This is a genomic window from Sedimentitalea todarodis (genome assembly GCF_032595355.1).
In the GTDB taxonomy this organism is placed as follows: Bacteria; Pseudomonadota; Alphaproteobacteria; order Rhodobacterales; family Rhodobacteraceae; genus Sedimentitalea; species Sedimentitalea todarodis.
In genome coordinates, this window is record NZ_JASMWN010000001.1 from 511,008 (window position 1) to 560,593 (window position 49,586).

The 49,586-nt window shown below is 60.3% G+C and carries 42 protein-coding genes (1 of these 42 only partly in view); 18 read left to right on the top strand and 24 right to left on the bottom strand.

Going from position 1 to position 49,586, the window contains the following annotated elements; genetic code table 11:
• Nucleotides 1–851, top strand: partial view of an MFS transporter gene (locus QO231_RS02475; protein ID WP_316772922.1) — the 3' portion only. It extends 781 nt beyond the left edge of the window; 851 of the gene's 1,632 nt are visible here — the last part of the coding sequence; the start codon falls outside the window, past its left edge; its stop codon occupies nucleotides 849–851.
• 103 nt (nucleotides 852–954) lie between these two features.
• On the opposite strand, the gene cobS is transcribed toward QO231_RS02475, so the two are convergent.
• Nucleotides 955–1,722 carry an adenosylcobinamide-GDP ribazoletransferase gene (cobS, locus tag QO231_RS02480; RefSeq protein ID WP_316772925.1) on the bottom strand — a complete coding sequence of 256 codons (768 nt, stop codon included), beginning with the start codon at nucleotides 1,720–1,722 and terminating at the stop codon, nucleotides 955–957.
• A gap of 79 nt (nucleotides 1,723–1,801) precedes the next feature.
• Here cobS and cobT point away from each other — a divergent pair, with 79 nt between their 5' ends.
• Nucleotides 1,802–2,812 (top strand): nicotinate-nucleotide--dimethylbenzimidazole phosphoribosyltransferase, encoded by a 1,011-nt coding sequence (cobT, locus tag QO231_RS02485; protein WP_316772930.1) that lies wholly within the window; start codon nucleotides 1,802–1,804, stop codon nucleotides 2,810–2,812.
• A 12-nt stretch (nucleotides 2,813–2,824) separates the two neighbouring features.
• On the opposite strand, the gene QO231_RS02490 is transcribed toward cobT, so the two are convergent.
• Both QO231_RS02490 and QO231_RS02495 read right to left on the bottom strand, forming a co-directional pair.
• Nucleotides 2,825–4,702 (bottom strand): monovalent cation:proton antiporter-2 (CPA2) family protein, encoded by a 1,878-nt coding sequence (locus QO231_RS02490; RefSeq protein ID WP_316772933.1) that lies wholly within the window; start codon nucleotides 4,700–4,702, stop codon nucleotides 2,825–2,827.
• A gap of 23 nt (nucleotides 4,703–4,725) precedes the next feature.
• Entirely contained in the window at nucleotides 4,726–5,181 is a 456-nt protein-coding gene (locus tag QO231_RS02495; RefSeq protein WP_316772936.1) for an Lrp/AsnC family transcriptional regulator, read from the bottom strand.
• Between the two features lie 146 nt (nucleotides 5,182–5,327).
• Here QO231_RS02495 and hppD point away from each other — a divergent pair, with 146 nt between their 5' ends.
• Nucleotides 5,328–6,422 (top strand): 4-hydroxyphenylpyruvate dioxygenase, encoded by a 1,095-nt coding sequence (gene hppD, locus QO231_RS02500; RefSeq protein WP_316773077.1) that lies wholly within the window; start codon nucleotides 5,328–5,330, stop codon nucleotides 6,420–6,422.
• Nucleotides 6,423–6,538: 116 nt separating this feature from the next.
• Here hppD and QO231_RS02505 read toward each other — a convergent pair whose 3' ends face one another.
• Nucleotides 6,539–8,950, bottom strand: coding sequence for a hypothetical protein (locus tag QO231_RS02505; RefSeq protein WP_316772939.1), 2,412 nt, complete (start codon nucleotides 8,948–8,950; stop codon nucleotides 6,539–6,541).
• A gap of 158 nt (nucleotides 8,951–9,108) precedes the next feature.
• On the opposite strand from QO231_RS02505, the gene QO231_RS02510 reads away from it, so the two are divergent.
• Nucleotides 9,109–9,819 carry an SIMPL domain-containing protein gene (locus QO231_RS02510; RefSeq protein WP_316772942.1) on the top strand — a complete coding sequence of 237 codons (711 nt, stop codon included), beginning with the start codon at nucleotides 9,109–9,111 and terminating at the stop codon, nucleotides 9,817–9,819.
• 34 nt (nucleotides 9,820–9,853) lie between these two features.
• Here QO231_RS02510 and QO231_RS02515 read toward each other — a convergent pair whose 3' ends face one another.
• The 10 genes from QO231_RS02515 to QO231_RS02560 all read right to left on the bottom strand — a co-directional run bounded on the left by QO231_RS02515 (nucleotide 9,854) and on the right by QO231_RS02560 (nucleotide 22,600).
• Nucleotides 9,854–11,146 (bottom strand): O-acetylhomoserine aminocarboxypropyltransferase/cysteine synthase family protein, encoded by a 1,293-nt coding sequence (locus QO231_RS02515; protein ID WP_316772945.1) that lies wholly within the window; start codon nucleotides 11,144–11,146, stop codon nucleotides 9,854–9,856.
• A gap of 149 nt (nucleotides 11,147–11,295) precedes the next feature.
• Nucleotides 11,296–11,745, bottom strand: coding sequence for a GNAT family N-acetyltransferase (locus QO231_RS02520; protein WP_316772948.1), 450 nt, complete (start codon nucleotides 11,743–11,745; stop codon nucleotides 11,296–11,298).
• Nucleotides 11,739–12,707, bottom strand: a complete 969-nt coding sequence (locus QO231_RS02525; protein ID WP_316772951.1) for a glycoside hydrolase family protein — start codon at nucleotides 12,705–12,707, stop codon at nucleotides 11,739–11,741. Before QO231_RS02525 ends, QO231_RS02520 begins: the two co-directional genes overlap by 7 nt.
• Nucleotides 12,704–13,702 carry a glycoside hydrolase family protein gene (locus tag QO231_RS02530; RefSeq protein ID WP_316772953.1) on the bottom strand — a complete coding sequence of 333 codons (999 nt, stop codon included), beginning with the start codon at nucleotides 13,700–13,702 and terminating at the stop codon, nucleotides 12,704–12,706. The genes QO231_RS02525 and QO231_RS02530 overlap by 4 nt, the downstream gene beginning before the upstream one ends.
• Nucleotides 13,692–14,396 (bottom strand): WbqC family protein, encoded by a 705-nt coding sequence (locus QO231_RS02535; protein WP_316772956.1) that lies wholly within the window; start codon nucleotides 14,394–14,396, stop codon nucleotides 13,692–13,694. The genes QO231_RS02530 and QO231_RS02535 overlap by 11 nt, the downstream gene beginning before the upstream one ends.
• 23 nt (nucleotides 14,397–14,419) lie before the next feature.
• The gene (locus QO231_RS02540) at nucleotides 14,420–15,529 is read right to left on the bottom strand and encodes a DegT/DnrJ/EryC1/StrS family aminotransferase (protein WP_316772958.1); all 1,110 of its coding nucleotides are present in this window, start codon (nucleotides 15,527–15,529) and stop codon (nucleotides 14,420–14,422) included.
• Between the two features lie 7 nt (nucleotides 15,530–15,536).
• Nucleotides 15,537–16,439, bottom strand: coding sequence for a glycosyltransferase (locus QO231_RS02545; RefSeq protein WP_316772960.1), 903 nt, complete (start codon nucleotides 16,437–16,439; stop codon nucleotides 15,537–15,539).
• 21 nt (nucleotides 16,440–16,460) lie between these two features.
• Nucleotides 16,461–17,171 carry an FkbM family methyltransferase gene (locus tag QO231_RS02550; protein WP_316772964.1) on the bottom strand — a complete coding sequence of 237 codons (711 nt, stop codon included), beginning with the start codon at nucleotides 17,169–17,171 and terminating at the stop codon, nucleotides 16,461–16,463.
• Nucleotides 17,172–17,603: 432 nt separating this feature from the next.
• Nucleotides 17,604–21,203 carry a hypothetical protein gene (locus tag QO231_RS02555; protein WP_316772967.1) on the bottom strand — a complete coding sequence of 1,200 codons (3,600 nt, stop codon included), beginning with the start codon at nucleotides 21,201–21,203 and terminating at the stop codon, nucleotides 17,604–17,606.
• Nucleotides 21,204–22,030: 827 nt separating this feature from the next.
• A complete protein-coding gene (locus tag QO231_RS02560) occupies nucleotides 22,031–22,600 on the bottom strand; it encodes a cupin domain-containing protein (RefSeq protein WP_316772969.1) in 570 nt (189 codons plus the stop codon).
• A gap of 202 nt (nucleotides 22,601–22,802) precedes the next feature.
• On the opposite strand from QO231_RS02560, the gene gabT reads away from it, so the two are divergent.
• The 3 genes from gabT to QO231_RS02575 all read left to right on the top strand — a co-directional run bounded on the left by gabT (nucleotide 22,803) and on the right by QO231_RS02575 (nucleotide 27,292).
• Nucleotides 22,803–24,230, top strand: a complete 1,428-nt coding sequence (gene gabT / locus QO231_RS02565; RefSeq protein ID WP_316772972.1) for a 4-aminobutyrate--2-oxoglutarate transaminase — start codon at nucleotides 22,803–22,805, stop codon at nucleotides 24,228–24,230.
• Between the two features lie 120 nt (nucleotides 24,231–24,350).
• Complete coding sequence (locus tag QO231_RS02570) at nucleotides 24,351–25,670, top strand: aspartate aminotransferase family protein (protein WP_316772975.1); 1,320 nt, start codon at nucleotides 24,351–24,353, stop codon at nucleotides 25,668–25,670.
• 20 nt (nucleotides 25,671–25,690) lie between these two features.
• On the top strand, nucleotides 25,691–27,292 hold the full coding sequence (locus QO231_RS02575) for an FMN-binding glutamate synthase family protein (protein WP_316772977.1): 1,602 nt from the start codon (nucleotides 25,691–25,693) through the stop codon (nucleotides 27,290–27,292).
• On the opposite strand, the gene QO231_RS02580 is transcribed toward QO231_RS02575, so the two are convergent.
• The 6 genes from QO231_RS02580 to QO231_RS02605 all read right to left on the bottom strand — a co-directional run bounded on the left by QO231_RS02580 (nucleotide 27,283) and on the right by QO231_RS02605 (nucleotide 33,914).
• Nucleotides 27,283–28,260: a dipeptide ABC transporter ATP-binding protein gene (locus QO231_RS02580; protein WP_316772981.1), complete on the bottom strand. Its 978-nt coding sequence runs from the start codon at nucleotides 28,258–28,260 to the stop codon at nucleotides 27,283–27,285. The two genes, QO231_RS02575 and QO231_RS02580, sit on opposite strands and share 10 nt — an antisense overlap.
• Nucleotides 28,257–29,234: an ABC transporter ATP-binding protein gene (locus tag QO231_RS02585; RefSeq protein WP_316772984.1), complete on the bottom strand. Its 978-nt coding sequence runs from the start codon at nucleotides 29,232–29,234 to the stop codon at nucleotides 28,257–28,259. The genes QO231_RS02580 and QO231_RS02585 overlap by 4 nt, the downstream gene beginning before the upstream one ends.
• Before the next feature lie 3 nt (nucleotides 29,235–29,237).
• Nucleotides 29,238–30,143: an ABC transporter permease subunit gene (locus tag QO231_RS02590; protein ID WP_316772986.1), complete on the bottom strand. Its 906-nt coding sequence runs from the start codon at nucleotides 30,141–30,143 to the stop codon at nucleotides 29,238–29,240.
• Nucleotide 30,144: 1 nt separating this feature from the next.
• Nucleotides 30,145–31,152, bottom strand: a complete 1,008-nt coding sequence (locus QO231_RS02595) for an ABC transporter permease subunit (protein ID WP_316772988.1) — start codon at nucleotides 31,150–31,152, stop codon at nucleotides 30,145–30,147.
• Nucleotides 31,146–32,255: a M24 family metallopeptidase gene (locus QO231_RS02600; RefSeq protein WP_316772990.1), complete on the bottom strand. Its 1,110-nt coding sequence runs from the start codon at nucleotides 32,253–32,255 to the stop codon at nucleotides 31,146–31,148. The genes QO231_RS02595 and QO231_RS02600 overlap by 7 nt, the downstream gene beginning before the upstream one ends.
• Before the next feature lie 66 nt (nucleotides 32,256–32,321).
• Nucleotides 32,322–33,914 carry an ABC transporter substrate-binding protein gene (locus QO231_RS02605; RefSeq protein WP_316772991.1) on the bottom strand — a complete coding sequence of 531 codons (1,593 nt, stop codon included), beginning with the start codon at nucleotides 33,912–33,914 and terminating at the stop codon, nucleotides 32,322–32,324.
• A gap of 263 nt (nucleotides 33,915–34,177) precedes the next feature.
• Here QO231_RS02605 and QO231_RS02610 point away from each other — a divergent pair, with 263 nt between their 5' ends.
• The 5 genes from QO231_RS02610 to QO231_RS02630 all read left to right on the top strand — a co-directional run bounded on the left by QO231_RS02610 (nucleotide 34,178) and on the right by QO231_RS02630 (nucleotide 39,440).
• Nucleotides 34,178–35,134, top strand: coding sequence for a TAXI family TRAP transporter solute-binding subunit (locus tag QO231_RS02610; RefSeq protein WP_316772993.1), 957 nt, complete (start codon nucleotides 34,178–34,180; stop codon nucleotides 35,132–35,134).
• 57 nt (nucleotides 35,135–35,191) lie between these two features.
• Complete coding sequence (locus QO231_RS02615) at nucleotides 35,192–36,976, top strand: TRAP transporter permease (protein WP_316772996.1); 1,785 nt, start codon at nucleotides 35,192–35,194, stop codon at nucleotides 36,974–36,976.
• A 148-nt stretch (nucleotides 36,977–37,124) separates the two neighbouring features.
• Nucleotides 37,125–38,102, top strand: coding sequence for an ABC transporter substrate-binding protein (locus tag QO231_RS02620; RefSeq protein ID WP_394356560.1), 978 nt, complete (start codon nucleotides 37,125–37,127; stop codon nucleotides 38,100–38,102).
• 4 nt (nucleotides 38,103–38,106) lie between these two features.
• Nucleotides 38,107–38,844 carry an ABC transporter permease gene (locus QO231_RS02625; RefSeq protein ID WP_316773002.1) on the top strand — a complete coding sequence of 246 codons (738 nt, stop codon included), beginning with the start codon at nucleotides 38,107–38,109 and terminating at the stop codon, nucleotides 38,842–38,844.
• A complete protein-coding gene (locus QO231_RS02630; RefSeq protein ID WP_316773005.1) occupies nucleotides 38,841–39,440 on the top strand; it encodes an ATP-binding cassette domain-containing protein in 600 nt (199 codons plus the stop codon). The genes QO231_RS02625 and QO231_RS02630 overlap by 4 nt, the downstream gene beginning before the upstream one ends.
• Here the strand turns inward: QO231_RS02630 and metG are convergent.
• From metG to QO231_RS02645, 3 genes are all read right to left on the bottom strand, one after another.
• Nucleotides 39,423–41,141, bottom strand: a complete 1,719-nt coding sequence (gene metG, locus QO231_RS02635; RefSeq protein WP_316773008.1) for a methionine--tRNA ligase — start codon at nucleotides 41,139–41,141, stop codon at nucleotides 39,423–39,425. The genes QO231_RS02630 and metG overlap by 18 nt on opposite strands.
• An 81-nt stretch (nucleotides 41,142–41,222) precedes the next feature.
• Nucleotides 41,223–42,446: an MFS transporter gene (locus tag QO231_RS02640; protein WP_316773011.1), complete on the bottom strand. Its 1,224-nt coding sequence runs from the start codon at nucleotides 42,444–42,446 to the stop codon at nucleotides 41,223–41,225.
• Nucleotides 42,447–42,532: 86 nt separating this feature from the next.
• Nucleotides 42,533–43,132, bottom strand: a complete 600-nt coding sequence (locus QO231_RS02645; RefSeq protein WP_316773014.1) for a YceI family protein — start codon at nucleotides 43,130–43,132, stop codon at nucleotides 42,533–42,535.
• Nucleotides 43,133–43,280: 148 nt separating this feature from the next.
• Between QO231_RS02645 and QO231_RS02650 the strand changes: the two genes are divergently transcribed.
• Nucleotides 43,281–44,327 carry an aldo/keto reductase gene (locus tag QO231_RS02650; RefSeq protein ID WP_316773016.1) on the top strand — a complete coding sequence of 349 codons (1,047 nt, stop codon included), beginning with the start codon at nucleotides 43,281–43,283 and terminating at the stop codon, nucleotides 44,325–44,327.
• 38 nt (nucleotides 44,328–44,365) lie between these two features.
• Here the strand turns inward: QO231_RS02650 and QO231_RS02655 are convergent, their stop codons facing one another.
• Nucleotides 44,366–45,343 (bottom strand): GlxA family transcriptional regulator, encoded by a 978-nt coding sequence (locus tag QO231_RS02655; RefSeq protein ID WP_316773020.1) that lies wholly within the window; start codon nucleotides 45,341–45,343, stop codon nucleotides 44,366–44,368.
• A gap of 78 nt (nucleotides 45,344–45,421) precedes the next feature.
• Here QO231_RS02655 and QO231_RS02660 point away from each other — a divergent pair, with 78 nt between their 5' ends.
• From QO231_RS02660 to tnpB, 5 genes are all read left to right on the top strand, one after another.
• Nucleotides 45,422–46,333, top strand: a complete 912-nt coding sequence (locus tag QO231_RS02660) for a BKACE family enzyme (RefSeq protein ID WP_316773023.1) — start codon at nucleotides 45,422–45,424, stop codon at nucleotides 46,331–46,333.
• The gene (locus QO231_RS02665) at nucleotides 46,333–46,908 is read left to right on the top strand and encodes a hypothetical protein (RefSeq protein ID WP_316773025.1); all 576 of its coding nucleotides are present in this window, start codon (nucleotides 46,333–46,335) and stop codon (nucleotides 46,906–46,908) included. The genes QO231_RS02660 and QO231_RS02665 overlap by 1 nt, the downstream gene beginning before the upstream one ends.
• A gap of 171 nt (nucleotides 46,909–47,079) precedes the next feature.
• A complete protein-coding gene (locus QO231_RS02670; RefSeq protein WP_316773028.1) occupies nucleotides 47,080–48,552 on the top strand; it encodes a carnitine 3-dehydrogenase in 1,473 nt (490 codons plus the stop codon).
• A 302-nt stretch (nucleotides 48,553–48,854) separates the two neighbouring features.
• Complete coding sequence (locus QO231_RS02675; RefSeq protein WP_316773030.1) at nucleotides 48,855–49,181, top strand: transposase; 327 nt, start codon at nucleotides 48,855–48,857, stop codon at nucleotides 49,179–49,181.
• Nucleotides 49,178–49,525: an IS66 family insertion sequence element accessory protein TnpB gene (tnpB, locus tag QO231_RS02680; protein WP_316773033.1), complete on the top strand. Its 348-nt coding sequence runs from the start codon at nucleotides 49,178–49,180 to the stop codon at nucleotides 49,523–49,525. Before QO231_RS02675 ends, tnpB begins: the two co-directional genes overlap by 4 nt.
• The last annotated feature ends 61 nt before the right edge of the window (nucleotides 49,526–49,586 follow it).

Below are 49,586 nucleotides of genomic sequence, written 5' to 3' on the forward strand. Positions count from 1 at the left end.
AGGAAGACGAGGTGGCGCCGAACCACTGGTACTTTACCGGCGGATTGATCTTTGTGGTGCTGACGCTGGCGATTGGCTTGTCTGACATTCCTTATGCGCAAGAGATGGTGTTCGTCGGCTCGATGACCATCGTGATGTTCCTGATGCGCCAGTTGATCAAGGCACTGGATCCCGCCAAGGCCAGAATGCTGGTTGGCACCGCGATCATCATTTTCGTGTTCCGTGCCGTTCCGCTTCCGGGCCCGGGACAGACCTGGTTTGAAATAGATGTGTTGGGCTTTGACGAGCAATTCCTTTCGGTGCTCTATCTGATCACGTCGGTGCTGACACTGGTCGGCATCATCCTGTTGCGCCCGATGATGGCGAACCGCCCGATTACCAGCATCGTCATCCTGCTGACCCTTGTGGCGGCGGTGCTGTCGCTGCCCAATATCGGTTTGTATTACGGCCTGCAAAACTGGACGGCGGCGCATACCGGCGGGATCGTGGATGCAAGGTTCATCGCGATCCTCGATACAGCGGTGGAATCGCCGCTGGGGCAGGTGGCGATGATCCCGATGCTGGCCTGGATTGCGCGCAATGCGCCATCGAACCTCAAGGCAACGTTCTTTGCGGTCATGGCCTCCTTCACCAATCTGGCGCTGTCGGCGAGCGCGCTGGCGACCAAGTATCTGAACCAGATTTTCCTGATCACCCGCGAGGTGCGCGACCGCGGAACTGACTTGGTCGAGGTCCCGGCGGATTACGGAGAGCTGGGATGGCTGCTGATCGCGGTGGCGGTTCTGGGACTGGTCTTGCCGTTGGTCACGGTCCTGCTGATACAGATGTCGCGGTTGCGCACGTCCGACTGATTAGAGCGTTTCGCGTTTGATTTGGATCACCTGATGTCACCTAACGCGTTGAAATCTATGATTTCAGGCAGCGTTAGGTGATTCAGGTTTAAGGCGGAACGCTTTAGGATGCCGCAAAGGCGAGCAACGTCAGAAGGACCGCGATTTCCCCGAGCTGTTCAGCCGCGCCAAGGATGTCGCCGGTTTGACCGCCGATCCGCGACCGGGCCAGCAGCGCAAGGGCAAGGACAAGTGCAACGGCCAGGAGCCATGCACCGACGATGGCAGGGCCGACCGCGAACCAGCCGATGGCGAGGCCGAACATCAGCGCCATTGCCACCGGGCCGCGCGCGGGCGCTCCAACCCTGCGCGAGAGCCCGTCGTCACGGGCATGGGGCAGCCCGGCCATGAGCGGCGGCAGCAGGCTGCGCGGCAACGCGGCGGCGGCGATCACCGGCCAGATACCCAAGGGGAGCAAGGCGGCGAGTGCCATCCAGCGCAGGCCAACCGACAGGATCAGGGCCAGAACACCGTAGGTGCCGATGGCACTGTCCTTCATGATTTCGAGCCGCCGTTCTCGGGTCCAGCCCCCCCACAAACCATCAACTGTATCGGCGAGCCCGTCCTCGTGCATCGCCCCGGTTACGCCGATCTGAATGGCGAGGATCAGGCCCGCGGATACCGAAGCGGGCAGGCCAAGCGCGAGAGCCGCAACTCCGATCATGCCTGCCATGCCGCCGATCGCGAGGCCGACAACGGGAAACGCCCAAACGGCATCGGCCTGCCGGTCAAAGGCGTCATCCGGCAGGCGTGGCAGGGGCAGACGGGTGAGAAGGGCAAATGCCATTCCCACGTTCAGGGCCCACGCGCGGGGAATGTCGGATTTGCGCATGAGTTGGCCTTTTCGAGTGTTGTCGCTTGTCGCTCAATTGTTAAACACGGGGTCGAAACCCAATGCAACGAGGCTTTGAATGCGACCTGACCTGACCGACCTGAAAACTCTGCGAGAAATGCTCTCTGATGCACCGAAGGAGAACGACACAGCACGTCAGAAGGCGGCAGAGCGCAATGGGCAGTTGACCAAGCCGCCGGGCGCTCTGGGACGGCTCGAGGACCTGGCGCTTTGGTATGCGGCGTGGCGCGGCGACGCGCGCCCGGAGATTTCCGCGCCCCAGGTCATCGTGTTCGCGGGCAATCACGGGGTCACGGCACAGGGGGTTTCCGCCTTTCCCGCCGAAGTCACCGTGCAGATGGTGGCGAACTTTGAACATGGCGGCGCGGCGATCAATCAGCTGGCAAAGGCAGCCGGTGCATCGATGGATGTGCATGCCCTGGATCTGGATCGTCCGACCGCAGATTTCACCCAGGGCCCGGCGATGACCGAAGCCGAATGCCTGGCCGCGCTCCAAACCGGATGGAACGCCGTTGATCCATCGGCCGATCTCTTGGTCGTGGGGGAAATGGGGATTGGCAACACCACTTCGGCAGCAGCGATCTGCCATGCGTTGTTTGGAGGCTCCGCATCCGATTGGACCGGTCGCGGTACCGGTGTGGACGAGGCTGGGCTGGCCAACAAGATACGGGTTGTGGCCGAAGCGGTGGCGCTGCACGAAACTGCGGACGGGCTGGACGTGCTGCGCTGTCTTGGCGGGCGCGAGGTCGCGGCGATGGCGGGTGCGCTCGCTGCGGCAAGAGCGCTGCGAATTCCGGTGATTCTCGACGGGTTCATCTGTTGCGCGGCGGCGGCCTGCCTGCACGCGATTGATGCCAGCGCACTGGATCACACGGTTGCTGGGCATATGAGTGCCGAAGGCGCGCATGGCGCGCTGTTGGACAGGTTGGGCAAAGAGCCGCTTCTGTCGCTGAACCTGCGTCTGGGCGAAGGATCGGGCGGTGCCCTGGCGATCAATATCATCAGGAGCGCGCTCGCCTGTCATAGCGGAATGGCAACATTTGCCGAGGCCGGAGTCGCCGCAGGATAGCGCGCTTTCGGTTCAGGCCGACTTCTTGTCAATCTCGCTGGCGCGGTTGGTCAGGGCAAGTTCCAGTTCCTTCTCGAGTTCCCGCGCGCGCTTGATGTACGCGGCGTTCTCGGTTGGTGGGATGTTCGGATCCCAGACCTCGGCCAGTTGCTGTACGGCATAGCGGTCATGGTCATAGAATGTACGCTCGGCGGCGTCGGCCTCGAAATCACTCAGGCCGACGTTTTCAAGAACGTAGCGCCCCGCGCGCAGGCTGGCGTCAAAGGTCTCGCGCACGATGTCATTGGCCCCTGCGCGGTAGAGTTCGTAGACGTGATTGCGATCCTGGGCGCGGGCAACGATGTGCAGGTCGGCCCGTTCGCGCCGCGCATAGGCGACAAGCTGCGTCACCGCCGATTTGTCGTTCATCGCCGCCACCAGCACCCGCGCCTTTGCAAGTCCCGCTGCCTTGAGCAGTTCCGGGCGCGTGGGGTCGCCAAGAAACCCCTTGAAGCCGAACCGGCGCATCAACTGGATGGTTTCCATGTTGTTGTCCAGAACGATGGTCTTGAACCCGCTGGCCTGCACCAGACGGTTGACGATCTGCCCAAAGCGACCAATCCCGGCTATGATCACCGGTCCTTGTTCGTCAATCTCGTCCGCTTCATGGATGATACCGGCATCGCTCATCCGCTTCGAGATGAAGTCGTATGTGATGAACAACAGTGGAGTGATCAGCATCGACAGCGCGATGATCAGCAACAGCTTTTCCGATACCGATGTGGGAATGACATGTTGCTGGACCGAAAACGCAACCAGCACAAACCCAAATTCACCCGCCTGAGCCAGGCTGAGCGTAAAGAGCCAGCGATCGCGGCCTTTGAGACCAAAGGTTCGCCCAAGAACATAGAGCACGATGCCTTTGGCAAAAATAACCAGCAGGGCAAGCCCGATCAGGTCAGCGGGTTCGGAGAAGAACAGCCCGAAATTGATCCCGGCACCGACCGTGATGAAGAAAAGACCAAGCAGCAAACCCTTGAACGGCTCGAGGTCGCTCTCAAGTTCATGGCGGAATTCACTGTTGGCCAGAACCACACCCGCCAGGAACGCACCAAGAGCGGGTGACAGGCCCACCAGTGTCATCAGAAACGAAATGCCCACGACGATGGCCAGTGCAAGTGCTGTGTACATCTCGCGCAGGCGGGACAGGTGAATATAACGGAATACGGGACCGGCCAGATAGATTCCGGCCAGAACCACGGCGGCGACTGCGCCGATGGTCACAAGCGTCACGCCCCAGCCCGGCAGTCCTTCGACCAGCGACAGTTCCGCACCGTGACCATGCCCCCCCTTGCCGGCGCGTTCTATCGAGCCGTCGGTGCTGATCGTCATGACCGGGCCGCTGGCGAGCAGTGGCAACAGGGCCAGAATCGGGATGACCGCGATGTCCTGCGTCAGCAGCACGGAAAAGGCGGAGCGGCCTCCGCCGGTTTGCATCAGGCCCTTTTCCGATAGGGTTTGCAGCACGATTGCCGTCGATGAAAGGGATAGGGCGAGACCGATGGCGAGCGCGACAGACCATGTCTGACCCGCAGCCATGGCTGCGGCCATCAGCGCCAGTGTGCTGACCGTGATCTGGAGCCCGCCCAGCCCGATAAGGCGATGGCGCATGTCCCAGAGCGCTTTCGGTTCGAGTTCGAGCCCGATGAGGAACAGCATCATCACAACGCCGAACTCGGCGAAATGCTGCAATTCCTGGGTTTCGCTGCCGACAAGTCCCAGAACGGGGCCGATGATGATACCCGCGGCCAGATAGCCGAGCACCGATCCTAGCCCCAACCGGGCCGCGAATGGGACCGCGATCACGGCGGCACCCAGATAGATTGTGGCCTGGTACAGGAAATTTTCCATGGGTCGGCGGTCCTTCTTGCCCGTCAGGTGGGCAGTGGTGCGTCGCGTTTCAGTTGATCCATCACGATTTGGCTCTGGACCCGCGCAACAGTAGGGTGCGGCAAAAGTACTTCGTGGATCAAGGCATTGAGTGCAGGCAGATCATCACAATACACCCGCAGCAGATAATCCGCGTCACCGGTCATTGTCCATGCGCTGGTGATCTCGGGTCGGGTCTGGACCAGACGCGCGAATCCTTTGGATTGCTCCGGGCCGTGTGTTCCAAGCTGGACCTGAATGAAACCCTGCACAGTCAGACCCAGTCGCAACGGATCGAGCCGCGCGGCGTAGCCCTGGATGTATCCGATGCTTTCGAGCCGCTGCCGCCGGCGGCCCGCCTGGCTTGGAGAAAGGTTCAGCATCTCTCCGAGCTGTTGAGCGGTGAGATGCGCATTCTTCTGAAGCGCAGCCAGAAGACGGGTATCAGTGGTGTCCAGCATGTGCGGGATATCCTCGGATTTTCTGGGCAATGACGCGGAAATTGCGCATGTTTGGTTTTCCCGATGTTCAAGATCGCGCAAAAACCGCGTTTGATCTGTTCTATATGTATCAAAGCGAACAGCATCAGCAACAGGAGACGTTCAGGATGGGCCCATTTCCGCATAATGCCCCGAAATCAGTAATCAGCGACGAAAATCCGGCAGGCACGGACGGTTTTGAGTTTGTCGAATTTGCCCATCCGGACCCGGAAGAACTGCGGGCGCTGTTTGCCCGCATGGGTTATGCGCTGGTGGGGCGGCACAAATCCAAGGACGTCGAGCTTTGGCAGCAGGGCGATATCACCTATGTCGTGAACGCCGAACCGGGCAGCTTTGCCGCGCGTTTCGTCGAAGAGCACGGCCCCTGCGCGCCGTCGATGGGGTGGCGTGTGGTGGATGCCCAAAAGGCGTTTGATCATGCCGTCTCCAGGGGTGCAGAGCCCTATGAAGGCGATGACAAGACCATGGATGTACCCGCGATCAAGGGTATCGGTGGCAGCCTGATCTATTTCATCGACCAGTACTATGAAACCAGCCCCTATAACGAAGAGTTCGAATGGTTGGCCCAGTCCAAGCCGCGCGGTGTCGGGTTCTTTTATCTCGATCACCTTACCCACAACGTTTTCAAGGGAAACATGGACAAGTGGTTCCGTTTCTACGGTGATCTGTTCAATTTCAAGGAAATCCGCTTTTTTGACATCGAGGGAAAATTCACCGGTCTGCTCAGCCGGGCACTGACGTCTCCCTGTGGGCGCATTCGCATCCCGATCAACGAAGATCGCGGCGAAACCGGTCAGATCGTTGCCTACCTCAAGAAATACAAGGGAGAAGGCATCCAGCATATCGCAGTTGGGTCTGACGATATCTATGACAGCACCGATGCGATTTCCGAGATGGGCGTCAAATTCATGCCTGGTCCACCAGAGACCTACTACGCGCTGAGCAAGGATCGCGTCGTTGGTCATGAAGAACCGCTGGACAGGATGATGAAGCACGGCATCCTGATCGACGGCGAAGGTGTTGTGGATGGGGGAGAGACACGGATCCTGTTGCAGATCTTCAGCAAGACCGTAATCGGCCCGATCTTTTTCGAGTTTATCCAGCGCAAAGGGGACGATGGGTTTGGCGAGGGCAACTTCAAGGCGTTGTTCGAGAGCATCGAACAAGAGCAGATCGACAGCGGCGAATTGGCCACCAAGTAGGCTGCACCGTTAGGGAGGCTCCGGAGCGGCGGTCACGCCTTCTGCGCTTGCATCACACGCCGCAGGCCTTGAGAGGTCTGCGGCGTTTTATGTTCTGCCGGCGCGAGCCGAGGCGATCAGCCGCGCGGCATTTTCAGGGTCACGTTGCGCCCGTTCTTCTGGTAGCGCAATTCGCTGTCACCAATGGCCACGATCTTGCCGCCATCCACCCGGTCTCCGACCTTGACCTTCTTGTAGCGCCCGCTTGGCAGCCGGACGAGCGCCCGCCGGTTCGCCGGGGTGCCGTAGACACCAATCAGGTTGATCCTGCGCAGGTTGATTGCGTTGTCGAGTGTCGCACGGCGCGCCACGGACGCTGATGACGGGATCTTGGGCTTGACGGTTCTGGGAGCGACGGTAACGGCGGCAACCTGTGCGGAGGGGCCCGCAGTCTGTTTTCGCGCCTTTTCGACCTTGGCACTGAAATTTCGCGGTCGGGCCTTGGGTGTTTTTGAAACGACGACGGCCTGCGCGGTCGGTGTCTCATCGCGTTCGGCTTCTTGTTTCTGCGTACGGGGCCGCGTCTTGGGGCGGACCTGGCCCAATTCCGCACGCGTCAGCCCGCCGAGCTGGGTGCGCTCGGTTTGCTCGACCAGATCCGATGGCCGCGGCTTGGGGCGCAGACCGGCGAGCCGATCTCGCCCGGCATCAAGGTCGGGTTCGGCCTCGAACCGGGTTGGTGTTGGCGGCGGAACAACCGGCGGCTTGCCCTGGAATACACGAATCCCCTCGGGCGTAAGGGTGCCTTCGGGACTTGGTATGACCAACCCGTCCGCGCCCAGTGCAAAGGTGGTTCCGGCGGCAGCGGGCGCGGTTACGGAATCAAGAGGCAGGTCGGTATCAAGCTCGGAGAGTGAAGGCAGAGCCACCGCGTCCTGCGCCAGATCGGTCCGGTCGATCGACACCTCGTAGAGATTGTTCAGATCGACGATCTCGGGCGTTTCAGGGATTGCCGGAGCACGCTGCCAGATACCCGTCGCGGCATAGCGGTCCAGGTCCTGTTGCAGCGCCTGCGGGTCGGCTGCACCAGCGGGTTCGGGTGTGGCGGAGTCCGCCTCCGTCGTGGTTTCCGGGGCGGTGTCGCCGGGCGATGCCGCTTCGGGCTCGATCCGGGCGGTTTCCACATCCCCGTCTGCGGTGGGTCCATCCGTTGCCGGACTTGTGGGCGCGCTGCTCTGGACGCCGGGCGTCGGGGCAGTGGGCACCGCGGCCTGTTCTGTCACCGCGGGTGAACGATCGAACAGCCCGGCCAGCCCGTCTTCCAGAAAAAAGGTGGCCCAGGCTGCGACACCCGCAAGGAACAGCAAGAGCGCGGCCATCAGGATCAGGCCGAGATGGCGGGGTTTGCCGCCGACCGCGGAGCGTTCGCGCGCGCCGAAAACCGTCAGTCTTGCCGCTTCGTCCATGGGCTCAGGATCTGGCTGCGAGGCGGGAGGCGCTGAGTCGGACGTGGCCGATTCGACAGATTTGGCCGGCCGGATGATGACCGGCTTTCTTATCGTGTCAGGCGGCGTATCCGCATCTGGGGTCGTGGCTGTTGTTTCCGGCTTGTCCTCTTCGGCAGTAGCGGTGTCGTTTTCAGTTGATAGAGGGACAGGTTCGGTGGGCACCGGTTCAGGGTTGGCAGGGACCGGTACAGGTTCGGTTGAAACCGGTTCGGGCTCGGTTGGTACCGGTTCGGGCTCGGTGGGCACCGGCTCAGGGAGGGCGCTCTCGGTCTCCGGGATGCTGGCGACCGACGGTGTGGGCTCAACCGGCTTGACCGGCTGCATATCTGGTGCGTTCCGCGTCGCGCCGGCCAATGGCGGTGCGGTCGACGGCTCGTCCGCCTTGCTGCGGCGGCTCGTAAACTGGGCCGGTTCCGGGGGTACCTCCGCAGGCCTATCTGAAATGTCAGGGTCGGAATGATCGTCCTCAACCGCCGAAGGTTCGGGGGGCGGGGCAGGCTCGATTGCCATGCCGATCACACTCACCGGTGCATCATCCCGTTCGACCGGCTCTTCGTCAGCGACGCGGCTTGCCGGCCCAAAGTTGGGTTCGCCGTCAAACTCCGTCCCGTCCGGAATCGCGACAAAGCTGACCGGTTCAAACCCGTGTTCGGTGGCGAACTGCTCGGCCTCGGCAAGCGTCGCCCGGGCGACTGCGGCGACCTGTGTATGATTTGCGCCGAGGTTCAGATCGAAGGCGAGTTCGTCCAGTGTGTAAGGGGTGGCAGTGGCCAGCGCGGTGACGGCCATTTCCCGGTTTTCATCGTCATCGGAGGCCGTGGCCGGCACGTTCAGATAGCGGATCTGATCATTGGGTATGATGAGTTTGCAAACCGGCCCGCGCGGATCGATTTCGAGTGCGCGCTGGCGCAGGTCTTCCAATGTGTTCGTCAGGTCGGGCGCATCCAGGCTGACATCGCCAACCACGCGCCACCCGTCCGCCGCCCTGTGCAGCAGCGCGATGCCCTCAAGGGACAGGGAAAGCGCGAAACCCGGTTTCATTCAACAAATAATCCCAAAGACCCAACCCACTGACGTCACACGTCCGCGGGAGGAGTTTAATGCAGGAGTCGACCGAGGAAAAGAGAAAGGCAATCGCGACCCTTGCGTCGGCGGCGGGTAGATGCCCATGTGAAAGGCAACGATAACGGAGGATCACTATGAAACGACAGAAGATTGGCATGAAAGTTCTTGCGATTGTGATCGCATCCGCGCTGACCGCGCCCGCAGCAGCGCAAGACCAGGTGCGTCAGATCGCCGTCACCGGTGAAGGGCAGGTCGAAGCCGCGCCGGATATGGCGACGATTACCCTGGGTGTCACGAACGAGGCCCGCGAGGCCAAGGCGGCGATGGCGGCAACCTCTGCGTCGGTGGGACAGGTGCTGGAACGGCTGACGGCTCTGGGGATCGAACAGAAGGATATCCAGACTCAACGCCTGTCGTTGAACCCTGTCTGGTCCGGTCGGGGCAGTTCCGGCACTTATCCTGCCAAGATCACCGGGTTTACCGCCAGCAATATGGTAATGGTGCGGATTCGCGACCTTGATATTCTCGGCACGACGCTGGACGCTGTCATTGCTGACGGTGCAAATGATTTCAATGGCTTGCAGTTTGGCGTTCAAGAACCGGGACCGTTGCAGGATGCGGCGCGCGAAGCGGCGGTCAAGGATGCAATCGCCAAGGCGCAGTTGCTGGCGAATGCGGCGGGCGTGCCGCTCGGGCCAATCATCTCGATCACCGAACAGGGTGGCGGTGGTCCGCGTCCGATGATGATGCAACGCGCCGCGATGGCGGAATCCTCCGTACCCGTCGCGGCAGGTGAGGTCAGCCTGTCCGCGTCGGTTTCAGTGATCTTTGCAATCGGTGAATGAGGCGGAGGGGCTGCACCTTGCAGCCCCGTCCCCCTTAGCTTGTGGCCTTTGACAAGGCCTGATCGAGATCGGCAATCAGGTCTTCGGCGTTTTCTATGCCAATCGAAATGCGCACGACGTTGGCTTGCGCACCTGCGGCCTCCTGCTGTTCGGGCGTCAATTGCCGGTGGGTGGTGCTGGCCGAGTGGATGACCAGAGATCTGGTATCCCCCAGATTTGCCACATGGCTGAAGATTTCCAGAGCATCCACCAATTTGATACAGGCGTCATAGCCGCCTTTGACCGCAAAGGTGAACAACCCGCCAGCGCCTTTTGGGCATATGGATTTGACACGATCGAAATAGGGCGAGGACTCCAATCCGGCATAGGTGACATAGTCTACGCGCGGGTCATCCTCGAGCCAATTGGCGACCTTTTCGGCGTTCTCGACATGACGCTCCATCCGCAGGCTGAGGGTCTCGATGCCCATCAGCGTGTAGTGCGCGGCCTGTGGGTTCATGGTCATGCCCAGATCGCGCAACCCGATTGCGATGCCATGAAAGGTATAGGCGAGCGGGCCAAATGTTTCGTGGAACTTCAGGCCGTGGTAGGCGGGTTCCGGCTGGCTGAGAGAGGGGAATTTGTCGTTCGCTGACCAGTCAAACTTGCCCGAGTCCACGACGCAGCCGCCGGTGACGGTGCCGTTGCCTGTCAGGTACTTGGTCGTCGAATGAACGACCAGCGTCGCCCCATGTTCAATCGGGCGGCAGAGGTAGGGGGTGGCGCTTGTGTTGTCGACGATCAGGGGAATGCCGGCCTCGTCCGTCACCGCGGAAATTGCATCCAGGTCGGTGATGTACCCACCCGGGTTGGCGATGGATTCGCAGAAGACCGCGCGGGTGTTGTCGTCAATCGCCGCCTTAACCGCATCAAGATCGTCAAAATCGACAAAAGTGGCGGACCAGCCAAAGCGCTTGATGGTGTTGCCGAACTGGGTAATCGTGCCACCGTAGAGCCGGGTCGAGGCGACGATATTGCAGCCGGGTTGCATCAGGGGAAACAACGCCATGATCTGCGCGGCGTGACCCGAGGAACAGCAGACCGCGCCGACACCACCTTCGAGCGTTGCGATGCGTTCCTGAAGAACGGCAACCGTGGGGTTGGTCAGGCGCGAATAGATGTATCCGACCTCTTGCAGGTTGAACAGGGCGGCGGCGTGCTCGGCATCGCGAAAGACATAAGCGGTGGTTTGGTAGATCGGCGTCTGCCGCGCGCCAGTTGCCGGGTCGGGGCGTGCGCCGGCGTGAATTTGAAGCGTGTCAAAGCCATAGGTGGGGCCGTCAGTCATGGTGTACTCCCTGATAAATCGTTGCGCAAAGTCCTATGACATCGCTCAGAACATGACAACTCTCGCTTGCGGCTGATTGTGGTGCGTGACCTGAACGGCCATCTCTGCCGCTTGCCTAAACAGTCGAGCCCGACCTTGCAGGGCGGCTATCACGAAAGCGCGCGTATCAGATGCAGTGTCCCCTCGTCTTTGGGTGACTCGGCCAAGAGTGCGAAGCCGAGGCGCTCATACAATCGCAGCGCGGCGGTCGCCTCGGCGCTGACCTCCAATTCAAGCCGGGTGAAACCCAGATCGGCGGCATGGGCGATACAATCGGACATCAGCCTTGCTGCGATCCCCCTCGCGGTCTGCTCCGGAAGAACGCTCACGCTGGTAACAAAGGCGGCACCGCGATCCGGAGCATTGCAATAGGCGGCAACCAAGCCAACCAAGGCCGTTCCTTCCCAGGCTTCGAAACGATCTGACGTGGAGTGCAGTTTTGCTGCATATGTTTGCAGGTCTGTTCGCGTGCTCAGCGGTGGGGAAAACGTGCTGTCGCACGCCGTCAATTGGGTCAGTATGTCCTGGGTGGTGGAGGTGTTGCGGTCGTATGTCAGCATTCAGGCAGAGAGAGCTTTGCCGCACCGAACCCGTAGCGGCCAAACGCATTGCCATTGTAAAGCAGATAGGGCTCGCCCGACGACAGCGTCAGATGTGGATAACACTGCATCTCGGCATCCCACGCGCCCGGTTCTGTCTCAAAACCCAATGCCGCGTCATCCCGATTCCATGTCACAAGGTCATCACTCTGTGCATAGCCGATGCGGTAACCCTTGCCCGGATCGGTTCGGAACCCGTGCACGTCCCGATAACAGAACACCATGTGATAGCGTTCGCCGAAATGAAGAACGCTGGGAAGGGCCTGGCATTCGTCCGAACCAAGGCGATCCGGCAGGATTTGAACGCCATCCTCCTTGGTCCAGCCGATGCCGTCTTGCGATACCGCATGTCCGATCTTGTAAACGCGGTCGGGTTGCGAGGTGTCGTTTTCGCGCTTCCATCGTTGCCCGAACATGTACCACATGTGAAACACACCCATGGCCCTGATCACAAAAGCATCGCCCACCAGAAACGGCTCGTGCAATGACGGACCCAGGATCGGGCCGGGGCCGATCCGCCTAAAGGTCTCACCGTCATCATCGCTGACCACCAGACCGACGGCCGTATCGACGGCTACCGACACGCGACGATTCCAACCGCAGGTGTAGCCCCAGACTTGCCCCTCGTTGCGGATCACGTTGATCGGAAAGACCCCGTGTTCATCAAAGGTGCCCAAATCGCCTGCGGGCAGAACGGTTTTTGGTGCAACCCTGCGGACCGAGGAAAAATCCTTTTCCATGTCCGCAAAGGACACGTGGCTGCGAAAGGTCTTGCCGTCGGGGTCGACCGATCTGGTGCAAAAATAGACCCTGGTGAAGTCCTCGAATTCCAGTGCCTGGGGACTTTGGGCAAACTCCCTGCAATTGTCGGGTAGCGTGTGATCCGCGGGATCAAAGACCTTGCCAAGCTTGCGTATGATCATGGTGCTGCCCATTCCGGATGCGAGGCCAGTCGGGCCAATCCAAATCCCTCACGCCCCACACCGTTGCCGAGATAGGCCATGTACACCTGTCCATCGACGCGGAAAACATGCGGGTAACTGATCATTTCACTGTCCCAGCCGGTAGGTGAGACGGTGATGCCGACCCTGTCATCGACGCGGGTCCAATCCTGCAGATTGTCGCTGTAGGCATACCCGATCCGATAGCCGTTCGCGTGGCTCCGATAATCCTCGGAATAGCGATAGCAAAAGAACATGTGATACTGACCGTCCGCCCAGAATACATCGGGGCTGGCCTGTGCCTCATCGTCCTCGACAACGGTGTTGATCAGGTCCTTGCCCAGCTTGCTCCATGTGATGCCGTCCCGAGACGACGCCATGCGAATGCGATAGACAGGTTCCGGGCGGCCCTTGACGATCTTCCAGGATTTTCCGGCGATATAGAACAGGTACCAGGTGCCGTCGAACCTGCGGATCTTGGGCCCGCTCATCACGAAGGGTTCGTCCAGTGAATAGGGAACGACCGGACCGGACCCCAGTTTTTGAAATGTTGCTCCGTCATCGGTGCTTTCGGCACAGCCAATGGCGACATTGAAGGGGACAGACACGCACCGTGTCCAGCCCGCGTAATAGGCGCGCACCTTGTCCTCGTGGCGGATGATCGACACAGGGTAGGTGCCAAATTCGTCAAATGTCCCCAGCTCTCCCAACGGGAGGATGGGGTGCTCGGCGACGCGCAGAACCTGCGTCAGGTCCTTGCGATCCAGATCGACAAAGGCGGAATAGCTGACATATTGTCCGGTGGCGTCCGCAGGCGGTCGGCACGAGAAATAGACCCGGACAAAGTCATCGAAAATCAGTGTCGCGGGCGCTTGGGCGAATTCCCTGAGCCAATCGCGACCGGTGACACGGGACGGATCAAAGACCTTGCCCAGCTTTTCCCATAGAAACGGAGGCTTGGTGCCATTATTCGACAAGTTCGAATTCCTTCAGCAGCACGTCGGAAGTGTGGTCGCGGCCATTGAACATCAGCACGTCGAGAACGGAAAGTGCCGGCACGAACTCTGCTCCGAATTGAGGGTAGGGCGAAAGATGCGGTTCCAGAAAGCGCAGATCGAGGCCGCGTGCGCGGAATGCCTCTGCCTGATAAAGGCCGCGGCCCCCCGGAGGGTTGAAGTATCCCGTGGCCTCAAGGCGTGTGCAGATATCGATGACCCTGTCGGCGTTGCGCAGTTCTGTCGGACCACCCTCGACCTCGGATGAGGCATGGATGGGGGTGAGGATGCCCAGATGTGCACAGGCGAGCCGGAGCGAATTGTGGATGTACTCAAAGAGATTGTCGGCGGGGCATTCGATGATTTCGGTGACAACCGGCATCGTCTCGGCAAAGAAGGGTGCCTTGCGATACGCGCCTTCGATCTGCGCGCATAGTTTCCTGCGATCAAAGCTCTCCGAAATCCGGCGATCCACCACGTCCAGATAGTCCGAATCCTTCTTGAGAGGGATCGCAAAGGTCACGGGTTCACCGTTTCGCAACAGGCGGTTTCGATTGATCCAGCCCTTCTTTGTGTACTGGATCGTGTCGTATACAACGAAGGACTCCGCCGCCTGCATCAGTTGGAAGTACCCGAGATAGGGCAGAAAGTAAGGTTGCATGATCGCGGTTTGCATGGGGGACTCTCTATCGCGACGGCTTATTTGGGCTGAAGCAGATCAATGATCCGGGACAGGTCCGCTTCGGTCAGGTCCGGATAGATCGGCAGACACAGCACCTGATCCGCCATCGACGTGGCGATGGGCAAGTTGGCCGGATCGGCAGACGGCAAACCCTTGTACATGTCGAACTCGGTGATCAACGGATAAAAGTAGCGGCGCGGGTGTACCCCATTGCTCTTCATCCAGTGATACAATTCATCGCGGGACATATGATAATCCGGGCGAACCAGCACTGGGAAATAAGCATGGTTGGGCCGCTGTCCACCAAGGGCAGGGGCGAGATAGTCGAGCCCGTGGATCGCATCGATCGCTGCACGGTAACGGGCTGAAATTTCCGCGCGGCGGTCGATGATGCCATCGATATGCTTGAGCTGCAACAAACCGAAGGCGGCGTTGATTTCACTCATCTTGCCGTTGATACCGGTCGCGACGACGCTTGTTTCACCCTCGTGACCAAAATTCTTGAGCTTGTCGATCATGTCCTTCATTTCGGCGGTCTTGCAGATGATGGCGCCCCCCTCGAACGTGTTGAACACCTTGGTGGCGTGAAGGCTGAGTGTCGAGAGATCTCCGTGATTCAGAACACTGCCTTGGGCGTCTTCGACGCCAAACGCATGCGCCGCGTCGTAGATCAGCTTCAGACCGTGACGCCTTGCGATGTCTTCAAAATCGGCGACGCGCGCCACGTTCCCATAGCAATGCACCGGCACGATGGCCCTGGTGTTCGGCGTGATCGCGGCTTCGACCTGATCGGGATCAAGGTTCATGCTGTCCGGTTCGATATCGACGAACACCGGGGTCTGGCGGTTCCACATGATTGCGTGCGAGGTCGCCACGAAAGAGAACGGCGTGGTGATGACTTCACCATCGTTGCCCATGGCCTGAAGGGCGGTCACGAGGGCAATTGTTCCATTGTTGAACAACGAGATGTGGGGCACACCAAGATAGTCTGCCAACTGCCTTTCGAACTCTGTGTGAAATGGCCCGCAATTTGACAGGATTCCACTGTCCCAAATCTCTTGCAGATAGGGCGTAAAGTCTTCAAGCGGGGGAAGATACGGTTTGGTTACGAAAATCTCGTCCATCATGTCAATTTCATCGCCCAAGGAGTTTGTTTTTGAATGCACGACGCCAGAGCTTGAACAGTCGTTTGTGGGGCAGGGCACGCATCATCGACTCGCTATGGTGAAACATTGTCTGCAAGGCCGCCGTGGCGGCCTCGGGGTCGGATTGTTCCTCGTGATAGGCGGCGAGATGCATGTGCGCAATCGCCGTCATGTAGTGTTGCCGTTCGCGGGTCTTCATGGACAGAAGTCCGTTGGAATGTACACGGTAATAGGCGGGTTTCAAGTTGCTCAGGAAACGTCCGCCGCCATGATATCCCAGCATGCTCCAGACCATGAGATCTCCGATCGTGGCCGTGCGTATGAACAGCGAGGCTGTGGTTCCTCGGAAGATGTTGCGAAAGCAGGTCGTCAGGGTGTTGATGGGGGGAGCTTTCTTCAGGTCGGTCGGGGACAGGTCGTGCTCTATCCCGCCGACATATTCCACAGGCTCGCCTGCCTCTGATATCCCGCGAGCGGTACCATAGGTGAGGGCGACATCCGGCTCGCTGTCCAGAACGGCCACCTGAATCGCCAGCTTGTCGGGATCGGACCAAAAATCATCGCCATCGCAAAACGCGATGTATTCGCCCCGCGCATCCGGCATGACATAGGCAAAATGCGGGTTCACGCCTTTGGAGTACTGGTTTTCGGTCTGAAGAATCGTGCGAAACACCGTCGGATGTCGCGCCGCATAGTCGCGGATGATATCGGCAGTGCCATCCGTCGAGGCATCGTCATGGATCAGGATTTCGACGCGGAAATCACAGATCTGATCCAGGAAGCCTTCGAGGCATTGGGCGATGTAGTGCTCGTGATTGAAGGTAATCGCGCAGATGGATACCTTGACCGGTTCATCGCTGGGAAATTTCCGGTCACGCAGTGCCGCGGTCATTGTGAAGTGTCCCGAAGAAATTCAGTCATGAATCTGGGACACCGTATCAAGGTGTGATCCCTTGCGCACAAAGACCGCTTCGATCAGCCACAAGACCCCTTTGCCGGGTGTCCGGTTCAGATCGGTTATGTCGAACAGTCGAAAGCCGAGCGCATCCATTTTCGCGAATACCGCACTCGCCGTGTTGGGGTAGGTCGGGCAGGCCGCAGTGGCCTCGATCAGCAGGACCTGAGCCTGCGCAAGCGTCTTCGGGGCGCCGTCCAGGACCTTCAGGTCCAGTCCTTCGGCGTCAATTTTCACGATGTCCGGTGTGCCGAAGGGCGATGCGGCCATCGCCGTGTCAAGTTTGCAGATCTCGGTCTCGCCCTGGGCAAGGCCCTGATCCTCTGCTTCACTTGCGGAATAGATGAAGCTCGAACTGTCGTCCCGTTCGTGAAACGTGAAGGGGGCGGAGCCATCAAAATCACCGACACCCTTGTAGTGGATTTCGATGTGCGGGTCGGCAGCCAGGTCCGTGTGCTTCTCCGCCAGGGCTTTCTGCGGTTCAAAGGCGCTGATCTTGGCCTCGGGAAACGCCGCGCGCACGGCACGGGTCCAGTTGCCGTGATTGGCACCAATATCCACGATATGAGTGGGCTTCATGCCAAGTGCCACAAGTGTTTCAAGCAACTTGTCGGTTGGTGAGGGTGGCGGAGGTGCTTCGGGTCGGCGTTTCTTGAATATGCGGACCATTTCTCGCCCTCTCTCTATGTGTCGTGCAAGGTTATCTGCGCCTGCTGGCAATGCAAATGGCGAAGCCCGGTGCGTCTGGAGGTTTCAGGATATGTGTCCTGCTTTGGCTATAGGGTCAAGGCCCCGCCAACAGATCGCTCCTGCGGATGCGCTGCACTTCGCTGTTCGTTCAGGAGCGGGGTCGACGCCGTGCGCAGAGCCCGATGGCCGAGGAATGGGCATTGTCGCGTAAGTATCCGATCTTCGGAATCGCGAGGATCGCTCTATGTTGCGGATTGCCCTCGTTGCGACATTGCCGTTGTGCCGATCGGGTTGATTACATCTCGCCGCGGTCACCGCCATTTTTCAGCCACCACAAACTCGGACCAGAGGCGACATGATACAACTGCCCGCCAAAATCCTGTGGCGGGCAGTCCTGTTTTCTAGGCGTCGTTAGACACCGGGGTCCAGATCGCTGGCATCGAGGCCACCAGCGAGGTCAGCGCCAAAGGCGTCATCCGATCCGTCCTCATGTCCGGAAGATCCAGCATCGACAGCACAGGCGTCCGTGCCGCAAGCGTCGGACTCATCCGCACCGCCGTCCGCGCCGCAGGCGTAGCCTCCGCATGAACTGTCAGCTTCGGCGGCAGCGGCAGGTGCGGCTTCGTCGCCCTCGTTGCCTTCGTCGCCTTCATCGCCCTCGTTGTCCTCGTTTCCTTCGTCGTTTTCGTCGTTTTCGTCGTCTTCGTTGTTCTCGTTTCCTTCGTTGTTTTCGTCGCCTTCGTCGCCTTCGTTGTTTTCGTTGCCTTCGTTATCCTCGTTGCCCTCGTCATTCTCGTCGCCTTCGTCATCCTCGTTGCCTTCGTTATATTCGTCGCCTTCGTCGGCTTCATCCCCTTCGGTTCCGCCGTCGGGTTCGCCTTCGTCGCCTTCGTTTCCTTCGTCGTTTTCATCGTTGTTGTAATCTTCGTTGCCTTCGTCACCTTCGTTGCCTTCATTGCTCTCGTCACCTTCGTTGCCTTCATTGCTCTCGTTGCCCTCGTCGCCTTCGTCGCCTTCGTTGTTTTCATTCCCTTCGTCTGTTTCGTCGCCTTCATTGTCTTCGTCACCCTCGTCGCCTTCATTGTCCTCGTTGCCTTCTATGCCTTCGTTCGCTTCATCGCCCTCGTCGCCTTCGTTGTTCTCGTTGCCTTCATTTCCCTGATCGCCGGTATCGCCGGGAATGAACTCATCGCCTTCATTTCCTTCGTCGGCCTCATCGTTCTCGTTGTCTTCATTGCCTTCGTTGTTCTCGTTGCTTTCGTCGCCTTCATCGCCTTCGTTGTCCTCGTCGGCCTCATCGCCTTCGTTGTCCTCGTTGCCTTCGTCGCCCTCGTTATCCTCGTCAATCTCATTGCCTTCATCGCCCTCGTCGCCTTCGTTGTTTTCGTTGTGCTCGTCACCTTCGTCGCCTTCGTCGCCCTCGTCGGCCTCGTCACCTTCGCTGCCTTCGTTTCCTTCGTTTCCTTCGTCGCCCTCGTCGCCTTCGTCGCCCTCGTTGTCTTCGTTGTTTTCGTCGCCCTCGTTGCCTTCATCGCCTTCGTTGTTTTCGCCGCTTTCGTCGCCTTCGTTGCCTTCGTTGTCCTCGTTATCCTCGTTGCCTTCGTTGCCTTCATTGCCCTCGTTGTCTTCGTTGGCTTCCTGGGTATAGGCCGCGTCGTCTTCGTCGCCCTCATTGGCTTCGTCGCCTTCGTCGCCTTCGTTTCCTTCTGTGCCTTCGTTCCCTTCGTTGCCTTCGTTGCCTTCGTCGTTTTCGTTGCCTTCATCGTCCTCGTCGTTTTCGTCGCCTTCATCGCCCTCGTTGGCTTCGTCGTCTTCGTCGCCTTCGTTGTTTTCGTTTCCTTCGTCGTCCTCGTCGCCTTCTAGGCCTTCGTCGCCTTCATTGTTCTCGTCGCCCTCGTCGTTTTCGTTGTTCTCGTTTCCTTCGTTGCCTGCGTCGCCCTGGACATACTCGTTGTTTTCGTTTCCTTCGTCGCCCTCGTCCCCTTCGTCGCCTTCATTGGCCTCGTCGCCTTCCAGGCCTTCGTCGCCCTCGTCTCCCTCAAAGCCTTCGTTGGCTTCATTGCCTTCGTTGCCCTCGTCGTTTTCGTCCCCTTCGTTGTCCTCGTTCGCCTCGTTGTTCTCGTCCCCTTCGTCCCCTTCGTCGTCTTCGTTGTCCTCGTCGCCTTCGTCGGACTCATTGCCCTCGTCGCCCTGGTAATCGAGCGTCGACTGCACGTCGCCTTCCTCGGAACTTTCGTCGCCTTCATTGCCTTCGTTGTTTTCGTTGTGCTCGTCGTTTTCGTCCTGTTCGTTGTCCTCGTTTCCTTCGTTTCCTTCGTTTCCTTCGTCGGTCTCGTCGCCCTCGTTATCTTCGTTGGCTTCGTTTCCTTCGTTTCCTTCGTCGTTCTCGTCGCTCTCGTCGTCTTCGTCTAACTCGTCGCCTTCGTCGGCCTCGTCGCTCTCATCACCTTCATCATCCTCATTGGCTTCATCGCCTTCGTCGCCTTCATCACCTTCGTCATATTCATTGTGCTCGTCGTTTTCGTCCTGATTTTCGTTGGCTTCGTCGTCTTCGTCGCCTTCGTCGGCCTCATCGCCCTCATTGTCTTCGTCGAGTTCGTTGCCCTCGTTGCCCTCGTCGTTTTCGTTGCCTTCGTCGTTTTCGTTGTTTTCGTCACCTTCATCATTTGGGGTGTCTTCGTTGCCTTCGTTCCCCTCGTCCTGACCGGAGCCTATGCCTTCATCGCCTTCGTTGCCTTCGTTGTTTTCGTTGCCCTCGTCGGCTCCGGCCTCGTTGCCTTCGTCGCCTTCATCGTCCTCGTTGCTTTCGTTGCCCTCATCGAGGCCTGCTTCATTGCTTTCGTCGTCCTCGTTGTCCTCGTTGCCTTCGTTTCCCTCGTCCTGGCCCGCACCGATGCCTTCGTCGCCCTCGTTGCCTTCGTTCCCCTCATTGCCCTCGTCATCCGGGCTGCCGTCTTCATTCCCTTCGTTTCCTTCGTCGAGTCCGCCTTCGTTTCCTTCGTTTCCTTCGTTTCCTTCGTTGCCCTCGTTGCCTTCATCGAGGCCTGCTTCATTGCCCTCGTCGTCCTCGTTGCCTTCGTTGTTCTCGTTGCCCTCGTCGGCGCCGACTTCATTGCCCTCGTCGTCTTCGTTGCCTTCGTTGCCTTCATTGCCTTCGTCTACGCCGACCTCGTTGCCCTCATCGCCCTCGTTGCCTTCGTTGTCCTCATTGCCCTCATCGTCGGGTGTGACTTCGTTGCCTTCATCGCCCTGGTCGTTGCCTTCGTTGCCCTCGTCGCTTTCGTTGCCTTCATCCCCCTCGTTGGCTTCGTCGTTCTCGTCGCCTTCGTTGTCCTCGTTACCCTCGTTGCCTTCGTCCTGGATTTCATTGCCTTCGTTGGCCTCGTCGCCCTCGTCGTTTTCGTTGAACTCGTTACCTTCATTGTCCTCGTTTGCCTCGTCGCCTTCGTTACCCTCGTCGCCTTCGTCTCCCTCAGAGTCTTCGTTTGCCTCGTCGCCTTCGTTGCCCTCGTCGCCTTCGTCGTCCTCGTTGTCTTCGTTGGCCTCGTCGCCTTCGTCGAATTCGTCGCCTTCGTCGCTCTCTATGTCTTCGTTGCCTTCATCGCCTTCGTTGCCTTCGTCCCCCTCGGAGTTCAGACCCCCTTCGTCACCTTCGTTGCCCTCGTTATCTTCGTTGTTTTCATCGCCCTCATTGTTTTCGTCATTCTCGTCGCCTTCATCGTCTTCGTTGGCTTCGTCGTTTTCGTCGCCCTCGTCGCCTTCGTTGCCTTCATCATCCTCGTTCAATTCGTTGCCTTCGTCGTTTTCGTCGCCCTCATCGTCTTCGTTGCCTTCATTGGCCTCATCTCCCTCATCTCCGTCATCGGCATCCTGGGCTGGGTCGGGGGCCGGCATGCCGCCGCGGATGGCAGTGGCTTCGGCGGCGTCGATCGGGAGGATGGCGGTCTCAGGCTCGGCTAGAGTGGCGCGGATGTCGGAAATGGTGGAACGCAGAAAGGCAAGAAGTGTCATGATGTCGGTCTCCAGAATGTATGATTCACGTGCTGCCCCGGATTCGGGACGGCATTCAGAAACGGCTGAGGGCAGTGCGAGTGCTGCATGGAACCGTGAAATGTTTGAGGACAGGCGTCGCCGTATGGCGGCCCGTCTGAGAGGGGCCGGTCAATTGTTTGGGCTGACCAGAGCGGGAATGCGCAAGGCAAAGGGCCAGAGTGCCAGAGGGCAAGCCGAGCATCGCAAAGAGGACGTGCCGGATCGGAAGTGGACCCGTGTTCTTTAGACTAATAGGGAGAGGGAGCAGAGACGCCGAGGCTTGCGACAGTCGTTTGACCATTGTCCGGCACCGAAGTTGCGGCGCCGATGAAATTCGATAAACTACCAAAAAACCCAATACCACGGCACTGACGCCTCCCAAGCGTACAGAAATGCAAGACCGGCACAAACCGCTGCAATCTGTGCAGCACCGGCAATCCTCAAATCTAACCTGGCCAAAATTCGTCGAGAATCGACGCGCCCGATTCGAATAGATCGACGCGTATTCGGACGCCGAAAGGTCGTCAGCCTCCAGAGTGTCCGCAGCTGAAAACGCCGTGGCCTGACCCTGGCAGGTAGAGAAAAGGTTACCCGGCGCCACCTGTGCTTTCAAGGAAAAGCAGGATTACAACCCGATTGGCGAGGTGACGGGGAACCGTCTCATGGGCACGAAAGAAGCCGTGCCGTGTGACGACACGCAAAGTCGGGGGACGCTTTTTCGTGCATCGCCTCTGCGGGCCTATTCCAAAAACGCAATTGGATTCTTGCAAGTCTCGCGTCGATGTCAGGCGGTCATGTCATGCAACTCAAAACGTGGGCGGAGTGCAGGCACTGATAATGATGCAATCGCCTTCGCCGATATTGCGGAACCGATGGGGCAGGCGACTGTCAAAAAGGTATCCATCCCAAGGGTTTAGCACGCGAACTTGTTCATCGACTGTAATCTCGATCAACCCCGCAACGATGATGCCGGCCTCTTCGCCCTCGTGACTCAGCAGATCAGGCCCGGTATCTGCGCCCGGTGGATAGATTTCGTGCAGCATCTGCAAGGCGTGGCGTGACGCATCACCAACCTGGCGCAGCGATACCCGCGCGGCGCCATTTCCAAGCCCTCGTTCCTGCGGAGACAATTCGATCAATTCATCGGAATTGTAGAAATATTTCGGCGAATCGTTGTCTTCAAACTCCGAAAAGAACTCGGACATGGTCATCGGGATCGCATCGAGCAGGCGCTTCAGCGACGCAACCGAGGGGCTGCTCTTGTTTTGTTCGATGAGAGAGATCGCTCCATTGGTCAGACCTGCGCGCCCGGCCAGGTCGCGCTGTGTAAGGCCGCGAGTCTCTCGCACTGTCCTGAGTTTGCCGCCAATGTCCACGCGTTTACCTCTTCCTGATCAGATTGATTGAAATATTAATCCTCGAATTCAAGTCTAGTCAATCATCTTGATGACTGAAAATAAAAGATAAAAACGAATGGCGAAATATTGCACGCTGTGAAAACGCGATGCTTGCCCTATGATGAGAATAATATTAAGCAAGATATGATGATTTTGATCAGCCGTTCAGATGGAGAGCGAGATGACCGCTGCAACCAAAGCACAACCGAAAAAAACTGCCGCGCCCAAACCACGGACACGGCGTAGCAGCGCCAAGACCGCTGCGGCCAAGACAATAAAAGCCCCCACCGCCCCGCCCAAGGTTGAGGCAGCCCCGGCCACAGGCAGCAATGCCGCCCTCCAAAGGCGGCGCGAAGCAGCCGTGGCCCGTGGCGTCGCATCGGCAGCACCCGTTTTTGCGGCGCGAGCCGAGAACGCAGAGCTGTGGGATGTCGAAGGCAACCGCTATGTCGACTTTGCCGGCGGGATTGCGGTCCTGAACACCGGCCATCGTCATCCCAAGGTGATCGAAGCCGCCAAGGCCCAGGAAGACCTCTTTACTCACACGAGCTTTCAGGTGATTCAGTACGAACCCTATGTCGCTCTGGCCGAAAAGCTGAACGCACTGGCACCGGGCGATTTTGCCAAGAAATCCCTGCTGGTCACAACCGGTGCGGAAGCCGTCGAAAACGCGATCAAGATCGCACGCGCCTCGACAGGTCGCCCCGGCGTCATCGCCTTTTCGGGTGGCTATCATGGCCGCACGATGTTGACGCTGGGTATGACCGGCAAAGTGTCGCCCTACAAAAAGGACTTTGGTCCGTTCCCCGGCGACATCTTCCGTGCGCCTTTCCCGGATGCCCGCAACGGAGTGACCGTAGAGGATGCGCTGAACGCCCTGCAAACCCTGTTCCTGACCGATGCCGATCCATCGCGTGTTGCCGCGATCATCCTGGAACCGGTTCTGGGCGAGGGTGGGTATCACCCGGTCCCGGCCGAGATGTGGCAGGCGCTGCGCGCGATCTGTGACACGCACGGCATCCTGCTTATCGCGGACGAAATCCAGTCGGGCTTTGGCCGGACCGGCAAGTGGTTCGCCATCGAACATAGCGGTGTTGTCCCCGACATGATCACCGTCGCCAAATCGATGGCCGGCGGCTATCCGATTGCCGGTGTGGTTGGTCGCGCCGCCGTCATGGATGCGGCACAGCCCGGTGGGCTGGGTGGCACCTATGGTGGCAACCCGGTGGCTTGTGCCGCCGCCCTGGCTGCGATTGACGCGATCGAATCCGAGGCTCTGCTGGCGCGTTCCATGGCTCTGGGCGAAACCTTTCGCGCGCGCTTTGCTGACATCGGCGCACGCACCGCCCCTTATCGCATGTGGGATATCCGCGGTCTGGGCTGCATGCTGGCGGTCGAATTTGTGACCGACTTTGAAACTGCGGCACCCGACGCGGCGTTGACCAAATCGGTCATTGCCCATGCGCTCAAGCGGGGCTTGATCCTGCTGGCCTGTGGCATGCACGGAAATGCGTTGCGGATCATGGTGCCGCTGACCGCATCGGATGCGATCATCGAAGAAGGTCTGGCGATCTTTGAAGCGGCGCTTGCGGACGCGATGGCGGCATAAGGCGACGCGCCCGTCATCAGCGATGTTGCATGGCGGGCGATTGACGATAGGCTGACACAATCAGGCCGGATCCCTTACCGGGGTTCGGCCTGTCTTGCCTCTGGATCCAAGGATCGACCGATGTCACATGTATTTCCCCGCCATTCAAAACTGAACCCGCCCACGGCCGTCGCTGGCGAGGGCTGCTATCTGATCGACAGTAGCGGTAAACGCTATCTGGATGGTTCAGGCGGCGCGGCGGTATCATGCCTTGGACATGGTGATGCCGAGGTGACGGCCGCGATCAAGGCGCAACTGGACAAGTTGGCCTTTGCCCATACGGGGTTCTTCACGTCCGAACCCGCCGAGGCGCTCGCCGATCTGCTGATCGCCAACGCGCCGGGTGATCTGGACCGGGTCTATTTCGTCTCCGGCGGGTCCGAGGCCACCGAAGCCGCGATCAAGCTCGCGCGCCAATACTGGGTTGAAAAGGGTGAGCCACAGCGCGGCCGCCTGATCGCCCGAAAGCAAAGCTATCATGGCAACACCATCGGGGCCTTGTCGGCAGGCGGCAATGAATGGCGACGTGCACAGTTTGCGCCGCTCTTGCTGGATGTCAGTCACATTGACCCGTGTTATGAATACCGGTTGCGCCAGGACGGCGAGAGCGCCGAAGACTATGGTCTGCGTGCGGCCAACGCGCTGGAAGAAGAGCTTTTGCGGGTCGGACCGGATACCGTCATGGCGTTCATGGCAGAGCCGGTCGTCGGCGCGACGGCGGGGGCGTTGGCCGCGGCACCGGGCTATTTCAAACGCATCCGCGAGATTTGCGACAAATACGGGGTGCTGCTGATCCTGGACGAGGTGATGTGCGGCATGGGGCGGACAGGCACGCTGTTTGCCTGCGAACAGGATGGTGTTGCCCCCGATATCGCCTGTATCGCCAAGGGGCTTGGGGCCGGCTATCAGCCGATTGGGGCGATGCTCTGTACTTCGGAAATCTATGACACAATCGCCGACGGCACCGGGTTCTTTCAGCACGGGCACACTTATATCGGTCACCCGGTCGCGGCGGCGGGTGGGTTGGCCGTGGTCACGGCGATCCTGAACCGGGGGCTGCTGCCACGCGTTCAGGAACAGGGCGACAAGCTGCACCAGCGGTTGGTGGACCGGTTTGGCCAGCATCCACATATCGGCGACCTGCGTGGCCGCGGGCTGTTTCGCGGAATCGAGATTGTCGAGAACCGGGAAACCAAGGCGCCGTTTGATCCGTCGCGGGGCGTTGCAGGCAAGATCAAGAAGGCCGCGTTCGCAGCGGGGCTTGTCTGTTACCCGATGTCGGGCACCATTGACGGGCGGCAAGGAGATCACATCCTGCTGGCACCGCCTTTCATTATCAATGACGACCAGCTTGATGAACTGACCGACAAGGTTGAACAGGCGATTTCAGCGGTCATCTGACCCAAAGCGGAGATGGATCGATGAGATTCTTGGTACTTGCAGGGGTGGCAGTATTGGCAGTGCTGTCGCTGATCGGGGTGGCGTTCACCTGGTGGTTCCTCCTTCCGTTCGGGCTGTTTGCCTACCTCACTGGACTGGGGGTGTATGACGTCGTCCAGAACCGTCACTCGATTTTGCGCAACTACCCGGTGATCGGGCATATGCGCTTTCTGTTCGAAGGCATCCGCCCCGAGATCCGCCAGTACCTGATCGAGAGCGATCAGGACGAAGAGCCGTTTTCCCGCGACAAGCGGTCCATCATCTATCAACGCGCCAAAGGCGTCGAGGACAAGCGGCCGTTCGGAACCCGCGCCCGGGTCTATGATTCAGGATACGAATGGCTGACGCATTCGGTGGTGCCGATCCACATCGAAGATACGGATTTCCGTGTCCGGATTGGCGGTGAGCATTGCCAGAAGCCCTATGATGCGTCCATCTACAACATTTCGGCGATGAGTTTCGGCGCCCTGTCCGCCAATGCGATCCATGCGTTGAATATTGGTGCAAAGAAAGGTGGCTTTGCCCATGACACCGGCGAGGGCGGCATCAGCCGCTATCACAGGCAAGGGGGTGGTGATCTGATCTACGAGGTCGGGTCAGGCTACTTTGGCTGCCGTGCCCCGGATGGCCGGTTCGACGTGGCAAAGTTCCGCGATCAGGCGGCCAACCCACAGGTCAAGTTGATCGAGTTGAAGCTGAGCCAGGGGGCCAAGCCCGGACATGGCGGCATGTTACCGGCCTCGAAAATCTCCGAGGAGATCGCCGAGGCGCGGGGCATTCCGATGGGGCAGGATTGCATTTCGCCCGCCGCACATCCCGAATTCAGCACGCCGATCGAAATGATGGAGTTCATCGCGAAACTGCGCGAAAATGGCGACGGAAAACCGGTGGGTTTCAAGTTATGCATCGGACATAGGCGGGAATTCATGTGTATCGTCAAGGCGATGCTCGAGACCGAAATCGTGCCGGATTTCATCGTCGTGGATGGCAAGGAAGGTGGCACCGGTGCGGCACCGCTCGAATTTGCGAACCACATGGGAATGCCATTGGTCGAGGGGCTGACCTTTGCCCATAACACATTGCGCGGGGCGGGGTTGCGTAGCAGGCTCAGGATCGGGGCGTCCGGCAAGGTGGTCACGGCCTTTGACATGGCCAAGGTGCTGTCGCTTGGTGCGGACTGGGCGAATTCGGCACGCGGATTCATGTTCTCGATTGGCTGCATTCAGGCGCAGGCCTGCCACACCAATCATTGCCCGGTCGGCGTTGCGACGCAGGACCCGCTGCGCCAGCGGGCGCTCGACGTAACCCGCAAATCCGAACGCGTGTACAGATTTCACCGCAACACTCTGAAGGCGTTGGGGGAAATGACCGGGGCCGCCGGACTGGACCATCCCGGCAAGTTTCTGCCGCACCACCTTTTGATGCGGGAATCGGACCGTGACATGGTCACAGGCCAGCAGGTCTATCCCTATCTGCCCGAGGGCTTCCTGCTGCGTGATGAAGAGGACGAGTTCGGCTATCTCCTGCGGTGGAGGCGGGCGCAGGCAAACAGTTTCAAGCCGATTGATACGTCCTACGTCTGATCCTGAGCGCCCGAGTCGAGCGGGAAATGGCAGGCCGCCGCGTGGGCGCCGCCTGCTAGCGGCGGTTGCTGCGCGTGGCATACATCCTGCACCAGCCAGCAGCGCGGCGCAAAGGGACAACCCGGTAGGTTTGCCATCGGCGAGGGCAATTCGCCCGTCAGCTTGATCCGGTCCTTGTTGCCGCCCGGATCCGCGCGCGGCGTCGCGGACAACAGCGCCTTGGTATAGGGGTGGCGCGGCGCGGCAAAGACCGACTCTTTCGACCCGGTTTCAACTGCCCGTCCCAGATACATGACAATGATGTCATCGGCGACATGGCGTACCACGCTCAGATCGTGGGAAATGAACATATAGGCGAGGCCCAGACGGTCCTGCAGATCGACCAGAAGGTTCAGGATCGACGATTGGATCGACACGTCCAGCGCCGAGACAGGCTCGTCCAGCACCAGCACCTTGGGGTCCAGCATCAGCGCGCGCGCCACGGCAATACGCTGCCGCTGCCCGCCCGAGAACATGTGTGGATAGCGGTCGAAATGTTCAGGCCGCAGCCCGACCAGCCTCAGTATGTCACGTGCCTTGGCTTCGCGATCTGCGGTGCTGAGATCCGGACGATTGATGACCAGCGGCTCCATCAGAATGGTGCCGATGCGCTGACGGGGGTTCAGCGATCCATAGGGGTCCTGAAACACGATCTGAACCGAAGTCCGCAGGTCGGGCCAGCGCGCCGGAACCACCGGCTGCCCGTCAAGCATCAACTCACCCGAGGTCGGTTCCTCGATCATCGTGACCATGCGGGCAAGCGTGGATTTGCCACAGCCGCTTTCTCCAACAACGGCGAGCGTCTTGCCGGGATAGAGATTGAAATCCACCTTCTGAACGGCGCGCAGGGTCTGCGCCTTGGCAAACACGCCGCCGCCCACCTCGTAATGGCGGGCCAAGGCTGTCGCGGTCATCACCGGTTCCGTCATGACGCGGCCCTTTCGTTGGAATTCAGAGGATAGTGACAGCGCGCGCGGCCCAAATCCGTGCTCTGCGGCGCAGGCGGTTCGGCCTTGCAGCGGGCATCGGCGAATTCGCAGCGGGGCGAGAAAAGACAGCCCGCAGGCCGGTCGAACTGGCCCGGAACAACACCGGGAATGGTTGGAAGATGTTTCTGCTTGGCGCGCTCTGGCAGCGCATTGAGCAATGCGGACGTATAGGGGTGATGCGGCTTGGCAAAGAGATCGGCAACCGGCTGTTCCTCGATCTTCTGCCCGGCGTATTGCACGCTGACCCGTTCGGCGGTTTCCGCCACGACGCCCATGTCATGGGTGATCAGCACCAGCCCCATGCCAGTGTCGTCCCGCAGGCTGATCAACAGGTCCAGAATCTGCGCCTGAATGGTCACGTCCAGCGCGGTCGTCGGCTCATCCGCAATCAGGAGCTTGGGGCTGCAGGCGATGGCCATCGCGATCATGACACGCTGGTTCATGCCGCCGGACATTTGGTGCGGAAACGCCGACAGCCGTTTTTCCGGGGCCGGAATGCCGACCTGTTCAAACAGTTCGATCGCGCGGGCCTGCCGCGCGGCTCGGTCCAGCCCGAGATGATAACGCAGCGCCTCCTTGATCTGCCATCCGACGGTGAAACAGGGATTGAGCGAGGACATCGGTTCCTGAAAGATCATCGCCAGATCCTTGCCGACAATGCGGCGTCGGGCATTTGCCGATATTGCGCGCAGATCGTGGCCGTCGAACATCATTTCGTCTGCGGTGATCGTTGCCGTCCACGGCAGCAGCCCCATCAGGGCGAGCATCGACACCGACTTGCCCGATCCGGACTCACCGACAATGGCCAGGATATCGCCGGTATCGACATCGACATCGACCGCGTCAACGGCGCGAAACGCACCGGAAGCGGTCGAAAAATCTACAGAGAGATTGCGTATGCGCAGCAGGCTCATATCTCAGCTCCGCTTCAGTTTCGGATCAAGCGCGTCACGTAGACCGTCGCCCATCAGGTTGATTGCCAGCACCGTGACAAGAATGGCAAGACCGGGAAAGGTCACCACCCACCACGCGCGCAGGATGAATTCGCGCGCCTCGGCCAGCATCGTGCCCCATTCCGGAGTGGGTGGCTGTGCCCCCATGCCAAGAAAGCCGAGCGCCGCCGCATCGAGAATGGCAGTGGAAAACGACAGCGCGCCTTGCACGATGATCGGTGCAAGACAGTTGGGCAACACGGTCACGAACATCAGTCGCAGAAAACCGGCGCCGGCAACGCGGGCCGACGTTACGTAATCTTTCTGTTTTTCCGACAGCACGCTGGCCCGTGTCAGGCGAACGTAGTGGGGTTGCAGGACAATCGCGATGGCAATCATGGCGTTGGTCAGGCTCGGTCCGAGGATCGCCACCAGCACCAGCGCCAGCAACAGCGACGGAAAGGCGAGGATCACGTCCATGATCCGCATGATGATGCTATCCAGCCATTGCGGGGCAAACCCCGCGATCAGACCGACCATGATGCCGCCAGAGGCTGCGATCGTTACCACGATCACACCCACGAAGAACGAAAACCGCGCGCCAACGACCAGGCGAGACAGCATGTCCCGACCCAGGGGATCCGTGCCCAGCGGAAACGTCCAGTTGCCGCCTTCCTGCCAGGCGGGGGGGAGCAGGGTGAACTGCCGGAATTGCTCGGTCGGGTCATGCGGCGCCAGAAGCGGACCGAAGGCCGCGCAAAAGACGAATGCCGCAAAAATCCACAGCCCGAACACGGCACCGCGGTTTTCCCGGAAATAGTACCAGAATTCGCTCAACCGGCTGGGGCGGCTCATCTCGGTCGGGGCGTTGGCAGAAACGGTATCGGTCATATTAGCGCGCCCTGATCTTGGGGTTGATGACGCCATAGAGCACATCAACGGTGAGATTCACGACCATCACCATGACCGCGATCAGCAACAAGCCACCTTGCACAACCGGATAGTCACGCCGGAAAATGCTGTCGACCATCCATTTGCCGATGCCCGGCCAGCTGAAGATCGTTTCGGTCAGGATGGCACCGGCCAGCAGGGTGCCGACCGACAGGCCGATCACCGTAATCACCGGGATCAGGGCATTGCGCAGCGCGTGGATGCCGTTGATCCGCCCCGGCGTCAGCCCCTTGGCGCGGGCGGTGCGGATGTAATCCTCGCCCAGCACCTCGAGCATCGCCGAGCGGGTCTGTCGTGCGATCACCGCCAGCGGGATGGTGCCCAGAACGATGGTCGGCAGGATCAGGTGGCGCACCGCGGAGAGGAATGCGCCCTTTTGGCCCGAAGCCAGACTGTCGATCAGCATAAAGCCCGTGGCGTCAGGAAAGTAGTAGGTCAGATCGATCCGGCCCGACACTGGCGTCCAGCCCAGATTGCCGGAAAACACGATGATCAGCAGCAGCGCCCACCAGAAGATCGGCATGGAGTATCCGACCAGCGCGGTTGACATCAGTGCACGGTCAAAGAACTTGCCCCGGTTCACGGCTGCAATCACGCCAGCAGGCAAGCCGAGCATGACCGCAAAGATCATCGCGCAGAGCGACAGTTCCAACGTCGCAGGGAAGAGCGAAAAAAACTCATCCCAGACCGGGCGTTTGGTCACGAATGAATTGCCGAGATCGCCTTGAAGCACGCCGCTGAAATAATCCCAGAACTGCACGTGGATCGGCCTGTCAAAGCCGAATTGCTCGGTCAGTTCCTGATATCGTTCTGCGGTCAGCCCGCGTTCCCCGGCCATCACGACGATCGGGTCTCCGGGGAGCATGCGGATGAACGCAAATGAAATGAGGGTTACCCCGATGAAGGTCGGGATGAATGTCAGAAGACGAGAGCCCAGATATTTCAGCATGGTAGCACCGTCAACTCCTTGGGATAGCGGGTCAGCGACGTACAGCCGGTTTCGGTAATCAGCACATCGTCTTCGATGCGCACTCCGAAATTGCCGATGTCATAGAGGCCCGGCTCATTGGTAAAGACCGTTCCAGCGGGCAGGGGAAGGTGATTGCCTCGCACGATATAGGGCGCTTCATGCACTTCACGCCCAAGACCGTGGCCAGTCTTGGTGCGGATACGATCTGCAAAGCGCGAAACCTCGAGCACGCCGGTCACGGCGTCGTCGATTTCATGCGCGGTGACGCCCGCGCGGGCCACATCATGGCCGCGCAGGTTTGCCCGCAGCACGGTGTCATAGACCTCTTGCGCCTCGTCACTGGCATGGCTCAGAAAAAATGTACGGGTGATGTCGGCGGCAAACCCATGCTTGCGCGCGCCAAAATCAAAGAGCAGCGCATCGCCGGCCTTGACCGCGTAATCGGCACGGGCGTGGGCATGTGGGCGGGCAGAATTGTCACCGGCGGCGACGATCGGCGGGAACGCAAGATCGTCAGCGCCCTCGGCAAACAGCGCCTGGATCAGCGCCTGTTCGATATCGGTCTCGCTCTGACCCGGCCGAATGGTCTCTAGGGCGCGATCCAGAGCACGTTCGGAAATGTCGATCGCCGATTGCAGGGCGGCTATGTCTTGCGGTGTCTTGATCATGCGCAACCCTGAAATGGCCTGCTCGCCGTCAACGATCTGCAGATCGGGCTGCGCGGCCTTCAGCGCGTGATGCACGAAAACCCGCATGACCTGGCCCTCCACGGCCAGTGACGCGATCCCGAGATGCGCGGTCAGCGCCGCAAAGGCCGCATCATAGCCATCCTGATCGCGCCAGTCGAACACCACCCCCTGAAACCCGACAAGGTCCCAGCTGCGCAGCTCCAGGTTTGGCACCAGCGCGGCCGCAGGTCCGTTGGCCGGGATCACCAGCAGGAAGGGCCGTTCGTGGCTCATGAAGGAATGGGTCAGCGCGCGGGTAAAGTTCGGCCCCGGCACAAGCGCAACCGCATCAACGCCCAGGTCGGCGGCAACGACGGCATAGTCGGACAATCGGTCGGAAAGTGTCTGTGTCACGGGGGCGGCAGCTTTCGGTCTCACAGGGAAATCGGGGCGACCCGCATTGGGCCGCCCCGGATCGTATCAGTTGGACAGACCAACCTGGTTGAAGATGTGCCCACCCAGCGGGTGCACGACATAGCCTTCAACCTCGGGGCGCATGGTCATATAGACCACCGAATGCGCGATGGTCGCCCAGGGCGCCTGATCCTTGAAGATCACCTGTGCTTCTTCATACAGCGGCGCACGCTCTTCCTGCGTTGGCAGGACCTTGGCCTTTTGCAGCAGCTCATCGAATGGCTCGTGGCACCACATCGCACGGTTCGAACCGCCGACAGCGTCACAGCCCAGCAGCACGGCAAGGAAGTTGTCCGGATCGCCATTGTCACCGGTCCAGCCCAGAAGCACCGCACCATCGCGATCTTCTGCCTTTGACCGCTCCAGATACTCGCCCCATTCATAGGATACGATCTCGACATCGACCCCGATCTTGGCGAAATCCGCCTGCATCAGCTCGGCCATGCGCCGCGCATTGGGGTTGTAGGGGCGCTGTACCGGCATCGCCCAGATCTTCATCTTCAGATCGGTGACACCTTCGGCCTCGAGCATTGCCTTGGCCGCTTCCGGATCAAAGGCATCGTCCTCGATCGCATCATTGTAGGACCACATGGTCGGCGGGATCGGATTCTTGGCGATCTGGCCGGAGCCCTGGAACACCACGTCGATGATCGCCTGCTTGTCAATCGCCATGTTCAGCGCCTTGCGCACCTTGGGATTGTCATAGGGCGGCATCTTGGCGTTGTAGGCCAGATAACCCACGTTAAGCCCTTCCTGCTCCATCACCACGATATCGGCATCATCCTTCATCGCCTGGACGTCGGCAGGGTTCGGATAGGCCGTGACATGGCATTCACCCGCCTGCACCTTCTGGTAGCGCACGCTCGCGTCAGGTGTGATCGCAAAGATCAGCGCCTCGACCTTGGCGGGATCACCCCAGTAATCGTCGTTGCGCAGATACCGGATCACGGCATCTTTCTGATAGGCTTGGAACGTGAACGGGCCGGTGCCGATAGGGGCCTGGTTGACCATCTCGGGCGTACCGGCCTCCATCATCGCGTCGGCGTATTCCGCTGACACGATCGACGCGAAATCCATCGCCATGTTCGCGATGAATGGTGCTTCGGGACGGGCCAGGTTGAACTTGACGGTATAGTCGTCGACCTTTTCAATGGACTTGACTAGATCGCCCATCGACATGCCGCCGTAGTACTCCCAGGTGCCGCCGGATACGGTGTGATACGGATTTTCTTCATTGCCCTGACGGTCAAAGGAGAAGATCACGTCATCCGCGTTGAAATCACGGCTGGGCGTGAAATTGTCATTGCTGTGAAACTTGACGCCCTGACGCAGTTTGAATGTCACCGTCAAACCGTCGTCCGAAACTTCCCAGCTTTCAGCAAGGCCGGGAATGACTTCGGTCGTGCCGACCTTGAATTCGGCCAGGCGATTGTAAAGCGGATGGCTTGAGGCGTCAAAGGTTGTCCCGGCGGTGTAGAGCGCGGGGTCGAATCCTTCCGGCGAGCCTTCCGAGCAATAGACCAGCGCTTGTGCAGAGAGTGACCCGGCACTCAGCGCCAATGCTGTCGCACCGGCTGCCAAACAAGATTTCAATGTCATCAAATTCTCCCAATTTCAGTGTTTTTGTTATCGACGCGATGCGCCAAGTGGCTCTGCGACCACTACGTACTTTACAGCCTGCCACCGAATGGGGCGCGTGAAAAGAGCCGACCAATGGTTACGCAAAGAAAACTTGCAGTAAACTGCGCTCCAACGCCCCGTGATTGACGAGAACGGCACGTTGCGGCCTGATGCAGGCGATTTGGGTCGACGCTTCCATTAACCCTGATAGAAAGATCGCCAGATCAAAAGGGAGGAAAGTCATGATCAATCTCAGATTGCCGCTTGTCACTGCGGCCATCGCGGCCAGTCTCGCGCTGCCTGTCGCCGCCGAAACCCGCGTCACCTACAAATCCGCCAAGACCGCCTCGTCCTACTACCAGATGGGCGTGCAGATCGCCGAGGCGATGAAGGCAGGGTCCGAGGGCGACATCATTGTCACCGTCGAGGAGAGTCAGGGATCGGTTCAGAACGTGATGGAGGTGCGCGCGCGCGGTGGCGACTATGTGTTCACCACACCGCCGGTGCTCGTGAAGCTCGCGCAAGCCGGCAAGGCGATGTTCGACGGCAAGGGCGATCCGGCCTTTGACGAGATTCGCGCGCTGTTTCCAATCCCCTCGCTGACCATGCATTTTGTCATGTCTGAAGACTCGGGCGTCACCGATTTCGCCGGCATGGAAGGCAAGACCATCCTGCTTGGCAAAGGATCATTCGGTGCGCGGGAAGGGGAGAAATACCTTGGGCTGTTCGGACTTGAGGGCAAGGTCGAAATCGCGGATGTGGAACTTTCCGGCGCGGTGCCGGCGCTCAAGAACGGCCAGATCGACGGATTCGTGACCGCCGGGTCCTGGCCTGCGCCCAATGTGATCGAGGCGGCGGCTTCGACGGGGGTACGCGTGCTCTCGTTGTCCGACGAGGAAATCGCGGCCACCAAGCGTGCCAAGCTGGTGATCCCCGCGGGCACCTACACCGGTCAGACCGAGGATATCGTGACGACGTCGCTGCCCGTCGCGGCGTTCACCACCACCAAGATGGATGACGACACGGCCTATGCGCTGACCAAGACATTCTGGGAAAGCAAGGCCCAGATGGGCGCGGACGCGGCCTGGTGGAACGGAGTCGATCAGGCGCTGATGGCCAACATCACCGGCAAGATCCACCCCGGTGCCCAAAGGTACTATGCCGAAGCCGGAATCGAGCTGACGGACGCGCAGAAATAACGCGCTGTCACGCGACGGGCCGGGCAGGTGCTGCCCGGTCTTTCATAGAGGTGAGTGATGACCGATACCGCAGATGCGCCGCCGCTGCGCCCTCTCTGGCTCGCCCTTGCGGCGGCCATGGTGGCGTTTCACCTCGGGCTGATTTTCTGGGGGCTGGTTCCCAATCTGGTCAGCCGGCCATTGCACCTCGCCTTCGTGCTGCCCTGGGTGTTTGTGTATGGTGCCAGGTCAGGCTTCCAATCGGTCAGTGGTCTGATCCTCGCCACGCTTGGCGTTTTCGCAGCGCTGTGGATCGCGCTAAACCACAACATGCTGGGCGATCAGTATGGTTTTCTCGAAAACGATTTTCAGCTCGGAATCGCAGTTGTGCTGCTGGTTTGCGTGATCGAGGCTGCGCGCCGGGCCATTGGCTGGCCCTTGCCGTCGGTCGCGGTGCTGGCGCTGGCCTACGCCATGCTGGGCCAGTACATACCCGGTGAATTCGGCCATTCGGGCACGCCGCTTTACAGCTTCCTCGGAACCATGACTATTGCCGAAGGTGGCATCTGGGGCAGCCTGACCGCCGTGTCCGTCGGCGTGGTGTCGATATTCGTGATCTTTGGTGCCGTGCTGAATGCGGGCGAGGCCGGGCAGGGCTTCATGAATGTCGCCTCCGTTGCGGCCGGGCGACTCACTGGGGGTGCGGCCAAGGTCTCGGTCATTTCCTCCGCACTGTTCGGCTCTATCTCGGGGTCTGCCTCGGCCAATGTGGCCTCGACCGGCGCGATCACGCTGCCCGCCATGACGCGGCTGGGATATCCCAAGCGATTGGCGGCGGCGGTCGAGGCCGTGGCCAGTTCCGGCGGTCAGATCATGCCACCGCTGATGGGGGCCGGGGCCTTTGTCATGGTCGAACTGACCGGTATTCCCTACACCGGCATCATGGCCGCCGCGATCCTGCCCGCATTCCTATACTTCTTCGCGGTCTGGGTCGGGATCAACGCCTATGCCGGGCGCTATGAGCTACGCGGCATCGACACGGCGGATCAACCGGGGCGGCGCGATGTTCTGATCACCTCGGCCTTTTTCCTGGTTCCGTTCTCAGTGTTGCTCTGGGGGATGTTCGGGGCGGGTTTCACGCCGCAATACGCGGCCTGCCTGTCGATACTTGCGGGCGCGATCCTCTTGTTTTTTAATCGCACCGGCCGATTTGACGGCGCACAGGTGGCCGAGCGGATGTCGTCCGCATTGCTGAATGCGGCGCGGCAGATCGCGATGATCGCCTCGATCATCTTTTGTGCGTCGATCATCATCGGGGTGCTGTCGGTCACCGGTCTTGGTGTCAAGATCACCTCGTTGATCTTGTCCGCCTCGGGCGGTCTGCTGTGGCCGTCGCTCTTGCTGACGGCGCTGGCCTGTCTCGTGCTCGGCATGGAGGTTCCGACAACGGCGGCCTACGTGATCTGCGTTTCCGTGGCTGGCCCCGCCTTGATCCAACAGGGGCTCGAGCCGCTCCAGGCACATCTCTTCGTGTTCTGGTTCGCGCTGCTCTCGACCATCACGCCGCCGGTCTGTGGTGCGGTTTTCATCGCTGCGGGGATGATCGGCGAAAGCTGGGTCAAGGTGGCTCTGACCGCCATGGCCCTAGGCGTCGGGCTGTATGTGATCCCGCTGGCGATGATCGCCAACCCGAATCTCTTGCGCATTGCCGATGCGCCGCTGATGGCCCTTTTTGCCTTGTGCCGCGTGGCAATCGGTCTGGGTCTGCTCAGCTATGGCCTGATCGGTGCGCGCGGTCTGCTGCGCAAGGGGTCATTGGGTGCCGTAGGGCTGGCCATCGCCATGTCGGGTGTTGTGATCTGAGCGCTGCCGGCGCAATGGAATACGCCTTTGGTCCCGGTTTTGTGAGCCTCGTGGATGCGGCAGGATCAGCGCGCAAGGCGCGGGGTGCCGGTTGCATGGCCTGGCCGCGCAGCCTCGCTGTTTCGCCAATCGCATCGGGGGAAGTATGATGAAACTTGTCAACTGTGTCAGCGGGGCCCTGGCGCTCTGCTGGGTGGTTCTGGGCACGGCGTTGGCGGCGCAGCAGATGCCTGTCGTCCGGGTGGCGGTCTTGCAAATCGGAACCGTCAACTGGGAACTGGACACTATCGAGCGCAACGGGTTCGACATCGCCAACGGCTTTGAACTTGCGGCATTGCCCTATGCCGACAATGGTGCGACGCGGGTGGCGTTTGAAGGGGGCGACGCGGACGTTGCGGTGGTCGACTGGATCTGGGCCGCGCGTCAACGGGCGGCAGGCAAGGACTACGTGTTCATCCCCTATTCCAAGGCGGTTGGCGGGCTGGTCGTGCCGGGGGACAGTCCGGCGCAAGGCCTGACGGATCTGGCTGGTGCCAAGATCGGCATTGCGGGCGGACCTCTCGACAAGAGCTGGCTGATCCTGCAGGCCTATGCGGAGCAGGAATATGGCATGGATCTGACTGAAGACACCGAACAGGTCTATGGCGCGCCGCCGCTGATCTACAAGACCGCACTGGCTGGCGATATGGCCGGCGCGATCAACTATTGGCATTTTCTGGCCAAGATGAAAGCTGGTGGAATGCGCGAGTTGCTGTCTGTGTCCGAGGCAACACTGGCGCTTGGTCTGGACCCGGATGTGCCATTGCTCGGATATGTGATGAAAGAGAGTTTTCTGGCCGAGCATCCGGAGATGGCGAGAGCATTCTATGCCGCGACGCGGGAGTCCAAAGCGTTGCTGGCCGAGGACGACGATGCGTGGGAGCCATTGCGCGAGCGAATGAACGTGCGCTCCGAGGCAGAGTTTCACACGCTGCGCGACGATTTCAGAGCGGGTATTCCGGCAGAAGGTCCGATCAACGAGGCCAGCGCCGACAAGCTCCTGCAGTTGATGGCCGAGTTGGGTGGCGAAACGCTGGTGGGCGGGGCCACGACCTTGCCGCCGGGGCTGTTCGCAGAGTTTCAATGACCCCGTGATCGTTCGCCTTGCGTCCCTGCTCGGCCTGCTGGGCCTTTGGATCATCGCCGCATGGCTGGGCAATGATCCCGAAGTGCTGCCCATGCCGGGCGCCTTGCTGGCTCCGTTCTGGACAGAGCTGACATCGGGCCCGCTCCTCTATCATCTGGCGATGACGCTGATCCGCGTGCTGTGGGCCTTTGTGCTGGCGATGTCGGTCGGATTGGCCCTCGGTCTGGTGATGGGGCTCTTCCCAAAGATCGATAAATGGCTGGACCCGTGGCTGGTGGTGTTCCTGAACCTGCCCGCGCTTGTCCTGATCGTACTCTGTTATCTCTGGATCGGGCTGAACGAAACCGCCGCGATCCTGGCGGTTACGCTCAACAAGATTCCCAATGTGACGACGATCATTCGCGAAGGGGCGCGGGCGCTGGACCCCGATCTGAAGGCGATGGCGCAGGTCTACCGGATGTCGCGGCGCAGCTATTTGCGGCATGTGGTGCTGCCCCAGCTTGCACCCTTCATCGCGGCGGCCGCGCGGTCAGGTGTTGCGGTGATCTGGAAGATCGTGCTGGTCGCCGAATTCCTTGGCCGATCCAACGGTGTCGGGTTCCAGATCCACCTGTATTTTCAATTGTTCGACGTGGCGCACGTGCTGATCTATGCGCTGTCTTTCATCGCGGTGATGCTGGCCGTCGAATGGCTCTTGCTTCAACCGTGGGAGCGGCACGCCCGCCGCTGGAGGGGCGCATGATCGCGGTGGATGTGAAATTCAAACGGTTTGGCGACACCGAAGTGCTGCGCGATATTCGCTTTACCGTCGATGCCGGGGAAACCGTGGCGTTGCAGGGGCCGTCCGGGATAGGCAAGACGACGCTGTTGCGACTGATCGCCGGGATCGACAATGTGTTTGACGGGGGCATTGTCCGGCCCGACCGGCTGGCGATGGTGTTTCAGGAACCGACGCTGCTGCCCTGGCGCAGCGCGATTGAGAACATCGCGCTTGTGCATCCCGGTCTCGGCGAGGACGCGGCGCGCGCGGCGCTGGATCGTGTCGGGATCGGAGCCAAGGCCGACATGTTTCCCGGGCAAATGTCGCTGGGCCAGCAGCGTCGGCTTGCCCTGGCGCGCGCGTTCGCGGCGCGGCCACAGGCGCTCATCCTGGATGAGCCGTTCGTGTCTCTGGATCCCGAGCTTGCCCAGGAGATGCTGGAACTGGCGCGCAGCCTGATCCACGAGGAACGACCGGCCACGATATTTGTCACCCATTCCCGCGAGGAGGCCGCGAGCCTGAGTGACCGGGTGCTGTCTCTCGGCGGTCAGCCCGCGACGCTAGTCTCGCACGCCTGAAAACCGCACTTCCCATTCTTCGCGCTGTTCATCGGTGATCTTGGCGAACAGAACCTCGGGCACCGTGAACGCATGGTTGCCGCGCAGGGCAGAAAGAGCCGCCGGAATGTCATCGGGCCAGGAGTCATCCTCGGTCTGCATCGCCGCCAGAATCCGCGCGCTTGTGTCCGGGATGAATGGCGCGCTCAGCACCGCGTAGAGGCGGACCAGATTGAGCCCGAGGCGCACCTCCGCGGCGGCACGGTCGGGATCGGTCTTGAACACGGTCCACGGTGCCGTGTTTTGCAGGTATTCGTTTCCGGCAACCCAGATCGCCCGCAATTCCTGCGCCGATTTTCGGACTTCCATCGCCTCCATGTGGCCTTCATAGGCACGGACGCGCGTGGTCAGTTCGGCAATCAGAGCGTCTTCGTCCGGGCCATAGCTGCCGGCCTCTGGCACGGCCTCGCCAAATTTGCCACGGCAGAATTTGGTGATGCGGCTGACGAAGTTGCCCAGAACATCCGCGAGATCCTTGTTCACCGATTGCTGGAAGTTCTCCCAGCTGAATTCGCTGTCGCTGCTCTCTGGCGCATGGCTCAAGAGCCACCAGCGCCAGTAGTCGGCGGGCAGGAGTTCGAGCGCCTGATCCATGAACACGCCGCGCCCTTGCGAGGTCGAGAACTGCCCGCCCTCGTAGTTCAGGTAGTTAAAGGATTTCAGGTGGTCGACCATTTTCCAAGGCTCGCCCGACCCTAGGATCGTGGCCGGAAAACCGAGGGTGTGAAACGGTACGTTATCCTTGCCCATGAACTGGACATACCGCACGTCATCCGCGCCCTTGTCGGTGCGCCACCAGCGTTCCCAATCCGCGTCGGATTTGCCGTTGGCCTCGGCCCATTCGGCGGCGCAGGCAATGTATTCGATGGGGGCGTCAAACCAGACGTAGAAGACCTTGCCTTCCATGCCCGGCCAGTCCGCGTCGCCCTTTTTGACCGGAATGCCCCAATCGAGATCGCGGGTGATCCCCCGGTCCTTGAGGCCGTCGCCATCGTGCAGCCACTTCTTGGCAATCGAGGTGGTCAGGATGGGCCAGTCGGTCTTGCTGTCGATCCATTTGTCCAGATCGTCCTTGAGCGCGGACTGGCACAGGTAGAGGTGCTTGGTCTCGCGCACTTCAAGGTCGGTCGAGCCGGACACCGCGCTGCGCGGATCGATCAGGTCGGTCGGGTCGAGCTGCTTGGTGCAGTTCTCGCATTGATCGCCGCGCGCCTTGTCATATCCGCAATTGGGGCAGGTGCCTTCGATATAGCGATCGGGCAGAAACCGACCGTCGGCGTTGGAGTAGACCTGTTTTTCCGACACTTCACGGATCAGCCCGTTTTCGGCCAGCTTTCCCGCGAAATGCTGGGTCAGCCCGTGGTTCTGCGGGCTGGAAGAGCGGCCGAAATGGTCAAAGCTGAGCCCGAAGCTGGCGGCGATCCCGGACTGTACTCCATGCATTTCTGCGCAGTATTCGGCGACCGGTATCCCGGCCTTGGCGGCGGCCAGTTCGGCGGGCGTCCCGTGTTCATCGGTGGCACACAGGAACATCACTTCGTTGCCGCGACAGCGCATGTAGCGGGCATAGAGATCCGCGGGCAGTTGGCTGCCGATCAGGTTGCCCAGATGTTTGATCCCGTTGATGTAGGGAATTGCCGATGTGATGAGTATGCGTGCCATATTTCCGTCCGCGCTGTGTTGCGCGTTGTGTAGCGCAGGGCAGCGGGGGCGTCACCCCGTCTTTTGCCGGGATCCGGGTGGCTACTTCCTGTCTCTCTGGCGGCGAAACAACCGTCCTACGGTGAACGAGGTGCGCGGCATGTAGACGTAGGGTGTCCGTGTGCCGCTCGTCGGACGGACCCGCATCCGCGTCAGGCCGAATACCACCAGACCAACATGACCTGCCGCGATCATGGTAAACATGGCGTGCGGCCCGTAGAGCCCGATCAGAAGCGAGGCGACAGAGGGGGCGGCGATTGCCCCAAGTGCAAAGAAGAACATCAGCGCTGCTGACAGCTCGATCCGTTCCTCGCTCTTGGCAAAGTCATGGGCGTGGGCGGCGGCCACCGAATAGATCGGAAATGTCGTTGCGCCGAAGACAAAGGCGCTGACCATCACGCCGGTCTGTCCAAAACCGGGTGCGCCCATGGTCAGTGCCGAACTGACAATTGCGGCAACCGACAGCCAGATCAGCACCCATCTGCGGTCAAATCGATCGGCAAGCCAGCCCATCGGATATTGCGCCAGTGCGCCGCCCAACACAAAGGTTGCGAGGAACCAGCCGATCTGCCCCGCTGATAACCCCACCTCTTGCCCGTAAACCGGCCCGATCATTCGAAAACTGGCCGAGGACAGTGCGGCCACCACCACGCCCGCCGCCGCCAGCGGCGACATCTGGACGGCCAGCATCGGGCGCAGGCGCGGCGCGTTCGGTGTTTCGGGCTGTCTTGCGGTCGTCAGGGTCAGCGGCAACAGGGCGGCACAGCAAAGCATCGCCAGAATGTTGTAGCTGACATAGCTGGCAGGGCTGAGCACGCCGATCATCAGTTGCGCGATAAGCGAGCCGCTCATGTCAACGACCCGGTAGACCCCCATGGTGCGGCCGCGACTCTCGTTGGTGACCTTGGCTTGCAGCCACGCTTCAATGACTGTGTAACAGCCCGCAACGCACAGGCCTGACATCACCCGCATCACCGCCCAGGCGTAGGGATTGATGACGAGCATGTGGGAAAGCAGACCGATCGCCCCAGCGGCGGTAAAGGCTGCAAAGGCGCGCGAGTGTCCGACACTGCCCATCAGGCGGGGTGCCCACCAGCAGCCGATGAAGAAGCCAAAGAAATGCGACGAGCCAAGCAAGCCGATTTCCGTCGTCGAAAACGAAAGCTGAATGCCCGACAACGCATCCAGCGGGCCGACACCGCCCGAAGACATCTGCAGCAGGAGAACAGACAGGAACAAGGCGGCAAAGGAAATCAACAGACGCATGATGTTGCCAATCTGGCTGGATGGTCATTCGGGGCTTGGCTTTTTTCGACAAGACAATGTCGCTTTTGCAAGGTGTTGATCTTTTGCTACGAACTGGCCGCAATGACTGCGAGAATGTCAAGCTCGACGATGTCGGTGACCAGATCGGGAAATCCCGTCGCGCCAAAGGCCGAGCGGCTCACCGATCCGTCGAGCCGTACTGTCAGGTTGCTGAGATCATCCGCAGCGCTCCCCGGCGCGCGCAACACGTTGGCGTTCAGCGTGATCGGACGGGTCATGCCGCGCAGAGTGAGCAGACCATGCACGCTGGCGCCACCCGAGAGCCTGCCATCGCCGGCCAGGGTGATGGATTGCGACACAAAGCGGATCGTCGGAAACTGCTTCGCATCAAGAACTTCGGCGCTGATCAGCGCGTCGGTCGCGAAGAACAGGGAGGTTCTGGCCTTGGCGACATTCAGCGTCACATCGACCTGCGACGCCCCCAGGTTGCTTGGATCGATGGTAATCTGCGCGGCCTGCACCGGCATTGACCCCTTTATCGGTGCCCCGCTCAGGAAGAAGCGGAACCCGACATTGGAGTCCTTCGCTACCAAGCTGTAGCGGGTTGGCGCGGCATGCGCAGGCGACAGGCCAACGGCCATGCAACTCAGGCTGATCAGCACGCTCCGCCGGGTAGGGTCAATCATATGCGTCTCCCAATCCGACCATAGGGGCATATGATCTTGATGCGAGTGAAGAAATAGGGTCTCTGCGGATCGTGAACAGGCCGGTATCCGATTTGCCAACGTCAGGTCAATCGTTAGGGTGCCGTACAACCAAGCAGGGAATTTCGCAATGAAGATGAATCCTTTGGGCCGTACCGGTCTGACCGTATCCGAACTTTGCCTTGGCACGATGACCTTTGGCACTCAGACAGACGAGGCCGAGTCCCACACCCAGATCGACCGGGCGCTTGCGGCTGGCATCAATTTTGTCGACACCGCCGAGATGTATCCGGTCAATCCCGTGCGGGCCGAAACCGTCGGGCGGACCGAAGAGATCATCGGCACCTGGAATGCGGCCAACCCGGCGCGGCGGTCCGAGTATGTTCTGGCGACCAAGCATTCGGGCGAGGGGCTTGCTCATGTTCGCGAAGGTGCTCCGATTTCCTCCGCAACCATTCCCGGCACCATCGAAGGCAACCTGCGACGCCTGCAGACCGACTATATCGACCTCTACCAGTTCCACTGGCCCAACCGGGGCAGCTATATGTTTCGCAAAAACTGGACCTATGATCCATCTGGGCAGAACCGGGAGGAGACGGTTGCCAACATCGAGGATTGTCTTGAGGCGCTGCAAGAGCAGGTCGACAAGGGCAACATCCGGTATTTCGGCCTGAGCAACGAAAGCGCCTGGGGGACCGCGCAATGGCTGCGGGTGTCCGACGAGCGGGGCTGGCCCCGTGTCGCGTCAATACAGAACGAATATTCTTTGCTCTGCCGTCTGTATGACACCGATCTGGCGGAGTTGAGCGTGAACGAGGATGTCGGACTGCTGTCGTTTTCACCTTTGGCAGCGGGTCTGCTGACCGGCAAGTATGCGGGCGGTGCTGTGCCCGATGGGTCGAGAAAATCCTTCGTGGCCAATCTCGGCGGGCGGGATACGCCGCGTGCACACGAGGCGGTGGCAGCCTATCTGGCAATCGCAGAGCGCCACGGGTTGGACCCCGTGCACATGGCGCTGGCCTGGTGCCGGACACGACCGTTCATGGCCTCTGCGATCTTTGGTGCCACACATCTGGATCAACTCGACCGAATTCTTGGCTCGGTCGATGTGACGTTGAGTGACGAGGTGCTGGACGAGATTGACAGCGCGCACAGGGCGCATCCGATGCCGTACTGATCGAAAATCCTGGGGACGGAGACGATGCAGGATCCGCGTCAAGCGCCCTCGCGCTGAGCGCGCCGGATCGTGCGGGCAGATTGGCCATGTGCCAGATGAAAGGCGCGGGCAAAGGCTGCGGCAGAGCCGAATCCGGTTGCGAGTGCCACGTCCAGAAGGGGCATTTCGGTGTCACGAACAAGCCGCATCGCTTCGGTCAGGCGCAGCGACAGGTAATGCGCCTTGGGCGTGGTGTTCAGGCGAGCGCGAAACAGGGCCTGCAATGTGCGCGGGCTGGTCCCTGTCCGGCGTGCCAGATCGGGGATGGTCAGGGGCGCGTCAAGCGATTGTTCCATCAGCGCGCTGACCCGCGCGGTGAGGGCGGTATGACCGGGATTGCCGCTCCGGCTCTGGCTACGGGACGGGTCGGGCGCGCTGTCGTAGATGAACGCCCCGGCAACACGCGCCGCCAGCGAAGACCCGTAGCGACATTTGATCAGGTGAAGCATCATGTCGATGGCGGGCATCGCGCCGCCGCTGGTCATGCGGGTGCGGTCAACGTGAAACCTGTTGCGCAGGGTGGTGACTTCGGGAAAGAGAGAAGAAAAACTTTCCATGTCTTCCCAATGAGTTGTGGCGCTGTATTTATCTAATACTCCAGCTTCGGCCAAAAGCCAGGGCCCGCCATCAATCCCGGCCAGGGTCGCGCCGGCGGCGGCAATGCGGCGCAGCCCGGCCCGCAATGCGGGCGTGTCGTGAGTTTGCAGTTTGAACCCGGCGATAACGATGAGCAGATCACAGCCCTGAAGACGGCTGAGCGCCGGTCCGGGAACTGTCAGCCCGCTGGTCAACTGCGCCGGTTCGCCAGTGGCGGTGACATAGTGCCAGTCAAACAAACGACGACCGGACATCCGGTTGGCCGCGCGCATCGGATCGACGCCCGCCGCAAAGCTAAGCGTGTTGCAGTCATCCAGCACCAGAACGGCGGCGTTCAAGGGGCGTGTTGTAGCCTCGAAAATGTTTTTTGCGGATTTCATCAAGAAACCTGCATAGATCGTAAACTCAATATTGCCAAGTCGCGGCATGTTTGCATCAGAAATCAGGAGGATCAGCCGATGCCGTTGGACATGAACAAGGAGGTGTTCATCACCTGTGCCGTGACCGGATCGGGCGCAACGCAGGACCGCAGCCCGCATGTGCCCCGCAGCCCGAAGCAGATCGCCGAGAGTGCCATTGCCGCCGCCAAGGCGGGGGCGGCGGTGGTGCATTGCCACGTCCGTGATCCGGAGAGTGGCGCGCCGAGCCGGGATCTCGCCTATTACCGGGAGGTGACAGAGCGTATCCGAGAGGCCGAGGTCGATGTTGTCCTGAACCTGACCGCAGGCATGGGGGGGGACATGGTGTTTGGTCCGACCGAACGCCCCCTACCGTTGAAGGAGCCAGGCACGGATATGATCGGTGCCGCAGAGCGGGTTCAACATGTGGCGGACTGCCTGCCGGAAATCTGCACGCTGGATTGCGGCACGATGAACTTTGCCGAATCCGACTATGTGATGACCAATACACCGGGCATGTTGCAGGCGATGGGGCGGATGATGACCGCCCTCGGCGTCAAACCCGAGATCGAGGCCTTTGACACCGGGCATCTTTGGTACGCCAAGCAACTGGTCAAGGACGGCGTTCTTGACAGCCCCGCGCTGGTACAGCTGTGCATGGGCGTACCATGGGGCGCCCCCGATGATCTCAACACGTTTATGGCAATGGTCAACAACTTGCCGGATGACTGGACCTTTTCGGCCTTTGCCTTGGGCCGCAACCAGATGGCCTATGTCGCTGCCGCCGTATTGGCAGGGGGGAACGTGCGGGTTGGTCTGGAAGACAATCTCTGGCTGGACAAGGGGGTTCTGGCCGAGAACTGGCAACTGGTGGAACGGGCCGGAACAATCATCGAGAACATGGGCGCGCGCGTGATCGGTGCGGCAGAGGTTCGCGAAAAGCTGAGTTTGGTGAAACGGGCACCGGCGTGATGCCACCGCCCTTCCAACTGGCGGGTCATGGCGCTTCTGCTCGCAAGGTCGGGCGTCGCCTCGCCGTCGCCGTCGCAATGGCAGCATTGGCCGGGTGCGATACGACGACCGGTTTTCGCGACAGTTCGGCGCGCATCGCCGCGACCACACGTTTTGACCCTGTCGAGATGCGGGGAAAATGGGTGGTGAGACAGCGGGCCGCAGATGCGTCGAGCCCACTGGCCACGGCCCCGGAGAGTTTCGAGTTCGAGGCCGTGGATGGCAACCAGATCGCGGTGATCTGGTCGCATAGGGTTTGTGACGCAGTGAAATGTGTTGACGTGCGTACGCCCCTGACAGCGAAGGTAACCGGGCCGGGGCGTATTCTGATGCGGCGCGGTGAGGGGCCGCCGACCGAACACTGGGTTCTGTGGACGGATGCGGATTATCGCGTTGCGGCCATCGGCACGCCTTCAGGCGTGTTTGGATGGATCATGACAAAAGGTGCGGCGCGCGCCGACCTGATGCAGGCAGGGGGCGAAATCATGGACTGGAACGGCTATGAGATGACGCAATTTCGGGATGTATCAGAATGATGGGGCCTTTGTTGGTTTCGGCGTCAGTGGTGTGCTCACTTGTCTGGATCTACATGATTTTCACCGGAAAGCAGCAGGGTGCGGTTTTCTCGGTTCGGTATGAAATATGGATGTTTGGCAGCCTGGGGTTTGCAGCCTTGGCCGCGGTTGTTCTGAGAATAGGATCGTAGGATGAAAGCAGCGGCAATCATCGGTGGTGGTGTGATCGGCGGCGGGTGGGCCGCACGGTTTCTGCTCAATGGGTGGGATGTGCGGGTTTTCGATCCGGACCCGGACGCGGAACGCAAGATCGGTGAGGTGATGGCCAATGCGCGCCGATCGCTGCCGGGGCTGAGTGACGCGCCTTTGCCCGAGGAAGGGCGCCTGAGTTTCCACGCCGAGATGGCCGATGCCGTTGCCGGAGCCATCTGGATACAGGAAAGCGTGCCGGAGCGGCTGGAGATCAAGCACAAGGTGTTTGCCGAGCTTCAGGCCGCCTGTCATCCCGACGCGATTATCGGCTCGTCCACATCGGGCTTCAAGCCGAGCGAATTGCAGGCAGGCGCGGCGCGGCCCGCTCAGATCGTGGTGACGCATCCGTTCAACCCGGTCTACCTGTTGCCTCTGATCGAACTGGTCACGACATCCGCGAATGACGCAGCACAGGTGGCACGGGCGTCCGAGCAGCTGACGGAACTGGGCATGTATCCGATGCATGTGAAAAAGGAGATCGACGCGCATATCGCCGACCGGTTCCTCGAGGCGGTGTGGCGAGAGGCGTTGTGGCTGGTCAAGGATGGCATCGCCACGACCGAGGAGATCGACGAGGCCATCCGCATGGGTTTCGGCATCCGCTGGGCGCAGATGGGCCTGTTCGAGACCTACCGCGTGGCCGGGGGCGAGGCCGGGATGAAGCACTTCATGGCCCAGTTTGGCCCGGCGCTGAAATGGCCTTGGACCAAGCTGACGGATGTGCCCGAGTTCACGGACGAACTGGTCGACCTGATCGCCGATCAGTCGGACGCGCAATCGGGCGCGCATTCGATACGGGAGCTGGAGCGCATCCGCGACAACAACCTGGTGGCGATGATGCGGGCGCTGAAGGGGCAGGACTGGGGCGCCGGGGCGCTGCTGAACAAACAGGACACGCGGCTGCGCGATGGCAGCCCGCTGACCGGTGGTGTGGATGAGATCGGCGATCTGTCGCAACCGATCCTGACTGTTGCGCGGGCGGTGCCGCTGGACTGGACAGATTACAACGGTCACATGAATGAGGCCAAGTATCTTGAGGCCTTTGCCGCCGCCACGGACCGGTTCATGGAATTGATCGGCTGTGATGCGGGCTACATTGCATCCGGTGGCAGCTATTTCACTGCCGAGACGCATATCCGCCACCTCGCGGAAGTTCACGCCGGTGCGCGGATTGCGATCCGCACCCGCATGTTGGTGGGAGAGGGCAAGAAATTACACTTGTTCCACAGCATGTACGAAGGTGATGAGCTCTTGGCGACGGGCGAGAGTTTCATGCTGCATGTGGATCTGAAAACCCGCCGACCATCGCCACCATCGCGGGAGATCGAGGCGGCGATGGACCAAATTCGCAGCGCGCAGGCAGACCTTCCTTATCCGGACGGTGCCGGTATGGCGATCCGTCAACCTGGATGAAGACGGCTTACGGGATAGAACGATATGGTTAGCCCAATGCCAAACTTAGGCGTTATCCGGGGGGCTCTGCCCCCGCCGCCCTGCGGGCGACTCCCCCGGAGTATTTGCACAAAGCTGAAGACGGAAGTATCCGTCCTGGTCTGACTGCCCTGCCTGCGTGATGGAGTGGGTGATAGTGTCCACCATCGATAGTGGACATCTTGAGGTAGGTGATGGCGGGGAAGAAGGGGCAGAAGAAGCGGGTCTGGTCTGACGACTAGAAGCGCACGAATTGCGCGCAGACGTTAGCGCCAGGCGTTTCGGTGGCACAGGTTGCGCGGCGCTATTCGATGAACGCGAACCTGATTTTCAAATGGCTGAAGGATCCCCGGTTTTCGCTGAAGGCGAGTACTCCATCTTCAGGTGAGAGTGTCGCACTCGAGGGTGTCTTCCTTCCGGTCGAGATTGAACCATCTGCGATGGAAAGCCTCTCGGCTCCCGCGCGAATGAACGACGTGGCGGCTGATCCTGGTCCTGCTGTCTTGGCGCAGCGCGTGGACATCGCGCTGTCGGACGGGCGCCGTATTCTGGTGGAAGGCCCCACTTCGCTGGCATCAGTCGTTGGGTTGGTGCAAGGGCTGACGGCATGATCCCGGTGCCGAGCAACACGCGGGTTTGGCTTGCCGCTGGCGTGACGGATATGCGGCGCGGGTTCAACACACTGGCGGCACAAACGGAGCAGGTGCTGGCTGAGGACCCCTATTCTGGCCATCTGTTCGTGTTCCGTGGCCGTCGGGGTGACCTTTTGAAGATCATCTTGTGGGATACGCAAGGCGCATGCCTGTTCATGAAACGGCTCGAGAAAGGGCGGTTTGTTTGGCCTGCTGCCAAGGATGGCAAAGTTTGTGTCACGGCGGCCCAACTGGCGATGCTTCTGGAAGGAATAGACTGGCGGATGCCACAACGGACATGGCGGCCATTGCAGGTCGGATAGTCCAATAAGATATAGGGATTGGTGCATTTTACGTTCCGTTCAGAGGGCCGGACGGATATGA

Bases quoted from the DNA above. Each gene is read 5' to 3' on its own strand.
- cobS (WP_316772925.1), bottom strand. From the start codon at position 1,722: ATGCGCAAATCCGACATTCCCCGCGCGTGGGCCCTGAACGTGGGAATG.
- cobT (WP_316772930.1), top strand. From the start codon at position 1,802: ATGCGACCTGACCTGACCGACCTGAAAACTCTGCGAGAAATGCTCTCT.
- QO231_RS02490 (WP_316772933.1), bottom strand. From the start codon at position 4,702: ATGGAAAATTTCCTGTACCAGGCCACAATCTATCTGGGTGCCGCCGTG.
- QO231_RS02495 (WP_316772936.1), bottom strand. From the start codon at position 5,181: ATGCTGGACACCACTGATACCCGTCTTCTGGCTGCGCTTCAGAAGAAT.
- hppD (WP_316773077.1), top strand. From the start codon at position 5,328: ATGGGCCCATTTCCGCATAATGCCCCGAAATCAGTAATCAGCGACGAA.
- QO231_RS02505 (WP_316772939.1), bottom strand. From the start codon at position 8,950: ATGAAACCGGGTTTCGCGCTTTCCCTGTCCCTTGAGGGCATCGCGCTG.
- QO231_RS02510 (WP_316772942.1), top strand. From the start codon at position 9,109: ATGAAACGACAGAAGATTGGCATGAAAGTTCTTGCGATTGTGATCGCA.
- QO231_RS02515 (WP_316772945.1), bottom strand. From the start codon at position 11,146: ATGACTGACGGCCCCACCTATGGCTTTGACACGCTTCAAATTCACGCC.
- QO231_RS02520 (WP_316772948.1), bottom strand. From the start codon at position 11,745: ATGCTGACATACGACCGCAACACCTCCACCACCCAGGACATACTGACC.
- QO231_RS02525 (WP_316772951.1), bottom strand. From the start codon at position 12,707: ATGATCATACGCAAGCTTGGCAAGGTCTTTGATCCCGCGGATCACACG.
- QO231_RS02535 (WP_316772956.1), bottom strand. From the start codon at position 14,396: ATGCAAACCGCGATCATGCAACCTTACTTTCTGCCCTATCTCGGGTAC.
- QO231_RS02540 (WP_316772958.1), bottom strand. From the start codon at position 15,529: ATGATGGACGAGATTTTCGTAACCAAACCGTATCTTCCCCCGCTTGAA.
- QO231_RS02545 (WP_316772960.1), bottom strand. From the start codon at position 16,439: ATGACCGCGGCACTGCGTGACCGGAAATTTCCCAGCGATGAACCGGTC.
- QO231_RS02550 (WP_316772964.1), bottom strand. From the start codon at position 17,171: ATGGTCCGCATATTCAAGAAACGCCGACCCGAAGCACCTCCGCCACCC.
- QO231_RS02555 (WP_316772967.1), bottom strand. From the start codon at position 21,203: ATGACACTTCTTGCCTTTCTGCGTTCCACCATTTCCGACATCCGCGCC.
- gabT (WP_316772972.1), top strand. From the start codon at position 22,803: ATGACCGCTGCAACCAAAGCACAACCGAAAAAAACTGCCGCGCCCAAA.
- QO231_RS02570 (WP_316772975.1), top strand. From the start codon at position 24,351: ATGTCACATGTATTTCCCCGCCATTCAAAACTGAACCCGCCCACGGCC.
- QO231_RS02575 (WP_316772977.1), top strand. From the start codon at position 25,691: ATGAGATTCTTGGTACTTGCAGGGGTGGCAGTATTGGCAGTGCTGTCG.
- QO231_RS02580 (WP_316772981.1), bottom strand. From the start codon at position 28,260: ATGACGGAACCGGTGATGACCGCGACAGCCTTGGCCCGCCATTACGAG.
- QO231_RS02585 (WP_316772984.1), bottom strand. From the start codon at position 29,234: ATGAGCCTGCTGCGCATACGCAATCTCTCTGTAGATTTTTCGACCGCT.
- QO231_RS02590 (WP_316772986.1), bottom strand. From the start codon at position 30,143: ATGACCGATACCGTTTCTGCCAACGCCCCGACCGAGATGAGCCGCCCC.
- QO231_RS02595 (WP_316772988.1), bottom strand. From the start codon at position 31,152: ATGCTGAAATATCTGGGCTCTCGTCTTCTGACATTCATCCCGACCTTC.
- QO231_RS02605 (WP_316772991.1), bottom strand. From the start codon at position 33,914: ATGACATTGAAATCTTGTTTGGCAGCCGGTGCGACAGCATTGGCGCTG.
- QO231_RS02610 (WP_316772993.1), top strand. From the start codon at position 34,178: ATGATCAATCTCAGATTGCCGCTTGTCACTGCGGCCATCGCGGCCAGT.
- QO231_RS02615 (WP_316772996.1), top strand. From the start codon at position 35,192: ATGACCGATACCGCAGATGCGCCGCCGCTGCGCCCTCTCTGGCTCGCC.
- QO231_RS02620 (WP_394356560.1), top strand. From the start codon at position 37,125: ATGAAACTTGTCAACTGTGTCAGCGGGGCCCTGGCGCTCTGCTGGGTG.
- QO231_RS02630 (WP_316773005.1), top strand. From the start codon at position 38,841: ATGATCGCGGTGGATGTGAAATTCAAACGGTTTGGCGACACCGAAGTG.
- metG (WP_316773008.1), bottom strand. From the start codon at position 41,141: ATGGCACGCATACTCATCACATCGGCAATTCCCTACATCAACGGGATC.
- QO231_RS02640 (WP_316773011.1), bottom strand. From the start codon at position 42,446: ATGCGTCTGTTGATTTCCTTTGCCGCCTTGTTCCTGTCTGTTCTCCTG.
- QO231_RS02645 (WP_316773014.1), bottom strand. From the start codon at position 43,132: ATGATTGACCCTACCCGGCGGAGCGTGCTGATCAGCCTGAGTTGCATG.
- QO231_RS02650 (WP_316773016.1), top strand. From the start codon at position 43,281: ATGAAGATGAATCCTTTGGGCCGTACCGGTCTGACCGTATCCGAACTT.
- QO231_RS02655 (WP_316773020.1), bottom strand. From the start codon at position 45,343: ATGAAATCCGCAAAAAACATTTTCGAGGCTACAACACGCCCCTTGAAC.
- QO231_RS02660 (WP_316773023.1), top strand. From the start codon at position 45,422: ATGCCGTTGGACATGAACAAGGAGGTGTTCATCACCTGTGCCGTGACC.
- QO231_RS02665 (WP_316773025.1), top strand. From the start codon at position 46,333: ATGCCACCGCCCTTCCAACTGGCGGGTCATGGCGCTTCTGCTCGCAAG.
- QO231_RS02670 (WP_316773028.1), top strand. From the start codon at position 47,080: ATGAAAGCAGCGGCAATCATCGGTGGTGGTGTGATCGGCGGCGGGTGG.
- tnpB (WP_316773033.1), top strand. From the start codon at position 49,178: ATGATCCCGGTGCCGAGCAACACGCGGGTTTGGCTTGCCGCTGGCGTG.